The 57,671-nt window shown below is 38.0% G+C and carries 53 protein-coding genes (2 of these 53 only partly in view); 22 read left to right on the top strand and 31 right to left on the bottom strand.

What is annotated here, in order from left to right:
- A protein-coding gene (locus IL355_RS15770; RefSeq protein WP_192463067.1) for an alpha/beta hydrolase crosses the window boundary here: on the top strand, positions 1-153 show its final stretch. 507 nt of this gene lie to the left of the window's left edge; 153 of the gene's 660 nt are visible here — the last part of the coding sequence; the start codon falls outside the window, past its left edge; it ends in the stop codon at positions 151-153.
- A 1-nt stretch (position 154) separates the two neighbouring features.
- Here the strand turns inward: IL355_RS15770 and IL355_RS15765 are convergent, their stop codons facing one another.
- Positions 155-649 carry a hydrolase gene (locus IL355_RS15765; RefSeq protein WP_187458189.1) on the bottom strand — a complete coding sequence of 165 codons (495 nt, stop codon included), beginning with the start codon at positions 647-649 and terminating at the stop codon, positions 155-157.
- Between the two features lie 16 nt (positions 650-665).
- The gene (locus IL355_RS15760) at positions 666-1,442 is read right to left on the bottom strand and encodes an MBL fold metallo-hydrolase (RefSeq protein ID WP_192463066.1); all 777 of its coding nucleotides are present in this window, start codon (positions 1,440-1,442) and stop codon (positions 666-668) included.
- 76 nt (positions 1,443-1,518) lie between these two features.
- Between IL355_RS15760 and IL355_RS15755 the strand changes: the two genes are divergently transcribed.
- Entirely contained in the window at positions 1,519-2,985 is a 1,467-nt protein-coding gene (locus IL355_RS15755; RefSeq protein ID WP_192463065.1) for a TonB-dependent receptor, read from the top strand.
- A 50-nt stretch (positions 2,986-3,035) separates the two neighbouring features.
- Here IL355_RS15755 and bcp read toward each other — a convergent pair whose 3' ends face one another.
- The gene (bcp, locus tag IL355_RS15750; protein WP_187458186.1) at positions 3,036-3,485 is read right to left on the bottom strand and encodes a thioredoxin-dependent thiol peroxidase; all 450 of its coding nucleotides are present in this window, start codon (positions 3,483-3,485) and stop codon (positions 3,036-3,038) included.
- Positions 3,486-3,546: 61 nt separating this feature from the next.
- Between bcp and IL355_RS15745 the strand changes: the two genes are divergently transcribed.
- Positions 3,547-4,209, top strand: coding sequence for an endonuclease III domain-containing protein (locus tag IL355_RS15745; RefSeq protein ID WP_192463064.1), 663 nt, complete (start codon positions 3,547-3,549; stop codon positions 4,207-4,209).
- Between the two features lie 17 nt (positions 4,210-4,226).
- Here IL355_RS15745 and IL355_RS15740 read toward each other — a convergent pair whose 3' ends face one another.
- The 3 genes from IL355_RS15740 to IL355_RS15730 all read right to left on the bottom strand — a co-directional run bounded on the left by IL355_RS15740 (position 4,227) and on the right by IL355_RS15730 (position 6,211).
- On the bottom strand, positions 4,227-4,370 hold the full coding sequence (locus tag IL355_RS15740) for a hypothetical protein (protein ID WP_187458184.1): 144 nt from the start codon (positions 4,368-4,370) through the stop codon (positions 4,227-4,229).
- 71 nt (positions 4,371-4,441) lie between these two features.
- A complete protein-coding gene (locus tag IL355_RS15735; RefSeq protein ID WP_187458183.1) occupies positions 4,442-5,023 on the bottom strand; it encodes an RNA polymerase sigma factor in 582 nt (193 codons plus the stop codon).
- A 606-nt stretch (positions 5,024-5,629) separates the two neighbouring features.
- Positions 5,630-6,211, bottom strand: a complete 582-nt coding sequence (locus tag IL355_RS15730; RefSeq protein ID WP_192463063.1) for an RNA polymerase sigma factor — start codon at positions 6,209-6,211, stop codon at positions 5,630-5,632.
- Between the two features lie 248 nt (positions 6,212-6,459).
- Here IL355_RS15730 and uvrA point away from each other — a divergent pair, with 248 nt between their 5' ends.
- A complete protein-coding gene (uvrA, locus tag IL355_RS15725) occupies positions 6,460-9,237 on the top strand; it encodes an excinuclease ABC subunit UvrA (RefSeq protein WP_192463062.1) in 2,778 nt (925 codons plus the stop codon).
- Between the two features lie 185 nt (positions 9,238-9,422).
- Positions 9,423-10,601 (top strand): hypothetical protein, encoded by a 1,179-nt coding sequence (locus IL355_RS15720; RefSeq protein WP_192463061.1) that lies wholly within the window; start codon positions 9,423-9,425, stop codon positions 10,599-10,601.
- 73 nt (positions 10,602-10,674) lie between these two features.
- On the opposite strand, the gene IL355_RS15715 is transcribed toward IL355_RS15720, so the two are convergent.
- The 6 genes from IL355_RS15715 to IL355_RS15690 all read right to left on the bottom strand — a co-directional run bounded on the left by IL355_RS15715 (position 10,675) and on the right by IL355_RS15690 (position 19,671).
- On the bottom strand, positions 10,675-12,978 hold the full coding sequence (locus tag IL355_RS15715; RefSeq protein ID WP_192463060.1) for an FdhF/YdeP family oxidoreductase: 2,304 nt from the start codon (positions 12,976-12,978) through the stop codon (positions 10,675-10,677).
- A 92-nt stretch (positions 12,979-13,070) separates the two neighbouring features.
- Positions 13,071-13,892, bottom strand: a complete 822-nt coding sequence (locus IL355_RS15710; protein ID WP_192463059.1) for a hypothetical protein — start codon at positions 13,890-13,892, stop codon at positions 13,071-13,073.
- 108 nt (positions 13,893-14,000) lie between these two features.
- Complete coding sequence (locus IL355_RS15705) at positions 14,001-15,464, bottom strand: lipopolysaccharide biosynthesis protein (protein WP_192463058.1); 1,464 nt, start codon at positions 15,462-15,464, stop codon at positions 14,001-14,003.
- Between the two features lie 54 nt (positions 15,465-15,518).
- Complete coding sequence (locus tag IL355_RS15700) at positions 15,519-16,790, bottom strand: glycosyltransferase family 4 protein (RefSeq protein ID WP_192463057.1); 1,272 nt, start codon at positions 16,788-16,790, stop codon at positions 15,519-15,521.
- A gap of 42 nt (positions 16,791-16,832) precedes the next feature.
- Entirely contained in the window at positions 16,833-19,271 is a 2,439-nt protein-coding gene (locus IL355_RS15695) for a YfhO family protein (protein ID WP_192463056.1), read from the bottom strand.
- A 136-nt stretch (positions 19,272-19,407) separates the two neighbouring features.
- Positions 19,408-19,671: a DUF4834 family protein gene (locus IL355_RS15690; RefSeq protein ID WP_192463055.1), complete on the bottom strand. Its 264-nt coding sequence runs from the start codon at positions 19,669-19,671 to the stop codon at positions 19,408-19,410.
- 198 nt (positions 19,672-19,869) lie between these two features.
- On the opposite strand from IL355_RS15690, the gene IL355_RS15685 reads away from it, so the two are divergent.
- From IL355_RS15685 to IL355_RS15665, 5 genes are all read left to right on the top strand, one after another.
- Positions 19,870-20,925 carry a transporter gene (locus IL355_RS15685; protein ID WP_192463054.1) on the top strand — a complete coding sequence of 352 codons (1,056 nt, stop codon included), beginning with the start codon at positions 19,870-19,872 and terminating at the stop codon, positions 20,923-20,925.
- A 92-nt stretch (positions 20,926-21,017) separates the two neighbouring features.
- Positions 21,018-22,136 (top strand): GTP cyclohydrolase, encoded by a 1,119-nt coding sequence (locus IL355_RS15680; RefSeq protein ID WP_192463053.1) that lies wholly within the window; start codon positions 21,018-21,020, stop codon positions 22,134-22,136.
- 9 nt (positions 22,137-22,145) lie between these two features.
- Positions 22,146-23,606 (top strand): potassium/proton antiporter, encoded by a 1,461-nt coding sequence (locus tag IL355_RS15675; RefSeq protein ID WP_192463052.1) that lies wholly within the window; start codon positions 22,146-22,148, stop codon positions 23,604-23,606.
- Between the two features lie 68 nt (positions 23,607-23,674).
- On the top strand, positions 23,675-24,046 hold the full coding sequence (locus IL355_RS15670) for a hypothetical protein (RefSeq protein WP_192463051.1): 372 nt from the start codon (positions 23,675-23,677) through the stop codon (positions 24,044-24,046).
- An 82-nt stretch (positions 24,047-24,128) separates the two neighbouring features.
- Complete coding sequence (locus IL355_RS15665) at positions 24,129-24,614, top strand: hypothetical protein (RefSeq protein ID WP_192463050.1); 486 nt, start codon at positions 24,129-24,131, stop codon at positions 24,612-24,614.
- A 57-nt stretch (positions 24,615-24,671) separates the two neighbouring features.
- On the opposite strand, the gene IL355_RS15660 is transcribed toward IL355_RS15665, so the two are convergent.
- From IL355_RS15660 to IL355_RS15650, 3 genes are all read right to left on the bottom strand, one after another.
- The gene (locus tag IL355_RS15660; protein WP_192463049.1) at positions 24,672-25,931 is read right to left on the bottom strand and encodes an aminotransferase class I/II-fold pyridoxal phosphate-dependent enzyme; all 1,260 of its coding nucleotides are present in this window, start codon (positions 25,929-25,931) and stop codon (positions 24,672-24,674) included.
- Between the two features lie 121 nt (positions 25,932-26,052).
- Positions 26,053-27,096 (bottom strand): PLP-dependent cysteine synthase family protein, encoded by a 1,044-nt coding sequence (locus tag IL355_RS15655; RefSeq protein WP_192463048.1) that lies wholly within the window; start codon positions 27,094-27,096, stop codon positions 26,053-26,055.
- Between the two features lie 82 nt (positions 27,097-27,178).
- Complete coding sequence (locus tag IL355_RS15650; protein WP_225621279.1) at positions 27,179-29,236, bottom strand: S9 family peptidase; 2,058 nt, start codon at positions 29,234-29,236, stop codon at positions 27,179-27,181.
- Between the two features lie 146 nt (positions 29,237-29,382).
- Between IL355_RS15650 and IL355_RS15645 the strand changes: the two genes are divergently transcribed.
- Together IL355_RS15645 and IL355_RS15640 are read left to right on the top strand one after the other, a co-directional pair.
- Positions 29,383-29,712, top strand: a complete 330-nt coding sequence (locus IL355_RS15645; RefSeq protein WP_192463046.1) for a YbaB/EbfC family nucleoid-associated protein — start codon at positions 29,383-29,385, stop codon at positions 29,710-29,712.
- A gap of 108 nt (positions 29,713-29,820) precedes the next feature.
- Positions 29,821-30,153 (top strand): YegP family protein, encoded by a 333-nt coding sequence (locus IL355_RS15640; RefSeq protein WP_192463045.1) that lies wholly within the window; start codon positions 29,821-29,823, stop codon positions 30,151-30,153.
- Here IL355_RS15640 and IL355_RS15635 read toward each other — a convergent pair.
- The gene (locus IL355_RS15635; RefSeq protein ID WP_192463044.1) at positions 30,139-31,161 is read right to left on the bottom strand and encodes a threonine aldolase family protein; all 1,023 of its coding nucleotides are present in this window, start codon (positions 31,159-31,161) and stop codon (positions 30,139-30,141) included. The two genes, IL355_RS15640 and IL355_RS15635, sit on opposite strands and share 15 nt — an antisense overlap.
- Before the next feature lie 198 nt (positions 31,162-31,359).
- On the opposite strand from IL355_RS15635, the gene IL355_RS15630 reads away from it, so the two are divergent.
- The 7 genes from IL355_RS15630 to IL355_RS15600 all read left to right on the top strand — a co-directional run bounded on the left by IL355_RS15630 (position 31,360) and on the right by IL355_RS15600 (position 39,445).
- The gene (locus IL355_RS15630; protein WP_192463043.1) at positions 31,360-32,823 is read left to right on the top strand and encodes a circularly permuted type 2 ATP-grasp protein; all 1,464 of its coding nucleotides are present in this window, start codon (positions 31,360-31,362) and stop codon (positions 32,821-32,823) included.
- Positions 32,824-32,882: 59 nt separating this feature from the next.
- A complete protein-coding gene (locus tag IL355_RS15625) occupies positions 32,883-33,830 on the top strand; it encodes an alpha-E domain-containing protein (protein ID WP_192463042.1) in 948 nt (315 codons plus the stop codon).
- 50 nt (positions 33,831-33,880) lie between these two features.
- Positions 33,881-34,729, top strand: a complete 849-nt coding sequence (locus tag IL355_RS15620) for a transglutaminase-like domain-containing protein (protein WP_225621278.1) — start codon at positions 33,881-33,883, stop codon at positions 34,727-34,729.
- A 91-nt stretch (positions 34,730-34,820) separates the two neighbouring features.
- A protein-coding gene (gene prfB / locus IL355_RS15615; protein WP_317175507.1) for a peptide chain release factor 2 occupies positions 34,821-35,919 on the top strand; the annotation gives its coding sequence in 2 pieces (ribosomal slippage) (positions 34,821-34,883 and positions 34,885-35,919; 1,098 coding nt in all).
- A gap of 14 nt (positions 35,920-35,933) precedes the next feature.
- Complete coding sequence (arsC, locus tag IL355_RS15610; RefSeq protein WP_192463041.1) at positions 35,934-36,281, top strand: arsenate reductase (glutaredoxin); 348 nt, start codon at positions 35,934-35,936, stop codon at positions 36,279-36,281.
- Positions 36,282-36,442: 161 nt separating this feature from the next.
- Positions 36,443-36,934 (top strand): hypothetical protein, encoded by a 492-nt coding sequence (locus IL355_RS15605; protein ID WP_192463040.1) that lies wholly within the window; start codon positions 36,443-36,445, stop codon positions 36,932-36,934.
- A gap of 9 nt (positions 36,935-36,943) precedes the next feature.
- Positions 36,944-39,445 (top strand): TonB-dependent receptor domain-containing protein, encoded by a 2,502-nt coding sequence (locus tag IL355_RS15600; RefSeq protein ID WP_192463039.1) that lies wholly within the window; start codon positions 36,944-36,946, stop codon positions 39,443-39,445.
- A 72-nt stretch (positions 39,446-39,517) separates the two neighbouring features.
- Here the strand turns inward: IL355_RS15600 and IL355_RS15595 are convergent, their stop codons facing one another.
- Positions 39,518-39,691, bottom strand: coding sequence for a hypothetical protein (locus IL355_RS15595; RefSeq protein WP_187458156.1), 174 nt, complete (start codon positions 39,689-39,691; stop codon positions 39,518-39,520).
- Positions 39,692-39,863: 172 nt separating this feature from the next.
- Here IL355_RS15595 and fumC point away from each other — a divergent pair, with 172 nt between their 5' ends.
- Positions 39,864-41,261 (top strand): class II fumarate hydratase, encoded by a 1,398-nt coding sequence (gene fumC / locus IL355_RS15590; protein ID WP_192463038.1) that lies wholly within the window; start codon positions 39,864-39,866, stop codon positions 41,259-41,261.
- An 83-nt stretch (positions 41,262-41,344) separates the two neighbouring features.
- Here fumC and IL355_RS15585 read toward each other — a convergent pair whose 3' ends face one another.
- Positions 41,345-42,232 (bottom strand): hypothetical protein, encoded by an 888-nt coding sequence (locus IL355_RS15585; protein WP_192463037.1) that lies wholly within the window; start codon positions 42,230-42,232, stop codon positions 41,345-41,347.
- Between the two features lie 354 nt (positions 42,233-42,586).
- Here IL355_RS15585 and IL355_RS15580 point away from each other — a divergent pair, with 354 nt between their 5' ends.
- Complete coding sequence (locus IL355_RS15580; protein ID WP_192463036.1) at positions 42,587-43,393, top strand: MBL fold metallo-hydrolase; 807 nt, start codon at positions 42,587-42,589, stop codon at positions 43,391-43,393.
- A gap of 30 nt (positions 43,394-43,423) precedes the next feature.
- Here the strand turns inward: IL355_RS15580 and ettA are convergent, their stop codons facing one another.
- The 3 genes from ettA to IL355_RS15565 form a co-directional block, all read right to left on the bottom strand.
- Positions 43,424-45,115, bottom strand: a complete 1,692-nt coding sequence (gene ettA, locus IL355_RS15575; RefSeq protein ID WP_192463035.1) for an energy-dependent translational throttle protein EttA — start codon at positions 45,113-45,115, stop codon at positions 43,424-43,426.
- A gap of 51 nt (positions 45,116-45,166) precedes the next feature.
- Positions 45,167-45,349, bottom strand: a complete 183-nt coding sequence (locus IL355_RS15570; RefSeq protein ID WP_187458151.1) for a CAL67264 family membrane protein — start codon at positions 45,347-45,349, stop codon at positions 45,167-45,169.
- A gap of 84 nt (positions 45,350-45,433) precedes the next feature.
- Positions 45,434-46,405, bottom strand: a complete 972-nt coding sequence (locus IL355_RS15565; protein WP_192463034.1) for a Gfo/Idh/MocA family protein — start codon at positions 46,403-46,405, stop codon at positions 45,434-45,436.
- Positions 46,406-46,494: 89 nt separating this feature from the next.
- Between IL355_RS15565 and IL355_RS15560 the strand changes: the two genes are divergently transcribed.
- A complete protein-coding gene (locus tag IL355_RS15560; protein WP_192463033.1) occupies positions 46,495-48,123 on the top strand; it encodes an acyl-CoA carboxylase subunit beta in 1,629 nt (542 codons plus the stop codon).
- 3 nt (positions 48,124-48,126) lie between these two features.
- Here IL355_RS15560 and IL355_RS15555 read toward each other — a convergent pair whose 3' ends face one another.
- From IL355_RS15555 to menD, 10 genes are all read right to left on the bottom strand, one after another.
- Positions 48,127-49,209 carry an AMP-binding protein gene (locus IL355_RS15555; protein ID WP_192463032.1) on the bottom strand — a complete coding sequence of 361 codons (1,083 nt, stop codon included), beginning with the start codon at positions 49,207-49,209 and terminating at the stop codon, positions 48,127-48,129.
- The gene (locus IL355_RS15550; protein ID WP_192463031.1) at positions 49,199-50,128 is read right to left on the bottom strand and encodes a CPBP family intramembrane glutamic endopeptidase; all 930 of its coding nucleotides are present in this window, start codon (positions 50,126-50,128) and stop codon (positions 49,199-49,201) included. The genes IL355_RS15555 and IL355_RS15550 overlap by 11 nt, the downstream gene beginning before the upstream one ends.
- Positions 50,119-51,171, bottom strand: coding sequence for an o-succinylbenzoate synthase (gene menC, locus IL355_RS15545; protein WP_192463030.1), 1,053 nt, complete (start codon positions 51,169-51,171; stop codon positions 50,119-50,121). The genes IL355_RS15550 and menC overlap by 10 nt, the downstream gene beginning before the upstream one ends.
- Positions 51,172-51,239: 68 nt before the next feature.
- Entirely contained in the window at positions 51,240-53,207 is a 1,968-nt protein-coding gene (locus tag IL355_RS15540; RefSeq protein ID WP_192463029.1) for a sensor histidine kinase, read from the bottom strand.
- A 611-nt stretch (positions 53,208-53,818) separates the two neighbouring features.
- The gene (locus IL355_RS15535) at positions 53,819-54,571 is read right to left on the bottom strand and encodes a LytR/AlgR family response regulator transcription factor (protein ID WP_192463028.1); all 753 of its coding nucleotides are present in this window, start codon (positions 54,569-54,571) and stop codon (positions 53,819-53,821) included.
- Positions 54,572-54,605: 34 nt separating this feature from the next.
- The gene (menA, locus tag IL355_RS15530) at positions 54,606-55,514 is read right to left on the bottom strand and encodes a 1,4-dihydroxy-2-naphthoate octaprenyltransferase (protein WP_192463027.1); all 909 of its coding nucleotides are present in this window, start codon (positions 55,512-55,514) and stop codon (positions 54,606-54,608) included.
- A 2-nt stretch (positions 55,515-55,516) separates the two neighbouring features.
- Positions 55,517-56,116, bottom strand: coding sequence for an SPOR domain-containing protein (locus IL355_RS15525; protein ID WP_192463026.1), 600 nt, complete (start codon positions 56,114-56,116; stop codon positions 55,517-55,519).
- A 188-nt stretch (positions 56,117-56,304) separates the two neighbouring features.
- Positions 56,305-57,135, bottom strand: coding sequence for a CvfB family protein (locus IL355_RS15520; protein WP_192463025.1), 831 nt, complete (start codon positions 57,133-57,135; stop codon positions 56,305-56,307).
- A gap of 83 nt (positions 57,136-57,218) precedes the next feature.
- Complete coding sequence (locus IL355_RS15515; protein WP_187458141.1) at positions 57,219-57,560, bottom strand: DUF2853 family protein; 342 nt, start codon at positions 57,558-57,560, stop codon at positions 57,219-57,221.
- Between the two features lie 40 nt (positions 57,561-57,600).
- Positions 57,601-57,671: the 3' end of a 2-succinyl-5-enolpyruvyl-6-hydroxy-3-cyclohexene-1-carboxylate synthase gene (gene menD, locus IL355_RS15510; protein ID WP_192463024.1), read on the bottom strand. The gene runs 1,681 nt beyond the window's last position; the window shows 71 of its 1,752 coding nt (coding positions 1,682-1,752); its start codon lies off the right edge, out of view; it ends in the stop codon at positions 57,601-57,603.

The raw sequence follows: 57,671 nt of genomic DNA, 5'->3' as shown, positions 1-57,671 counted from the left end.
GACCAGGTAATCCCGCCAGAATGGGCCCAAAGAGCTCCAGAAATTCTTAAAAAACTAGGGGTAAATCATGTATACGAGGAATTTCCAGTGGGTCATGGCGTATCTCCACAGAATTTTTATTCCTTTAAAAAGTGGTTGGAAGACAAAATATAAACTAGTTGCTACGGGTATACAGCAAATGATCCAGAGTCGTAAAATCAACTCCCATGTCATCCTTCAGTTCGTATTTTATGAGCAGCTCTCCCCAGTACTTACCGTCTGAAAAATCAGTAAGAATCCATTTATGGTTCAAAACCTTGATTTTATTGATTTTAAAATCACTTTCCATACCTTCATAGGGAACTAAAGGATTATCGCCTTCATTTTCATTGGTTTCCAATAGTTTATCTGCAATATACCTTGAGGGATCGTCCATATCTAAATGGTCATAATAAGCCAAGGCATCATCATTGTTCTCTAAAGAAAAATATTGCATTTCCAGGACTTTTAATTTTTCATTTTGTACCTCTTCCTCCAATTGGGCCACTTTTGATTCCAAACTGGAAACCTTGGCATCTTTGGCTTTCATCATATTCCCATTGCTTACAAAAAGGTATAAACAGATGAGGGAAACAAACAAAAATAGGTATAGGAAGATTTTACTTTTCATCAGTAATTAAGAAAATTTAGATAGTTAAAATTAAATTGTCGTAGGCCAAATGTACATTTTCCGGAAGTTTCTTTTCTACTTGATCGTGAAAACCTAACAAGTGACTAATATGTGTAAGATAGGCTTTCTCTGGCCTAACTTCTTTTACAAAGCTAAGCGCTTCTTCCAAATTGAAATGGGAATGATGGGGCTCCTCCCTAAGGGCATTCACCACCAACACCTTAGTCCCAAGAATTTTGTTCTTTTCTACCTCCGAAATCGTTTTCACATCTGTTAAATAGGTAAAATCATCCAATCGAAAACCAAATACCTGCACTCGGTTATGATTGGCCTCAATGGGCGTAACCAATTTGTCTCCAATAGCAAAAGAAACTCCTTTTTCAATGGTGTTTACGGCAACAGCGGGAGCGCCTGGGTACCTATTGGCATCTGTAAATATATAATCAAATCGTTTTTTTAATGAATTTGCGACCCTTTCATGTGCATATATAGGAATATCTCCTTGCCTGAAAAAAAAGGGCCTAATATCATCGAGTCCAGCAGTATGGTCTGAATGTTCATGAGTAAACAAAATACCATCCAATCTAGCTACATTGTGGGTAAGCATCTGCTGCCTAAAATCGGGTCCGCAATCTACCACATAATTATAGTTGCCCCAAGATATCATGATAGATACCCTAAGTCTTTTATCTTTTGAATTTTCACTAAGGCAGACAGGATGTTTGCTCCCTATTATTGGAATACCTTGAGAAGTTCCGGTGCCTAAAAAAGTAATTTTTAACGGCTCATTCATCTAAAGCCAAATTTATAACTAAATAATTTAATAGATAGATTGAACTTTTTAACTTTGTTTACACAAAATCGACCCAATGGCATCAGTTCTAAAAAGGGACACTTCCTTTGAAAATATTCCTTCCATCAAGGCTAAAACCCTAAGAATCAACCTAAATCCTGACATCTATGGCACCTTTGCCGAAATTGGTGCTGGCCAAGAGACGGCCAGGCATTTTTTTAGGGCCGGTGGCGCCTCTGGCACTATTGCCAAAGCGATGAGCGCTTATGATAAGGATTTTAGTGATGCCGTTTATGGAATTGAAGAGGACGGTAGGTATGTTACTCAATCCCGTCTCAAAAAAATGCTATCCCATGAAATGCGCCTAATGGAAGAGCGTATTAGCCGAGACAGACATCCTGACCGTTTGTTCTTTGCGTACGCCAATACCGTGGCTACCATAGATTTTTCCAAAAGGTACAAAGGTCATGGTTGGGTGGGAATTAGATTTCAGCTAGACCCTAAGCAAAAGGAGTTTGATGAAATTATCCTACACATTCGCTTTAAGCAAAATGAGGCTAGACTACAACAAGAAACGCTTGGAATTCTGGGTGTTAACTTAATTTATGGTGCTTTTTACAAATACCATAAGCCAAGGAAAATGTTGAAATATTTATATGACCATATCGATAAGGATACGGTGGAGATAGATATGATTAATTTTTCAGGTCCCAATTTTAAGGATGTAGACAATAGGTTAATGAGCTTACAGCTTATTAGAAATGACATGACCGATGCCGTTATGTTTGGTCCTGACGGCAACAATTTACTACCTGCCGCAGTCCTTTACAAGAAGAATATTTTGGCGTTGCGGGGAAGTTTTAGGCCGGTAACCAAAGTGAATATGGACATGTTCCATAAATCACATGATATTTTTATTCGTGATCAGGCGGTGGACCAAAACAATACCATTGTCATTTTTGAAATTACCCTGTCCAATCTTAAGGCCTCGGGTGAAATTGATGAACAGGATTTCATGGATCGCGCAGAACTTTTATGCGCCTTGGGCCATACGGTTATGATATCTAAATTTCAAGAATACTACAAATTGGTTGAATATCTCAACAAATACACCAAAGCCAAGATTGGTCTCACCATGGGCGTTAACAATCTTGTGGATATTTTTGACGAAAAATACTATAGACACTTGAGTGGAGGCATTTTGGAGGCATTTGGAAAATTGTTCTTCAAAGAACTACAAGTCTATCTTTATCCTATGAAAAATGCAGAAACTGGTCAGATTATGACCAGCAATAATGTGAAAGTTCATCCTAGAATGAAAGAATTGTACAAATTCTTTAAGTACAATGGCAAGGTAATGGACATCATAGATTACGACCCGGAAATTATGCATATCTTCTCGAGAGATGTTTTAAAGAGAATCATCAATGATGAAGAGGGTTGGGAAGAAATGTTACCCAAAGGGATCGCCGAAACTATTAAGAAAAACAATCTCTTTACCCGAAAATTGGTAAGATGCGAAGAAGAAGACCAAGTAAAATAAAAGTATACAAAACAAAAAAGTCCCGAAATATATTTCGGGACTTTTTTGTTTTAGGCATCCAGTATTTGAGAGGCGTGGTCTTTAGTCTTCACTTTTTCAATAACCCTTTCCACTACTCCATTTTCATCAATTAAAAATGTAGTCCTTAAAATTCCTTCGAACTCTCTTCCCATAAATTTCTTGGGGCCCCAAACCCCAAACGCATTAATAACGGAATGGTCTTCATCCGCCAATAAGGGAAAAGGTAATTCGTATTTACTTTTAAAATTGGATTGCTTCTTTTCTGTATCCTCACTTACCCCTAAAAGTTCATAACCTGCAGCTTTTAAGGCATTATAATTGTCACGTAAATTACACGCCTCAGCAGTACACCCTGGTGTGTTGGCTCTTGGGTAGAAAAAAACAATCAATTTTTGTCCCTTATAATCCGATAATTTTATGATGGTACCATCTTGATCTTTGGAAATAAAATCAGGTACACTATCCCCTACTTTCAACATATGTTTCTTATTTTAATTTACCTTCGCAAATCAGTTATTTTTTTAACGAAACTAAGTAAAAATGACGAAAGCCGAAAAGGTTACATTTGTTATACGGACCTTACAAGAACTTTACCCGGAAATCCCGGTTCCCTTAGACCATAAAGACCCATATACCCTGTTGATTGCGGTTCTTATGTCTGCGCAAAGTACAGATGTAAGGGTCAATCAGATCACACCGTTACTTTTTGAAAAAGCGGATAACCCATTTGATATGGTGAAACTATCCGTAGAGGAGATAAGGGAAATTATTAAACCTGTAGGTCTATCCCCAATGAAATCCAAAGGTATTCATGGATTATCACACATATTAATAGAAAAGTATAATGGAGAGGTTCCAAAAGAGATTGAGCTATTGGAAGAGCTGCCCGCAGTTGGCCATAAAACGGCAAGTGTAGTGGTTTCCCAAGCGTTTGGCATTCCAGCATTTCCTGTAGATACCCATATTCACCGTTTAATGTACCGCTGGGGTTTTTCCAACGGAAAAAATGTTGTTCAAACAGAAAAAGATGCAAAGAGATTGTTTCCCAAAGAATTGTGGAACGACCTTCACTTGCAAATTATCTGGTATGGTCGTGAATATTCACCCGCCCGGGGATGGAATTTGGATAAAGACATCATCACCAAAACCATTGGAAGAAAAACTGTACTTTATGAATATCTAAAAACAAGAAAGCCCCAATAAACTGGGGCTTTCTTGTTTTAGTTTAAACTGTTTTCAAAACAGAATTCTTTATATTCCGTTACATGAAATTGTTTGGAGAAATCCAATAAAAACCGGATTGTCTCAGCACTTGTCTTTACAAACTTACCTCTTTCAAGGTTCTCAGAGTAGATTTTTTCCATATCAGTAGCATAGTTATACTAAGGATAACGCAACTACATAGGAAATATTGTTATTTAATTTTGTGACCTTCTTAATTTGTTAAAACAATATTGTTCTTTTCAATAATTTTTCTGAGGTTGATTAAAGCATATCTCATTCTACCTAGTGCGGTATTTATGCTTACTCCTGTATTTTCTGAAATCTCTTTAAAGCTCATATCTCTGTAGATACGCATGATAAGAACTTCTCTCTGGTCATCTGGCAACTCTTCAACCAGGGTCCTAAGGTCGCTATCGATCTGGTCTTTGATCAATTGCTTTTCTGCATTCAATTTTTCATCACCAATTACGGAAAAAATGTTAAAATCATCATTTCCCTCGAACATTGGCATTCTTTTGTTCTTCCTAAAGTGGTCTATAATTAGGTTATGAGCTATTCTCATTACCCAAGGTAAAAATTTACCCTCTTCACTATAACTTCCTTTTTTAAGGGTTTTGATTACTTTAATAAAGGTATCCTGAAAGATATCTTCGGTAATATCCCTATCCAAAACTTTAGAGTAAATGAAACTCGTAATTCTTTGGTTGTGACGATTGATTAAAATCTCCAGGGCTTTTTCATCACCTGAAATGTAATCTCTAACTAGTACTGAGTCTTCGGTCTGTAGGTTCATGCGTGCTTTTTTTAGATTTGAGCAACCAAATAAGATTGCTATAAGGTCATTAGTTAATTTTTCTGTTAATCCTTTGAGGGATAGCTTGTTTAATTCTGATATAAAACTAGAAAGATTGAGGGTTGTTGAGAAAACAATGTTGTCAAACTGCCAGTTTCTGATGTGAAAACCTACATTTTCTGTTTTCTATAAAATAAATGGAATACAAGTGCGTTGATTTTCACTTGAACTGGAGAAATATTCTTGGTTTTTACCCTTTAAATTCTTTTATACTAGAGGATAAAGGTGACTGTTATCGCTCAACTAGGTTGAAAATAAACTAGTTACAATAAAAAAAGGCCTTGATTTAGCTATCAAGACCTTTCTTAAATGTTGAAGTTTTTAAATCTAGTTCATATTAGATTCAAACTTAATTCCTTTGGCTTCCGTTACTTTTAAGGATTTAGAATAATCCAATAAGAACTTAACTGTTCTATCACTAGCCTTTAATTCATTTTCTTTTCTTCGATTCGCAGAGTAAATTTTTTCCATATCTATATCCAGTATTGTTACTGCATAATAACGCCGTGAATATAAATATAATGAATACGTTCGACCTATGGTCCATTAAATCGTTAAAACAATATCATTTTGCTCAATGATCTTTCTAAGATTAATAAGTGCGTAGCGCATTCTTCCCAATGCCGTATTAATACTTACCCCTGTATTTTCAGAAATTTCCTTAAAACTCATATCCTTATAGATACGCATGACCAAAACATCTCTTTGGTCTGCTGGCAATTCGTTTATCAAGACCCCCAAATCCAAATCAATTTGATCTTTTATAATCTGGTGCTCAACATTGAGTTTATCATCACCTATAAATGAAAAGATATCGAAAGTATTAGAACCATCGTACATGGGCATTCTGCTACTTTTTCTAAAATGATCAATAATTAGGTTATGGGCAATTCTCATGACCCACGGTAGAAATTTTCCTTCTTCATTATAAGTACCCCTTCTTAGGGTTTTTATTACCTTAATAAAGGTATCTTGAAAAATGTCCTCGGTAATGTCCCTACTGTTTACCTTGGAGTAAATAAAACTACTAAGTCGTTGATTGTGCTTGTCTATGAGTGCTTCCAGAGCTTTTTCATCACCGGAAACATATTTTTTGATTAGAACGGAATCTTCTAGTTGTACATCCATAGCTATTACTTTTTAAATTAAAACACAACACCTGTTATTGAAGAGAAGGTGTGGTGATAAAACTGGCTTAAATTTTAAAAAAGTAATAGTATACTATAGGCGTCTTAACGTTTTGTTAGATTCAAATATAGAAAAAATTAAGTATTACCTACAAAATTCTTTCCAACTTCATCTTTTGAGCACTCCTATATAACATACGAGTCAGTAATTATAAAGGTTCATTGTATCTTTGCATAAGATATATGAAAATGACAGTGAATCTAGACGTCAACCCCAAGGAAAACATCATCATTAAAGGAGCTAACCTTCACAACCTAAAGAATATAGATGTTGTCATTCCCAGAAACAAATTAGTAGTGATAACGGGCCTCTCTGGGTCGGGGAAATCCAGTTTAGCCTTTGATACCCTCTATGCCGAAGGACAGCGAAGATATGTAGAAAGCTTATCTTCCTACGCTAGGCAGTTTCTTGGCAAACTTGACAAACCTAAAGTAGAATATATAAAAGGTATTGCCCCGGCCATTGCCATTGAGCAAAAGGTAAACTCTACCAATCCTCGTTCTACAGTGGGAACAACCACTGAAATTTACGACTATCTTAAATTGTTGTACGCAAGGATTGGTAAGACCTATTCCCCAATTTCTGGAAGACAAGTAAAAAAGGATTCGGTTACGGATGTTGTAGAGCATATAAAAACTTTTGATGAGGGTACCAAGCTACTCCTATTGGCCCCTATTCACATTCCCGAAAACCGTGAAGTTGGTAAATCCCTTCAATTACTGAGTAAACAAGGATATGCCCGTATTCAATATAAAGGTGAGGTTTTTCGCATAGATAATGCTCCTAAAAATCTAGACCGTGATTTTTATTTAGTGGTAGACAGGGTCATCGTTAAAGATGATGAAGATTTTTATAATAGATTGGCCAATGCCGTAGATACCGCTTTCTTTGAAGGTAAGGGAGAATGTATCATAGAAGAATTACAGAATGGAAAACAAACCCCGTTTAGCAATAAATTTGAGCTAGACGGACTCACATTTCTAGAGCCCAACGTACATCTTTTCAGCTTTAACAATCCTTATGGGGCATGTCCTAAATGTGAAGGCTATGGAGACGTAATTGGAATAGATGAAGATTTAGTTATCCCCAATACGGGCATTTCAGTTTATGATAATGCCGTTTCACCTTGGAGAGGGGAAACTATGGGTTGGTACCGAGATCAACTTGTAAACTCGGCCTATAAATTTGACTTTCCAATACACAAACCCTGGTTTGAACTTACGGATAAACAAAAACAATTGGTTTGGGGCGGTAACGACCATTTTATCGGCATCCATAAATTTTTTGAATCCCTAGAGGAAAAGAGTTATAAAATTCAGAATAGGGTAATGCTTTCCCGCTATAGGGGTAAAACCAAATGCGATGTCTGTAAAGGGAAACGGCTTAGAAAAGAAACGGATTATGTAAAAATTGATGGTAAGAGTATATCAGATTTGGTTGAACTTCCCATAAAACGGCTCATTCCGTTTTTTGAAGAGCTGAACCTAAGCCCAAATGACGAAAAAATTGCTTCCAGATTACTTAAAGAGATCAACACCAGATTAGGCTTCCTGTTAAAGGTAGGCCTAAGTTATCTTACCTTAAATAGAAAGAGCAATTCCCTTTCCGGTGGGGAGAGCCAACGGATCAATTTGGCCACCTCCTTGGGAAGTAGCCTCGTGGGGAGTATGTATATCTTGGATGAACCTAGTATTGGCTTACATCCCAAGGATACGGAAAACCTTATTGAGGTACTCCTCTCCTTAAGGGACTTAGGAAATACGGTCATTGTAGTTGAGCATGATGAGGATATCATGAAAGCAGCAGACGAAGTAATAGATATTGGCCCGGAAGCGGGAAGCCATGGAGGTGAAGTTGTGGCATATGGTCCCCTTACCAAAGTTTTAAAATCAAATTCCCTTACCGCCGGGTACCTCAACGGATCCAAAGAAATAGAAGTTCCAAAGAAAAGGAGAACATCCAAAGATTTTATCAAAATACTTGGCGCAAGGGAGAACAACCTTAAAAATATAGATGTAACCTTTCCTTTAAATATGCTAACAGTTGTTACCGGAGTGTCCGGTAGCGGAAAAAGTACGTTGGTAAAAAAATTACTTTATCCTATCATACTTAAGGAAACCGGTGGGTATGGTGAAAAAACGGGGCAGTACAGTAGTTTTGAAGGGCAGTTCAAAAATATCAAACATGTAGAATTTGTAGACCAAAACCCTATTGGAAGGTCTTCTAGATCAAATCCGGTAACTTACATTAAGGCTTATGATGACATAAGAAATCTTTTTGCTTCTCAGAAATTATCCAAAATAAGAGCCTATCAAGCAAAACATTTTTCTTTTAATGTTGATGGCGGCCGATGTGAAAAATGTAAGGGTGAGGGCGAAATTACTGTTGAGATGCAATTTATGGCAGATGTTCATCTTGAATGCGATACCTGCCATGGCAAACGATTTAAAAAAGAAGTACTTGAGGTAAAATTTAACGATGCCAATATTGACGATGTTCTGAACATGACCATTGAGGATGCCATCGCTTTTTTTGAACTGCACAAGCAAAAACGAATTGTAACTAAACTCAGGCCGCTACAAGATGTTGGTTTGGGCTACGTTACTTTGGGTCAATCTTCCTCCACCCTTTCCGGTGGTGAGGCGCAAAGAATTAAACTAGCTTCCTTTTTGGTGAAAGGAACCACCAAGGACAAAGCACTTTTCATTTTTGATGAACCTACCACGGGTCTACATTTTCACGATATTAAAAAACTACTTAAATCTTTTGATGCTCTTATAGAAAAAGGACATTCTGTAGTGGTGATCGAACATAACATTGAACTCATTAAATGTGCGGATTATATTGTTGATCTGGGTCCCGAAGGAGGAGAAAATGGAGGCGATTTATTGGTTACGGGAACGCCGGAGGAGGTAGTTAAAAATAACAAATCCTTTACCGCAAAATACCTGGCCGAAAAACTATAATTTCTCTGAATCAAGCTTTCATCTTTTATGAAAAGATAAAAAAATTCGTTCTAAAACCCCACCCATTTACGATTTAAGCAACTAAAAATCAATATCTTAAGATTATCTGCTTTTTTTTGGCACGCTGTTTGTTTATTTCATGGTGAATGTAAATAATTGCATTCAGGAATTTAAAACCTTATATCATGAAAAAATTGGTACTACTATTTTCAGCCTTGATTATGAGCAGTTCTGCTGCTTTGGCTATCAGTACAGAAGATAAGGTTGCAGAACGCAATGCTTATAGGTACAACGACGCTTTTATTTTTGTTGAAGAAGGCATTACGTTTTCAGTATATCCAGATGGCGAATTTGATTTTTATATCGATAGATATGTAAATGGAAGAAGAAATGGGATTACCTTCAATTCCGGATTTGACTACAATCCATACGTGCAATACGATGACTACGGTGCCGTAATCCAAGTAGAGAACATTCCTATTTTCTATGATTATTACGGACGTGTTACTCAAGTAGGAGATGTTGATATCACCTATAGAAACGGACGTTTACGTAGACTTGGAGGCATGAATGTATACTACAATGCTAGAGGATTTTATGATTACCACACCGGCTTTATCAACGTTTACAACAGGCGTTATGTTTTTAGACCATTTCACTCTTTGTTTATAAGACCGGCGGTTGGATTCTGCTTAGTATTCAATAGACCATATAGAAGGTATTATACCCCTGTTAGATATACATACTACAAACCCTATAGATTTAATAAGAGAAGAGCATATGCTAAAATTGGAAGAGATTATAGGAGGAACCAGATCAGAAAAGAAAGAGCTAAAATTTACAGAAACGACCGTAGAGTAGCGGTTAGAAATACTACGGTAAGAAGTAATAGCCGATCTGTGGCCAGTAGAAATAATAATAACGTAAGAAGCAACAATGTGCGTACGGACAGAAACAATAAGGCTATTGTCCAAAATAGAGCTACTCGCTCTACTACGATCCGTAAAGGCGAAAGTAAGAGAGTAAATTCTACTGCCAATAGAACGGTGAAAAGAAGTACTTATACGGACAGAAATGGAAATACAGTAACCAGAAGAAGTACCACGGCAACTTCTCCAAGAGGAAATACGGTAACCAAAAGAACGGTTACCAGAACTCCGGCAATGAGAACCGTTACCAGGACTACAAAGAGTTACAATACACCAAGAAAGAGAACTACGGTAAAGCAACCTACCGCTAGAAGTAGGGGTAGCAATGCCGTAACCAAAAGTTCCAGTCAAAGAAAAATAAGAAAAACACCTACTCGTACACAAAGAAGTGCCACCGCAAGGTCAAGCTCTTCAAGAAGTACCAGAAGGTATTAAAAGTAGTTTTTAGGTTGGTTAGTTGTTTGCCCCCGCAGTAGATAGTATCTGCTGCGGGGGTTTTTATATAATCCTAACTGTTTTTTGCCAAAGTAACCTTTACGGATTTACTAATGGGGGTCTTACTTCTATCCGCAAACTGATTATAAGGTACCAATACATTAGTTTCCGGAAAATAAGCGGCCAAATTACCTTTGGGGATGTCATATGGAACAACCAGAAATTTATAGGCCGTTCTCAAAGTACTATCATAATGACTGCTAATATTCACCACATCCCGCTTTTTAAAACCTCTGGTTTTCATATCCTTCGGATTCATAAACAACACTCTTCTCTCATTATACACCCCACGATACCTATCATCCAAACCATAAATAGTTGTATTAAATTGATCATGGGATCGTATGGTCATCAGAAGATACTCCTCCTCCTTTAAATTATCTTCAGGAAGCTTATTTATAGTGATCTGTGCTTTTCCATTAGGTAGCATACTAAAATCCAAATTACGCACATTATTGGGTAAATAATAGCCCACACCCTTAGACCGCTTGGTAGTATCATCAAAACCTTTGGCAACTTTATCAATATAGTTTCTTACCAAATCAAAATCCTTGGAAAGTGCCATCCAATCTACACTGTGTTTTCCATTAAAATAGGTATGAGCCAATTCCGCTATTAATTCTGGTTCACTTTTAATATGTTCCGATGCCGGCTTTAGTAAACCGCGCGACTGCCTAACCCTACCCATACTGTCCTCCATGGTCTGAAATCGTAGGTTTCCATCCTTCAAATCTTTCTCCGAACGACCAAAAGTGGGTAGAATCAAAGCCGTTTTACCGGTAACCAAGTGAGTTCTGTTCAATTTTGTACTTATCTGTACCGTTAAAGAACAATTGGAAATGGCTTGGGCCGTATATTCCGTATCGTTGGCAGCCATTAAAAAATTTCCGCCCAAGCATATAAAAACCTTACCCTTGCCTTCATGCATAGATTTTATGGCGCCTACAGTGTCTACCCCTTCTTTGTCCGGAGCCGTAAAACCGAGATGTTCCTTTATCCGTTCATTTAATTTTTCATCCACATAATGCATAATTCCAACACTACGGTCTCCTTGTACATTACTATGTCCACGTACGGGGCAAGTACCGGCATTGGATTTTCCTAAAGCTCCTTTCAACAGTAATAGGTTAACAAATTCCCTAATATTCTCCACCCCATTTTTATGCTGTGTAAGCCCCATGGCCCAGCAAACTACAATGTCATTCTTTACGGATAACCAATCTACCAACTGGTCAATTTTTTCTTCCTCTACACCACATCTCCTCAAAAGATTTTGTTCATCATATTGGGCCAAATCTTCCATCAGAGCCTCATACCCTTGTACGTATGTGCTTATAAATTGGTGATCAAAAACCTTTTTGTCTTCAGCGTCTTTCTTGGCCAGTTTTTTTAAAATGAGTTTAACCAAAGGAATATCCTGATTAATTCTAACAGGCAAATGTAAATCGGCCATAGCTTCACCGCTTCCTACCAACCCTTTAAGGTTTTGAGGGTTTTTAAAACTTACCAAACCTGCCTCTTGTAAAGGATTTATACTAATCACCTTCCCTCCATTCTCCTTACATTTTTCCAGCGCGGAAAGCATTCTAGGATGATTGGTTCCCGGATTTTGACCTGCAATGATCACTACTTCGGCATTATAAAGGTCCTCTAACTTGGTAGACCCCTTCCCTATTCCCAAAGTTTCGGATAGGGCAACCCCACTTGATTCGTGGCACATATTGGAACAGTCGGGCATGTTATTGGTACCATAGGCCCTTGCGAACATACCATAAAGAAAGGCAGCCTCATTACTGGACCTTCCACTGGTGTAAAATATGGCTTCATCTGGGTGATCCAATTGCTGAAGCTCTTTTGAGATAAGTTCATAGGCTTCCTGCCAAGAAATGGGCTCGTAAAGAACACTTCCAGGCCTTAAAACCATGGGTTCCGTTAGTCTTCCAAATTTATTGAGTTGATAATCGCTTAATTGGGAAAGTTCCTCCACTGAATACTTTTTGAAAAACGAGGCTCCAATTTTCTCGGTGGTAGCTTCATCCGCAAGAGCTTTGGCCCCGTTCTCGCAATACTCCGCTATAGGTGAAGGGTTTTCTGGGTTGGGCCATGCACAGCTGGGACAATCAAAACCATCTTCTTGGTTCATTTCCAATAAAGCCCTCATTGAGCGCACAATTCCCATTTCTTTAAACCCATGTTTCAATGCTTCTTTTACACCGAGTTTTCCGGCAGCGTAATCCATGGGTTCACCCAATTTTAGATCTGTAAATTGTAACGACCCGGTTAGGGACACCTTTCTTGTCAAGTCTTCAGTTGCCATAAAAATTAAAAGCTTAAAATGGTAAGAGCTGCCCTAACTTAACCTTATTTTTTTACATGAAGAATTAAAAAATGTAAGTTGACCTGATGTGACTACATTTTTCTTGGATTGGATGCAAAAACTGGGTTCAATTCCAATTTCACAAAATAGCTTCTGTGTATATTCTTCCTGGTATCTGAGTGCCCCATTTTCCTATCCTCTACGTAGACCTCTGTATCGTACTCATCCAACACTTTAAAATAGACACCGGGTCCTGGAATGGCCCTGATAGGAGTCTCAATATTTATTAGGGGAGTTAAAAATGTTACTTTAAAATCCGAACTGTCATAGTCAATTCTAAAATTTCCGTTTAAATCAGTGATTGCCTCACCCAAAAAATCATCCTTTATCCAATCAACATCCATGGCAATTACCTTGTAACCTGAAAGTTCTTTATTGGTTGGGTTGGTAAGGTTGATCCTTCCGTAAATGGTCCAGGCATCAAAAAGAGTTCGGATGCGATACCAAAATTCAAATGGAAACGAATAATTGTATTTATACACCTTACCGTAATCATTTATACGCCAAACAGGCTTCAATGTTCTTACGTTAATTTGTATTGGCTTGTGTTTGGTAGACTTCTGTCGCGGCGCTTTTAAGAGTTTGAAATCAATGCAAATGGCTTCATCCATATATTCTTCCGGAACTTTTACTGAATAATTTCCTTCGCCATCCGTAAACCCCGAACCAATTAGACAATCTTTTTTTTGATGCACCTCCTTTTCGGTAAGTATAACCAATTCTTTACGGGACTTGTTTCCCTTTGGATAACAATTGGGTTCAAGAGCATAAAGAAGTATTTCCACTTCACTCGCAGCCTCAAGAATATCCGGAAAAAGGGAAGCACTTAAATTGCCTTCAATATAACAGTCCATTACTTACGATTTCAACATAAAAATATTACATTAAACACCTCTAAATTTAACAATTATTTCGCAAAATCTGTTAAGAAGGTAAAAGCATCGCATTGAACGTTAAAAATGCTATAAACCAATTTTTTGAAGTATCCCGCGGACCGCCCTATAAATATCCTCTGACAATTTAAATTTATAAAGGACACCAATAAAAAATACAGAAATCAATACTCCTCTCACTACGATATTTAGGATGGGATGAAAAGATAAATTGAGAAAATAAAAAATAGCAACGGTGCCTATGGACAATAAAAAGACCCAACAAGTTTGGAGGGTAAAGGGGAGCATTTGAAATTTCCACTTAACAAAAAGAAGCTTGAGGGTATTGTAAATAAACAATGCCGAAAAACTTGCAATAGCTGCGCCATCCAACCCAAATGTGGGTATAAGCCATAAATTTAAGAGAATGGTCAGAACAGCCAATAGCAAACCAAGTAGTAATACGGAACGGTAATAATCCGAATTGTATAAGATAGAATTATTGTTCCCCAAAAGACTATCGTACACCTTTGCCAATCCTAACCAGATAAATATAACAAAACCATTTCTGTACGCTTCTGGCAAAAGGGTATACATGTCATTCAAATTCAAAAGAATAAGTAAAAAAATCAGGGACGCTACCGCAAACAACGTTAACGAACTTTTTTGGTACAATCTTTTTAGAGATATCCAATCACTTTCGTTTAGCAATTGTGCGGTCAAAGGGTAGGTAATTTGATGCATGGACCTGGAAGGGACTGCTATCACCATGGCAATAAAGCCAGCTACACTGTAATATGCCACATTTTCCAAGGGAATGAATTGATTGATCATAACTTTATCAACCTCCAATAAAACTATGGCCACCGACCCCCCTAATATTATAAAAGCACTATAAGCTAGGATATTCTTAGTGTTTTCAGGAAAGCTAAAAATCAGCTTGGGCATATAAAGGGTGAAGGCATACAGCTTCATGACAAGTACGCGCAGTAAATACACCCCAACTATCAAATTAATGAATAGTTCTACCGTAATGATTTCATAATATAAAAGAAAGAGCAATATGGTGACAGCAACCCTTGAAAATACTTCCTTCATAAAATTGCCAAATACCGATTTCATATGAACCCTTGCCCAGCTATAAAAAACCTCAAAATAAGCCATGCCCATCCCTATTATGAAGATATGCCAAACATAATCTCTAACTATAGGGTTCTCCCTACTTAACAAGTTGCCTATCATGTCATTTCCTACGAACGTTAAAAGGGCTATAGGAAGCATAAACAGTAAAGGAAGCAAAAGCATCAATGTCAAAAAGCCATTTTTTTCATGCAAATCCTTAAAACTACTATAAAATTTTACCAAGGTATTAGGAACACCAAAAGCCAGAATAGGGTTTAAAACAGCGGCCGCAGAAAGAATAACCTGTATGAGCCCATAATACTTGGGCGTCATAAAATTTAAAAACAGCACCAAGGTATTGAGAGCTCCTATGCCAAAGCCAACATAGGTAATAACGGAATTATTTAACGACTGCCTAAAGACAATTCCCATGAAAAATCCAGTTTAAAGGGCCTTTTACGAGACGGAAGACCGGTACAAAGTAAGCTATAAAAGTTGAGCTAAATGAGCCGTTAAATTCTGCCTACTAAATTGCTCTATATTTTTTGATTGGCACACCAAACTATTTTTTTTGAATTCTGCATACCACTCTAAAATTTGATTTATAAGAACGTCTTTGTCCTCGTAATCAAAAATCACTCCAGAATTGGTCTCCTTAATTAGTTGACCTACTTCCCAATCCTTAGGGCCTACTGCCAAGATAGGTCTTTTAGCAGCCATATATTCAAACAGTTTGCCCGGTATAATACCCTTGGTCTCCAGGGAATCTATTTCTACCAATAGCAACAATTGTGACTGCCTCTGCCTACGCTGGGCATCTGTATGGGTACCATAGCCACGCATTTTTATGTACGGCCCCAGCTCATGTTTGTACATGCTATCCATAACGTCCTTACTTACCACCCCCATAAACTCCAATTGCAAATCAGCCCTAAAAACAGGATCTTCAGATGCCAACCTGGATAGGGCTTTCCAAAGATTGATGGGATTTCTGCCGGTTAACAAAGATCCAATATGACTAATAGTAAAATTTCTATCCAATGAATATTCTACGGCCGGTCCTACATCATAACCGTTGGTGATTACCTCAATGGGTTTTGAAGTTAGAGATTCAAATTCCTTTTTTGTAGTCGCACTCGTTACAACAATTTGGTCGGCCCCATTTAAAACTTCCCTCTCCAAGTTCTTATGTTTTTTTTGGGATGCCTTAGTGAGTTTCAACTTCTTGTGATATCCAATAGAAGTCCATGGGTCTCTAAAATCCGCAACCCACTTAACAGACTTGGCATTTTTTAATTGGTGACCAATTAAATGCACACTATGGGGTGGACCCGTTGTTATAACTGTCTGTATTTGCTCTTCATCAATTACATTGTTAAGGTATGCTACCGAGGGTTTTACCCAGAATTTTCGAGCATCCGGAATAAAAAAATTGCCCCTCACCCATAACATGAATTTTTCTACTATTGACTGATTTTTGGTCTGTATAATACCAGAGCTTATTCTTTTGGTCTTTTTGGATGAAAAAATCTTGGCCAATCCATAAGGTTCAAAAAGCGGTTGACTAAGAATTTTAATGTCCTTTAGTACTTCTTTTTCCAAGGTGGAATCCTCAATTGGATAATGCGGATTTTCCGGAACATAAACAATTGGTTCCACATCAAAATCCCTTAGGTACTTTACAAATTTCAACCAACGCTGTACTCCAGGACCACCTGCCGGTGGCCAATAATAAGTTACAATAAGCACTTTTTTCATAGGCTGATGTGTCTCTGGCAGGGCTTTGGGGATGCCCGTGAACTATTTATCCTCCTTTTTCTTTTTGGGAACAAAAAAAGTAAAACCAATCCCCGCAAAAACAGCAATACCCAACAATATGGAAGATGCTAAGTTAATTTTGCTTCCTGTCTTTACTACTTCAGGTTCAAATTTGAACTCTATGGTATGTTCGCCTTCCGGTAAACGTAAGGCCCTTAGGCTATAATTAACCTTAAAATGTTCTTTTAGATTACCATCTACGTAAGCATTCCAGCCTTGTGGATAATACATTTCTGAAAAAACCGCTACTCCAGCATTTTCATTTCGAGACTTGTAGACTAAATGGTTAGGCTGATAATCCGTTAAAGTAATTTTTGCCAAGGAATCTACCTGAAACTCCAAACGGTTCAATTGTCCCGCATTATTTTCGGAAACTACCGCTTCTTGGGAAGTATCCAAATCTGCCAGGGCCATTATTTCCTCATCCGCATTTGCAACCTTCTTAATCGAGCTTACAAACCAAGCGTTTCCGTTTGCATCCGGATTCACGGCAGTATAGCTTCTACCCTCCTCGTCTTGCTGAACTACGTACTTCACGTTCAACATATTGAGCACCCCCATGTTTCCTTTATAAATATGAAAACTGAACAAATCCTCCAACGCAGCGGGCTTTGCCGCGTGATACCCACCTATGGATTGATGGTAATAAGATGTTCTTGCTCCGTTGATTCCTTCGGATGGGTCAAAAACCCTAAAGATACTTTCGTCCTTAGCTATTTCCTTGTCCACCGCACTTTCTTGAAATGGCTCGTTCATACTTTTTTTGGACACAAAATCATCGGCATCTACATATCTATGTCCCACCCCCACTAAATCCAATACTATAAGAATACCCAACGCGGCAATGGCCATATTGGCATTTAACTTCTCCTTAATGTATAACCATAAGGCAACTGCAGTAAGCAAAATGAAGAGCATAGACCTAAATAGGTCGCTATTATAAACGGCCCTCCTATCTGCCTGAATGAGGGAAACCAATTCATCTCCATAGTTTCTAATGAGAAATTGATCACTGGGACCTACAAAATCAAAAGCTCCCTTAACTAAAAAGATAAGTACCCCTAATCCTAACACTATAAAAAATGAGAATTTTAGGGCTTTCATCTTTTCGGATAAATCTACGGATGAATCAAATAACTTTTTAAGACCTAAAACTCCTAAAACGGGGGCACATAACTCCAGAACAACCTGTATGGAAGAGACCGCTCTAAACTTATCGTACAAGGGAAAGTAATCGATCATAAAATTTGTGAGAACAGGGAAATTCTTTCCCCAAGAAAGTAATAGTGACATGATAACGCCGCCTAACAACCACCATCTCGCCTTGCTTTTTACCAAAAAAAGCCCTAGCACAAACAGAAAAAATATGATGGCACCAATATATGCGGGACCCGCAACAATAGGTTGATCGCCCCAATACAAAGGCAACGCCGAAGAAAAATTCAGGGCCTGCCTACGCGGAATACCCTGATCGATCAAAAAATCATAACTCTTAGAATTCTCTCCTAAATTTTCACCGTTCGAACCTCCAAAAAGTCTTGGGACAAAAATATTCAAGGATTCTGCAATCCCGTAACTATACTGGGTAATGTAGGCTTTGTCCAAACCGTTGGTGTTTTCTTTAGTTGCACCATCCGGCTCAATGGTCAATTGTGATTTTCCCCTAGTACTCCAATTTGCATATTCCTTGGTAGCCATAAGACCAGTGGCATTGGCGGCAATACCCAAAACAACGGCCACTAACAAAATACCTACAGAAGTAAAAAAGTGCTTTAGTTCCTTCTTTTTAATTGCATCAACCAAATACACTACACCCAAAATGAGCACCAAAAGCATAAAATAATACGTCATTTGGTAATGATTGGCACCAATTTCCAAAGCCATGGCTATCGCCGTTAAAATAAAGCCCCAGAGGTATTTTTTTCTAAAAACAAGAACAATTCCCCCTAATAGCATTGGCACATACCCTAAAGCGTGGGCCTTGGCATTATGCCCCACACCCAATATGATTATCAAATAGGTGGAAAATCCAAAAGCCAGGGCTCCTACCACAGCAAGTCTAAAATCTACCTTGAGGCAGGAAAGTAAAATATAGAAACCGATAAAGTATAGAAACAAGTAATCTGCCGGTCTAGGTAAGAACCTAATTATCCGGTCCAGTTTTTTTACATAATCATGTGGGTAGTAAGCTCCTAACTGATAGGTGGGCATCCCTCCAAAAGCGCTGTTGGTCCAATAGGGTTCTTCCCCTGTTTTTTTCCTATAGTCATTCTGTTCTTTGGCCATACCGGTATATTGAACAATATCCGATTGTTGAATTACCTTTCCCTGTAACACGGGATGAAAATAGGCCAAGGCGGCAATGACAAAAAAAACGGTGACGAAGAAATGGACGAAGAAGGCTTTTAATCCTTTTTGCATAACTAGGAAATGGAGTTTTAGTTGGGGCTAAAATAGGGAACTTATCTTTACCTTCTAACCCCCCTATAATAATCAGGTATGAAATATCTGGGAAAAAGTAAGTAGGCTTACCTTAGAACTCTATAATAAGAGCTCCTTAATCCACTTCTTCAAAATCGATATAATCCCCTACTTGTTTGGAAGATGATTTTTTATGTGAAGGTTTTTTATCTATGATTACCTCGCCTACCCGTTCCTCTGGCTGATTTTGCTGTTGTGCGAACTCACCGAATTTTTCCTTAAAATGCTGTTCTGTTTTTCTAGCTGCATACCCGAATATTTTGGGCGCAAACATCTTGGCTAAAATCTTTATGAGATAGTAAATCAATAAGATAACCAGGATTGTTTTTAAAAAAGCCATATTTCGTACAATAATTATATCAAAAATACGATTCTCACGTTGTAATAGCAGGATACAACTGCTAAAATTAAGCTAAATAGCTTTGGTTCATTTTTCCGAAAAAGTAACCTAACCCCCATAAGCAATGGGATTTGTAAGGAATGAAGCCATACCCAAAATGACTATTTTCTTTTTCTTAGCAGGGTCAAAACAACTGAAATGAAGCACTTATTCAATATTATAATCCTTTTACTTCCCATCTTGGGGTTTTCTCAATATACAGATGTAATCAACAGCAACAGGCCAGGGCTTTCAGTAAGTGCTTATGCCGTAGGCAGAAATGTCCTTCAAGTGGAGACGGGCGTCTTCTTTGAACAAAACGACCATACCCTGTTAAATACCCAAAGTAATATTTGGGGTGCAGATTTTGCCTTGAGATACGGGCTGCTTTTTGAAAGTTTGGAAATTACGTACGAAGGAACTTATCAAGGTCAGAACATCACTTTTACAGAGTTGGATACTTCCAACAAGCTAAGTGATTTTTCAAGAAACCGAGTAGGCTTGAAATACTTACTTTACGACCGCTATAAATCCGAAGAAAGAAACAAACCCAATCTATATAGTTGGAGGGCGAACAATGTTTTCCAATTAAAAAACTTGATTCCTTCCGTAGCCTTATACGGTGGAGCCACATTTAATTTGGTGGGTAATCCGTTTTACGTGGGTGACCCAACGGTTAGTTATAGAGGTATGATTGCCACCCAAAGTAGGTTAACGCCCCGTTTTGTACTCATTACCAACTTTGCATATGACCGGATCACCACAGATTTTCCAGAAATGAGCTATTTGATTTCACTCTCCCATGCGTTTCGAAATCCAAAATGGAGTGCCTTTGTGGAACATCAGGGAATTGATAGTGATAGATATTCTGATTTGTTGATCCGGGGTGGAATTGCGCATTTGTTAACAGACAATCTTCAAATAGATTTTAATTTGGGAGCGAGTTTTAAGGATACGCCCTCAAGAATATTCGTTACTGCCGGTGGTTCCTATAGATTTGACTTCCATAAAGATAAGCTCAAAGCCATCGATGACCAAAAGGCAAATGAAAATGGCGGTGCCATTAAGAAGAACAATATGAAGAAAAAGCGAAAAGAGCGCAAAAAAAATGAGGGCAACGGCGCAGAAGACATAGATTTAGGCCCTAGCAAAAAGCAATTGAGACAGCAGCGAAAAAAAGAAAAAAAGAGTGGTAATGGAGCCATCGATTTTTAACATCTTCTTCACTATTTAAGGCTTATAAATAGACTTTAGAATTTTATTCTCGTTTCAATTATGCCTAATATTGATGCTTCAAACAATTAGGTATGGTTTCCATAAAGGAGGTGGTTTCAAAAGACGAACTTAAAACATTCGTAAAGTTCCCCTTTGCCCTATACAAAGACTCTCCGTATTGGGTTCCCCCCATCATATACGATGAACTGGAAACCTTTGACAAGGACAAAAACCCGGCCTTTAAGAATGCCCAGGCGCAATTTTTTTTAGCTTATAAAAACAATGAATTGGTAGGTAGGGTTGCCGCTATTATCAACCACCTTGAAGTGGGCGAACAAAACGTAAAAAAAATGCGATTTGGCTGGTTGGATTTTACCGATGATTTTGAGGTAAGCCAGGTATTGTTTGACAAGGTTTTGGAAATAGGAAAAAATAACGGGCTCGAATTTATGGAAGGTCCTGTTGGGTTTAACAATTTGGACAAGGTTGGTGTGCTAACAGAGGGGTTTGACCACATTGGCAGCATGGTCACATGGTATAATTTCCCATATTATCCCCAGCACTATGAAAAGTGGGGCTTGACCAAAGAGAAAGGGTACGTAGAAAATAAATTTCCTACTAGCAATGCAGATCCTGCCCTATTTACCAAATTGAACAATATTGTAAAAAGACGCTTTGGCCTAAGGGAAATCAATTTTAACAAGACAGAGGAGGTGTTGCCCTTGGCTGATAAGATGTTTGACCTTTTTAACCAGACCTATTCCAAGCTTTCCTCGTTTGTCCCTATAACCGAAGAGCAAAAAGCATATTTTAAAAAGAAATATATTTCCTTTATCAACCCTGAATATATTAAGTTCATTGTTGATAAAAATGATGACTTGGTTGCTTTTGCCATTGTGATGCCTTCCTTTTCTAGAGCTCTTCAAAAAGCGAAGGGCAAACTATTTCCATTTGGTTTTTTACATCTATTAAAAGCAAAAAGAACGAGCAAGGATGTTTTTTTCTATTTAATAGGCATCCATCCGGAGTACCAAAATAAAGGTGTTACAGCCATAATCTTTAACGAATACTACAAGACCTTTCAAAAAAAAGGAATTGATATGTGTTATAGAACCCCGGAACTTGAAGATAATATAGCCATTAGACAAATGTGGAAACATTTTGACCCGGTTATTTACAAGCGTAGGTGTACCTATAAGAAGCTACTATAGAATTTATTTATGAATCTGACCATTGAGAATATTGTTTTAGTTGGTTCATTATTACTTCTTATAAGTATTATTGCCGGTAAGACATCCTATAAATTTGGGGTTCCCATTTTGTTGTTCTTCTTGGGTATTGGAATGTTGGCAGGATCGGAGGGAATTGGGGGAATACAATTCAATGACCCCAAAACTGCCCAGTTTATAGGATTGGTTTCCTTGAACTTTATTCTATTTTCCGGGGGATTGGACACCAACTGGAATTCCATCAAACCGGTACTTAAGGAAGGAATAGCCCTTTCTACATTAGGAGTACTTCTAACGGCATTATCATTAGGAACTTTTGTATATTTTATTACGGATTTTACCATTTACGAGAGTATGCTATTGGGTTCCATAGTTTCTTCAACCGATGCTGCTGCCGTATTCTCAATTTTACGATCCCGTAGTTTGGCCCTCAAAACAAATTTACGCCCCACGTTGGAGTTAGAAAGTGGTAGTAATGACCCAATGGCCTATGTACTTACTTTGGCTTTTTTGACCTTGGTAGTCAATCAAGACCAAAGTGCTTGGAGCATACTGCCCATGTTTTTACAGCAAATGATTTTGGGGGGTGCCGCAGGTTTTCTTTTTGGTAAGATCAGTAAATACATTATCAATAAAATAAAGCTAGATTTTGAAGGTTTATACCCCGTTTTGGTCATTTCCCTAATGTTCATAACGTTTTCGGCAACCGATGCTATTGGAGGTAACGGCTTTTTGGCTATTTATATTTGTGCCGTATACTTAGGAAACCAAGACATTATACACAAAAAGACCATTTTGAAGGTTTTTGACGGACTTGCCTGGCTCATGCAAATAGTCCTCTTTTTAACACTTGGTCTGCTCGTGTTCCCTTCAGAAATAATTCCGATTGTGGGTATTGGTCTGCTTACTGCCCTCTTCCTGATTTTAATAGCCAGGCCGGTAGGAGTATTCATAAGCCTTATTTTCTTCAAAATGAAAATGCGAAGAAGATTATACATTTCTTGGGTTGGTTTGCGCGGCGCAGTACCTATAGTTTTTGCCACTTATCCCCTTTTGGCAGGTGTGGAGAAAGCCAATATGATATTCAACATTGTATTTTTTATTTCCGTTACCTCGGTTTTGGTTCAAGGAACTACCCTCTCTTTGTTTGCTAAATGGCTGCATGTAGCACTTCCTGAAAAAGCAAAAAAATTGACCGCCACAGATCTTTTGCTAACGGAGAACCCTAAGGCGCTCATGAAAGAAATTGGTGTTACACAGCATTGCTTTGCCGTAGATAAAGAAATTGTGGAGTTGGGTTTCCCTAAAAATGCGATTATCGCCATGATAATAAGGGATAATAATTACATAACGCCCAATGGTTCTACCAAAATAATGGCAGAAGACACCTTGGTCGTTTTAGCGGACAAGGCCGAAGTTTTTGACGAGGTAAATGAAACCTTGAAAATCTAACTCTCTAAAGTTTTATTAAAAAAGTACCAATTGCGTTTATAAATACGTAATCGTGTATACCTTTGAGCATGGATAAGAATAAACCTAACTTTTCGGGTTTCTTACTTGCGCTCATTTACAGTTTAGGCTGTTATTGGGGAGTTCCTTCATGGAATACCAATGCATCCATCTTTACCGATACCCCAGATAAAGTATACAATTTTACTAAGGCGGAAAAGCAACTTTCGGAAGCCATTGAATTTCCAAAATTAACACAAAACAGTAGCGTTCCTTTTCTGTTGGCTCACAACGATTCTTTTTTTACTAAGGGCGAAGGTATATCTATTGCAAAAGAAGTTTGGTATAGGGCCTTAGCTACCCATTATTTCCTTATTTCCAATAATTTAGTTCTAAGGCTTAGCTCGTTTGATATTGCCTTTCCATTTCATCATTTTTTATAATTAGGTAGATTTTATTAAAAATCAAATATTGGCTACTCGTTCGCTTCGGGAAGCAAATTACTAATACCTAAAATTTAAAATAATGAAATTAGATGTTGGCACCTTATACGTGGGTGCGATATTAATAAGCTTATGTATGATGCCTTTCGTATTTATTTACATGAGCAAAAACAAAAAACAACAAGCTCTTAAAAAGAGCTTGACAAAAATGGCTACGGATACTCATACTTCTTTGGGAAAGCACGAATTTTTTGTAGACTTTGCACTTGGTACAGACCTTCATTACAACTACTTGTACGTTGTCAAAGAAAAAGACCGTTCATTGGTTGAAAATACAGTTTTTCTTAATGAATATTCTTCTTCTAAAGTGGTTCAATCAGACCACATCATCAGAAAGAATAAATCAAGGGATGTGGTCATAGAGAAATTAGAACTCAACTTAACAGATAATCAAACTCTTAAAGAGACCTTTATCGAGTTCTATAATAATAGAGATGGATTGCCCTTAGACGGTCAACTACAATCCATTAAAATTTGGAATGACCTAATAAACGCTAGTAGAGTATAACAAAAAAGCGCCCCGCAAACCGCGGGGCGTTTTTTTAGCTTATATAAATTTTCTAAACTACTCCCCCATTGCGGCGGCAACAGCTGCTGAAAGTTTTTTATACGTACCATTGGTCAACCTTTCTCGTATGGCAGAAAACGCCTCTAAAGTGGCTTCAATATCTTCCATAGTGTGGGTAGCCGTTGGAATCATTCTTAATAGAATCAATCCTTTTGGTATTACCGGATATACTACAATGGAACAGAAAATTCCATGATTTTCCCTTAAATCCTTTACCAAGGCCATTGCTTCGGGAATACTACCGTTTAAGTAAACAGGGGTAACACAACTATTGGTATCACCAATATTGAATCCTCTACTTGTTAATCCGTTTTGCAAGGCATTCACGTTCTCCCACAACTTAGCTTTTAGTTCTGGCATAGTCCTTAGCATATCCAATCGCTTAAGCGCACCTTTCACATAAATCATTGGGAGGGACTTTGCGAACATCTGAGAACGCAAATTGTACTTTAAATAATCAATGATTTCTTTATCCGCAGCAATAAAGGCACCAATGCTGGCCATAGACTTGGCAAATGTGGCAAAATAAACATCAATTTCATCTTGAACCCCTTGCTCTTCCCCTGCTCCAGCTCCTGTTTTACCTAAGGTACCAAAACCATGGGCGTCATCAACAAACAGACGGAACTTGAATTTTTTCTTAAGCTCAACTATTTCCTTAAGTTTTCCCTGCTCCCCTCTCATTCCAAAAACACCTTCGGATATAACCAAAATACCTCCACCTGTTTGCTCTGCCATTTTAGTGGCTCTCTCAAGGTTTTTTTCAAGGCTTTGAATATCATTATGTTTAAACGTAAAACGTTTTCCCATATGAAGGCGAACACCATCAATAATACATGCATGGGAATCTACGTCATAAACGATAATATCATCTTTTGAAACCAAAGCATCAATGGTAGAAACCATTCCTTGATAACCAAAATTTAAAAGATAAGCAGATTCTTTTTGAACAAAGTCAGCCAATTCATCTTGCAACTGCTCGTGGTAATCTGTATGGCCACTCATCATACGGGCACCCATAGGATACGCCGCACCGTATTCCGCAGCTGCTTCACCATCTATTTTCTTAACTTCCGGTAAGTTGGCAAGACCTAGATAATCATTAATACTCCACGTAATTACATCCTTTCCCTGAAACTTCATTCTATTGGAAATAGGACCTTCAAGTTTAGGAAAAACGAAATAGCCTTCCGCCTGTGAGGCCCATTTTCCCAAAGGACCTTTGTTCTCTAAAATTCTGTCAAATAAATCTCGCATTCGTTTCGATTAAATTCTGCCTGCAAAAGTATGGTTTTCAGCACGAAAATCATAGAAATTAGGGCTACAAAAAAGCAACGACCAAATGGTGTTGCTATGATTATAAATTAAAACGTTTAGTTTATTCCTTTACATATTGTATTTTCTGTCCATCTGGAACGGACTCCGTATCAAAAAAACCTTGGTCCTCCATCCACTGGTCACTATAAACTTTACTCATATAGCGTGAACCGTGATCCGGAAAAATTACAACTACATTGTCTGATTTCTTAAACCTGCCCTCTTCATTTAACTGCTTTATGGCCTGCATGACCGCACCGCTGGTATAACCTGCAAAAATCCCTTCAGTTCTTGCAATTTCCCTTGCCGTATGGGCGCTCTCGGAATCCGTAACTTTTATAAACTCGTCAATTATATCAAAGTCCGTAGCCGCCGGAATCAAATTTTTACCCAAACCTTCTATTCTGTAAGGGTAGATTTCATTTCTATCAAACTCCCGGGTTTCATGATACTTCTTTAAAACAGAACCATAGGCGTCTACACCTATAATCTTAATATTCGGATTTTGTTCTTTTAAATACCTGGAAGTTCCTGAAATTGTACCGCCAGTTCCGCTACAGGCTACCAAATGAGTGATTTGTCCACCGGTCTGTTCCCAAATCTCAGGTCCAGTAGAGGCGTAATGCGCATCCATATTCAATTCATTAAAGTATTGATTGATATAGATGGAGCCCTTTGTTTCTTGATGCAATCTCTTTGCTACTTCATAATATGACCTTGGGTCATCTGCACTTACGTGGGCCGGACAAACATAAACCGTAGCGCCCATAGAGCGTAGCATGTCAATCTTGTCCTTACTGGATTTAGAACTTACGGCTAAAATGCACTTGTAGCCCTTAATGATGCTCACCATGGCTATACTAAAACCAGTATTACCAGAAGTGGTCTCTATTATTGTACTGCCTGGCGTTAAAATGCCCTTCTCCTCAGCTTGCTCAATAATATGCATGGCAATACGATCCTTGGAAGAGTGCCCAGGATTAAAGGACTCTACCTTAGCAAAATAATTACCATTAAAGTTTTGAGTGATTTTATTGAGCTTTACCAGGGGGGTATTGCCTACGAGTTCTAAAAGATTGTTGTAAGCCTTGATCTTTTGTTCCATAAAGGATTGTCTAGTTTTGGTGTACGCGAAAGTTTTGAAATTAACGCATATTCCTTACGGCAAAATTACTATTTTTTTTCGATTAGTCGATTTTCCCTTCCAAATCCAATAAAAATGCATATTCCTTAGCTACTTCTTTTAATGCCTCAAACCTACCTGAAGCACCGCCATGGCCTGCATCCATATTTATATCAAAGTACAGTTGCTTGTCATTGGTTTTTAATTCCCGTAGTCTAGCTACCCATTTGGCAGGTTCAAAATACTGCACTTGGGAATCATGGAAGCCCGTGGTGACTAACATATTTGGATAATCTTGAGCGGTTACTTGATCATACGGTGAATAGGACAACATATAATCGTAATACTCTTTTTCATTAGGATTGCCCCATTCATCGTATTCTCCCGTTGTTAGGGGAATTGAATCATCTAACATCGTGGTAACCACGTCAACAAAAGGAACGGAAGCAATTATCCCATTGTAAAGTTCAGGCGCCATGTTTATGACTGCCCCCATTAATAATCCGCCTGCAGAACCACCCATGGCGTACAGGTGTATTGGGCTGGTATACCCCTCATCAATCAAATATTGGGAACAATCTACAAAATCTGTAAAGGTATTTTTCTTTTTAAGAAGCTTTCCATCTTCGTACCACTGTCTACCTAAATATTGACCTCCCCTTATATGGGCAATAATATATACAAAGCCCCTATCCAATAAGCTAAGTCTTATGGTAGAAAAATAAGGATCTATGGTGTAGCCATAAGATCCGTAGGCATATTGTAGTATAGGCGTTTCTGGAGAAAGCTGTGTTTCTTTGTGGTACACCATGGACATTGGCACCTTTACTCCATCCCTTGCTGTAGCCCAAATTCTTTTTTCTATATAATTGTCCTTATCAAATGTACCACCTAAAACCTCCTGTTCCTTCTTAATATCTTTTGCCTTGGTACGCATATTAAAATCGATGACAGAACTCGGTGTGGCCATGGAATTGTATGAATATCTTAAAATCTCCGAATCAAAATCCGGATTTCTACCAACCGAAGCAGTATACGTTTCGTTTTCAAAGGGTAAATAATAACTATCAGAACCATCCCATCGCACCACTTTGATGGTATTAAGGCCATTTTCCCTTTCGGACAAAACATAATAGTCCTTAAAAATATCCAAGTCCTCTAATAGAACATCCTTCCTATGGGGAATGAACTCCTTCCAATTATCGGAAGATGTTTGGTCTTCTCCAACTTTCATCATTTTAAAGTTGGTAGCGCCATCTTTATTGGTGTGTACAAAGAAACTATCGCCATAATGTGCTATTCCGTATTCCACCCCTCTTTCCCTTGGAGAAAACATCTTTAATTCCCCGTCCGGTTCGTCTGCCAGTAAAGTTTGAAATTCAGAGGTTAGCGTACTGTAGGAACCTATGATGATATATTTTTTAGATTTGGATTTGTAAACATAAGTACCAAAGGTTTCATCTTTTTCATGAAAAACTTCCTGATCTTGGTCTTCACTGGTAGCAAGCTTATGTTTGAGGATTTTGTCTGACCGTAGGGTAACCGGATCCTTTTTTGTATAAAACAGGGTTTTGTTATCGTTCGCCCAAACAGCACCACCTGTTGTATTGGCAATTTTGTCCGAATAAATCTCGCCTGTTTCAAGGTTTTTTATCTGAATATAATATTGTCTTCTAGAAACAGTATCCACTCCAAAAGCAGCCAATTTATTGTCAGGGCTAATGGCTATTCCGCCAATATTAAAAAAATCATGTCCTTCTGCCATCTCATTGGCATCGAACATTATTTCTTCCTCTGCATCAAGACTTTCCTTCTTTCGACTGTAAATTGGATATTCCTTTCCTTTTTCATATCTGGTTATGTACCAATAACCGTTCTTTTTATAGGGTACCGACTCGTCATCCTCCTTTATTCTTGCCCGCATTTCCGTAAATAAGTCTTCTTGGAATTGCTTGGTATGGGCCGTTAAGGAATTATAGTAATCGTTCTCCGAATTTAGATAGTTTACCACTTCCGGATTTTCTCGTTCATTCATCCAATAATAAGGGTCTACCCTAATATCGCCATGTTTTTCTAATTGATGTGGTATTTTCTTTGCTACTGGAACGGTAGTTGGGTTCATCTTTTTTAATTGACTTTGAATTGGGAGGGCAAATGTAAGACATACAATTACAAAACATAGATTTTTCATTTGCATAGCGTACGTTTATTATTGACAATGAGCACAATTTAGTAATTTTGAATCCGTAAACTCTTAAAATAAAAATTATGTTCGGAGATATGATGGGAATGATGGGTAAACTTAAGGAGACCCAAGAAAAGGTAGAGGCTACCAAGAAGAGGCTGGACACTGTTTATCTTCAAGAAAGCAGTTCAGACAACCTTTTGCAGGTTACTATTTCTGCCAACAGGCAAGTAAAAGAAGTAAAAATAGATGACAGCTTACTTGAGGATAAAGAACAACTGGAAGATTACTTGGTATTGACCCTTAACAAGGCCATTGAAAAAGCCACTCAGGTAAATGAAACGGAATTGGGAGCTGTAGCCAAGGAAGGAATGCCCAATATTCCTGGCATGGATTCCCTATTTGGAAAATAACATTTTTGAGTGTTGATAATTTACGACACGAAAAAAAAGGAGTAAAAAGGCCGAAATATTCCCCAATACTTTCGGCCTTTATTTTGTATCTTTTACCAAAAACTGCAGGTGATAGAAATAGTAAGTAAAACTCAAAATCATTATTCTTTTACGATTCGGGCAAAAAGTGGGCAAGTACTATTGCATGGTTCTGAATTTGATGACGAAAAGGCTGTGAAACAGGTCTTTCGAAACATAGCTTCCCTTCAATTTTCCAGAAATAATATTGAAAGAAAGACCAATCACTCCGGACAGTTTCTGTTTCTCCTGAAGGAAGATTACGGAAGCGTTATTGGACAAAGTCAGTTGTACGATTCGGAAATGGGTATGGAAAACGGCATTAAAAACCTTATCAATAGAATTGAAGAGCTTAAAAAAGAAGGCCGTTTAAAGCTTATTTAAAGTATCCAATAGTTTTTCGTGCATATCTTGTGTGTAATCCAAGTGCGTAACCATACGCAATTTTCCTTGACCCATACTTATAAAATGAACATCATGCTGCTTCAGTTTTTGAACTAAGCTTTGTTCCGAAATTAAATTTTCGTTTACTTGAAAAATAACGATATTGGTCTCAATGGGCTCAACCTGTTTTACAAAGGTTAGATTTTGTAGTGTTTTACCAATTTCTTTCGCCTTAGAATGATCTTCCGCCAATCGGTTTATATGATTGTCCAGAGCATAGATACCGGCAGCGGCCAAATAACCGGCTTGCCTCATTCCTCCACCAAAGATTTTGCGAACTCGGAGTGCCTTTTCCATCAACTCGTTGCTACCTACCAAAACGGAACCCACCGGGCAACCAAGACCTTTGCTCAAACAAACGCTTATAGTATCAAATAGTTCCCCGTATTGCCGGGGCTCCTCTCCCTTTGCCACTAACGCGTTCCAAAGACGGGCCCCATCCAGATGGTAAGCTAATTTGTTTTTAGAACAAACCTTCTTGATTCTTTTTAGTTCTTCAAGATTCCAACAAGCCCCGCCACCTTTATTCGTGGTATTTTCAATACAAACCAAGGACGTTAAAGGGCTGTGATAAAAATCAGGTGGATTTATAGCTTCCTCAACTTGAAGGGCGGTCATCATACCTCTATCCCCATCAACCAACCTACAGGAAACCCCACTATTGAAACTCACTCCCCCACCCTCATAATTAAACACATGGGCATATTTATCGCAGATCAATTGTTCCCCAGGTTGGGTATGTAATTTAATGGCAGTTTGGTTGGCCATTGTACCGGAAGGAAAAAAAAGAGCACGTTCCTTTTGAAACATATCCGCAACTTTATGTTCCAAGGCATTAACAGTTGGGTCTTCTTTAAAGACATCATCGCCCACCGTTGCCTGCATCATAGTTTCCAACATATCATCGGTTGGTTTCGTAACCGTATCACTTATTAGATTTATAGTCATAAATAGAGAAAAAATTGAATGTAGACAAAGAAAGTAAATTACCCATTCAATAGAAAAGGTATTGATTTTTGTTACGTAGAGAAAGTATTAAAAATATCCCCAAAATTTTACGATAAGATGATTTTGTGCTAATATTATTATCGAATTGATTCCTTTTTTTAAGTTGAAAACCAGTATTTTAAAGGAAAAGATTTTAACATGGGTAAAATTCAAAATCAGATATTTTCATCGTACCAAAGAGACCCAGTTCTTTATGATGAAATTTTTAATAATAAAGGGGAAATCAAGGATATCTATTCCAGACTCTTTGAGCTTTACGGGGGCCATTCCATAAAGGAATATGTTCATTTGAACGATAAGGCCAAATCGTCGTTTTTCAACCAAGGCATTACTTTTCAAGTATATGGAGAAAAGGAGTCCACTGAAAAAATCTTCCCGTTTGATTTGTTCCCACGCATTATCGATCCCAATGAGTGGGACATCATAGAGCGTGGAGCCATTCAACGCTCCAGAGCACTTAACTTATTCCTTTGGGATATTTATCATGAACAGAAAATTATCAAACAAGGTGTGGTACCACTGGACCTAATCAGTTCTTCTGCCAATTACTTGGACCAAATGATCGGTTTAGACCCACCTGGAAAAATATACAACCATATTTCCGGAACGGACATTATAAAACATAATGATGGCAAATATTATGTTTTGGAAGACAATATTAGGTGTCCCTCTGGCGTAAGCTATGTAATTTGTAATAGGACAGCACTTAAAAGGGCACTTTTTGGAGTATTCAATCATTACAACACACACACCGTAACCAATTATGCCGAGAATCTTTTGGATCTTTTAGAAACCGTAAAACCAAATGGCATAGATATTCCAAATGTAGTGGTACTCACTCCAGGTATGTATAACTCGGCATTTTATGAACATAGCTATCTAGCCAAAACCATGGGAGTAGAATTGGTAGAAGGTAGAGATTTGTTTGTGGAAAACGATTTTGTTTACATGAAAACTACAAGGGGTCCAGAGCGGGTAGACGTTATTTATAGAAGGGTTGATGATGCCTTTATTGACCCACTGGAATTTAAACCGGATTCTGCTTTGGGTGTTCCCGGGCTTTTTGCTGCTTATAAAAAAGGCAATGTCACCTTGGCCAATGCTCCTGGAACCGGAGTAGCAGATGATAAGGCCATTTATACCTATATGCCTGATATCATCAAGTATTATTTGGACGAGGAACCTATTTTGAATAATGTACATACCTATCATTGTAGCAAGCCAGATGAACTTAAATATGTGTTGGAAAATATTAGCGAATTGGTCATCAAACCAGTAGATGAGGCCGGAGGATACGGCATTTCCATTGGAAACAGATTAAGTAAAGAACAGATAGAAAAAGTAAAAGCAGAGGTTAAGGCAGAACCTAGGAAGTATGTGGCACAACCCATTATGTCACTTTCGGTGCACCCTACGTACATTGACGATTCGGAATCGTTTGAGCAACGTCATGTTGATTTGAGAACCTTTACCATCCTTGGCAAGGACAAAGAATTTGTACTTAAAGGCGGTTTAACTAGGGTGGCCCTTAAAAGAGGCAATTTAATAGTAAACTCCTCTCAAGGCGGAGGGTCCAAGGATACCTGGGTGTTAAAAGAATAACATAATCTTTTCAACTCTCTTTTCAAAGTGAATATAAAATACAAACTCAATACATTTTTATGCTAGCAAGAGTAGCTAATAACCTTTTTTGGATGGGACGTTATATAGAACGTTCGGAACATATTGCGAGATATTTGAATGTCAATTACTTTTCTTCCCTTGATGCACCGCATCAATTGTCCCAATCAAGACAATTTGTTTTAAGAAGTATGCTTTTTATGGTAGGAAGTCCAGAAAAGGACGATACCAAGGAATTAGTAGAAAGCGAGGTTCTATATAAAATAGGAATGGACCCCAATGACCCATTTTCTATTTTAAGTAATGTGCGTTATGCACGTGAAAATGCCAACAGCGCACGGGATTTAATCTCTACGGAACTGTACGAAGCTATCAATAAGTTTTATCACTACGTAAATAGTTACGATGCGGACCTATTTGTACGCAGCAGTTTACATGATTTTACGGTAAATGTCACGGAAATGACAGCGGTTCTCCGGGGAAAAATGAGAGGAACGCTATTACATGATGAAATTTACGCCATTATAATGTTGGGCGTTAATATTGAGCGGGCTACCCAGATTATTCGCATGATCAATGCCAAACACCAAGATGCATTGATGGCGCAAGGTAGTTACGGAGATAAGTTTAGTAACAGTTATGAATGGACCACCCTTCTTAAGTGTGCAGAATCCTATGACATGATGCGGCGTTTCTATAAGAAGACCCCAAATAGTATTTCAACCTTGGAGTTCCTTATTTTAAATCCTAACTGTCCAAGATCTGTAATGAACAGTCTCAACCAAGTATGTAAACATGTGAAGGTTTTAGACCCCAGTAAAAAATATGATAAAACGTCCACTTCCTTTTTAGTAGGACGGGTAAGGGCAGAATATCAATACAAGTATATCAAGGAAATAGAAGAAGACATCCAAGGTTTTATAGAAGATATACTTTCCAACCTAGTTGCCATTAGTGAGGAAATGGAAAATGAATTTTTTAACTATTAAATTACTGGTATTCCCTATCTTACAACACTTTTTCAGTTAAAATAAAGTCGTTGGAATATAACATTACTTACTACTGCGAAAATAGCTACAAGAATCCGGTTTCAGGTGCTCATTGGCAGTTTTTAGTCATTCCTTTGGAAGATGATACCCAAAAAATTGAAACAATTAGTTGTGAAAATTCCCTATGGGAAAAAGAGGAGTATTCTATCAATGGCTTTGGCTTTAAAACATTGAGGATTAAAACTTCCAAAACGTTTTCCAAGGTTACTTTTACTGTTCGGCTAAAATTATGGAAAGAGGATATCAATCCTTTTAATTTTACTCCGGAGAGCAATCCTACAGACAGCTTTGACATCCTTGATAGGCTGGATTTTAAAACCGATCATCAATCTTTTTTGAAATCGAACAAGCTTACTACCCTTATCAAAAATGAAAGGTTCTCCTACACCTTCAGCAAAGACCTATCTATCTTTCAAAATCTGCAAAATCTGAATAATTTTCTATTTGAGCATCTCACGTTTCAAACAAATCAGACATCTGTCATCACCACTTTAGACGAAGTTATAAGTAAACAAAAAGGTGTTTGCCAAGACTTTGCTCATTTATTCTGTGCACTAGGCAGGGCCAATGGGGTACCCACTAGGTACGTATCCGGTTATTTACATCAAGGAAACGGTTATTTTGGAGATTCGCAAATGCACGCATGGGTAGAAAGCTTTATCCCAACCATCGGTTGGGTAGGATTTGACCCTTGCAACGGAATATTGGCGGCAACAGACTATATAAAGGTGGCCCATGGACGGGATTATAATGACTGCCCACCTATTAAAGGGGTACTTTTTACTTCTGGAGAAAATGCCACCAGATATAAGGTACAGGTAGAGAGTGCCCAACAATAGAAACTCTCTGTTTTTTGAATTTTCAAACTTTTTGATAAATATCCTGCATGCTAAAAAAGTATGTTATTTTTGCTGAAAATTTTAATTTATGATAGTAACTACAGACCTTTTTAAAGGACTTCAGGATCGCCTTGGTGCGTTAAGGAGGTATCTTTGACGTTGATGCTAAACTTATAGAAATAGAAAACGAGCAAGAAAAGACCCTTGCTCCAGACTTTTGGGACAATCCGCAGGAGGCCCAGGCACACATGAAATTTATCCAGTCCAAAAAGCAGTGGGTAGATGATTTTAATGTAGCCAAAACACTTGTTGGTGATTTGGAGGTTTTATTGGATTTCTTTCAAGAGGGTGATATTTCGGAGGAGGAAGTAAAGGCACAGTATGAAAAAGCGGTAGACCACCTGGAGAAATTGGAGTTTAAGAACATGTTGTCCGAAGAAGGCGATGAGCTACCGGCCGTCCTACAAATTACTGCTGGGGCCGGCGGAACGGAAAGCTGTGATTGGGCTTCAATGCTTATGCGCATGTACATGATGTGGGCAGAAAAAAGCGGCTTTAAGGTAAAAGAATTAAACTATCAAGAAGGTGATGTAGCCGGTATTAAAACGGTTACCTTACAGATAGATGGCGACTTTGCATTTGGATGGCTCAAAGGGGAAAATGGGGTTCACCGTTTGGTACGAATTTCACCTTTTGATAGTAACGCGAAGAGACATACCTCTTTTGCCTCGGTCTACGTTTATCCTTTAGTAGATGATACCATAGAAATAGACGTAAACCCTGCAGATATTACCATTACCACCGCCAGATCAAGTGGAGCGGGAGGCCAAAATGTAAATAAGGTAGAGACCAAGGTACAATTGGTTCACCATCCTACCGGTATACAAATTTCATGTTCAGATAGTAGAAGTCAGCATGACAATAGAGCTACCGCCATGAAAATGCTTAAATCTCAATTATATGAAATTGAGTTGAGAAAGAAAATGGAGGCCAGAAATGAAATTGAGTCCTCAAAAATGAAAATTGAATGGGGGTCCCAAATTCGTAATTACGTGATGCACCCCTATAAATTGGTAAAGGATGTGAGAACCGCACAAGAAACCGGAAATGTTGATTCGGTTATGGATGGCGATATAGATGCATTCTTAAAGGCTTATTTAATGATGATGGGCCAAAAAGAGGAAGAATAAAAAGAAATTAAACAATGATCAAAATTTATCATAACCCCAGATGTAAAAAATCAAGGGATGGTCTAGGAGTTGTTGAAAACTCAGGAGAGGAATTTGAAGTAGTTAAATACTTGGAAAATGTCCCTACCAAAGAGGAGCTTAGACAAATTTTGGGATGCTTGGCCATCACTCCAGAAATGTTGGTTCGTAAAAACGAATCGATATGGAAAGAGAAGTATAAGGGCAAATTGCTCTCGGACGAGGATATTCTCGATGCCATGATTGCGTATCCCAAGTTAATTGAAAGACCCATAATCATAAAAGGTGATCAAGCGGTTATTGGCAGACCAACGGAGAGAATTCAAGAAATTCTCAAAAAATAAGCTGCTAACTTAAAGCCCTTTTCCAAAAAAAACGGAAGTATTATTAAAATTTTTGCGCTGTAAATTATTGGTACATTTGTTGTTATGTTCCTTTAACAAAGGTTTAACCAAATTAGATTAAACCTTATTTTAGTTATTTAATCCTATAAACCGATATAGTCATGAAGAACTTTATCAAAATTACCCTTACGTTCATTTTTTTAGTAGTGTTTGGATTAGAAATCCAGGCCCAGTACGGATACGGTTATGGAAGCGGATATGGCTATGGATACGGTAGGCAACGCAATGCTATCCCTCAAGTAGAGCATACCCCAAAGGAACCGGAGCCCAAAACGGCAGAACAAATTGTTGATGGCGAAATGCCCAATATTACAGAAGCCTTGGATTTAAATGAGTTTGAGTCTGCGGTATTGAGTTCCATTTTGAAGAAATACGTTCAAAAACGTATAGAAATGCAAATTTTGGAGCTAACACCGGAGCAAATGCGTGAAGGCATGGAAAAAATTACCAAAGCGCAAGATGAAGAACTTAAAGCGGGGCTTCCATTGGATAAGTACGAAGCTTTTGTAGAGATGCAAAAGAAAGGAATTCAAAAAACACGAAAAGAAAAGAAACGGGAGAAAAAACGAAAAGACAAAAAAAACAAAACCTAAAAATCAAAAATGAAAAAACTGTTCCTGATCGTCTTTGTATTACTCTCTTTTAAAAATTACGCTCAACGCCCCCAAAGACCTCCAGGACAAGGCAGAGAGCCCATTACAATCTCAGGAACGGTTTTGGACCAAGAAACGGGTCAACCTCTGGAATATGCTACTTTGGTACTCCAGAGCATTCAGGACCCTACAAAAGTTAGTGGCGGTATTACGGATATAGAAGGTAAGTTCTCCGTAGAAACCCCTCCGGGCAGGTATAATGCATCCATAGAATACATAGGTTACAAAACCTATAAAATTAATCAAACCACCTTCAACGAATCCGTTAATCTTGGAACGCTATCATTGTACATAGCGGCTTCAGAATTAGAAGGTGTAGAGGTAGTAGGTGAAAAAACTACGGTTGAAGTTAGGCTAGATAAGAGAATTTACAATATTGGGAAAGACATTACCACTAGCGGCGCTACCATTAGTGATGCTTTGAATAACGTTCCCTCCGTTAATGTTGATGTGGAAGGAGCTATTAGTTTGAGAGGTAACGAAAACGTTAGAATTCTTATTAATGGTAAACCTTCAGCTTTAGCAGGTTTTGGATCAACGGATGCCCTGCAACAATTACCTGCTGATGCCATTGAAAAAGTGGAAGTAATTACAAGCCCCTCCGCACGCTATGATGCCGAGGGAACGGCCGGTATTTTAAACATCGTCCTTAAAAAGGAAAAAACACTTGGGTTTAACGGTTCTATTAATTCCTATGTTGGCCACCCTACAAGTGCGGGCGTTACCGGCAATGTTAATTTAAGAACGGACAAATTCAATATTTTTAATACTACCGGTTATCGTTACAGAGATTCGCCGGGAAATGCCTTTTTTGACAACACCTATACTTCAGGTAGTTTTGACCGGGTAATAGAAGATAGGGAGTATAATAGACTTGGTAAGTCATTTAACACCAATCTTGGTTTTGAATATTTTCTAAACGAACAATCGTCAGTTACGGCCAGTATTTTTTATCGCAATTCTCAAGATGAAGACGAAACCGAAAATACCAACGAACGCTATACTTCCGGTAGTCTAAGCAGCAACACATTTAGGGAAGAGTTGGAGGATGAAGATGATGAGAGCTATCAAGTATCGCTTAATTATGTAAATAATTTTGATGATAACGGTCATAAGCTGACAGCAGATTTTCAGTATTCCAATTCAGATGAAATAAAAAACACCAATATTGAAGAACGTGAAACCATTCCTTCTACAAACTTATTAGCATTAGAAGAAGTCTTTGAAAATGAAATTGAAAACGAATATCTTTTTCAGGCAGATTATGTTTTACCATTGGGCGATTCGCAATTTGAAGCCGGCTATCGTGGAACCTTAGAAGAAAGTATAACCGATTATAGGTTGGATACTTTAAATCAATCCACTGGCCAAATGGTCATCAATGAAGCCTTGACCAACAAATTTACTTATGATGAAAATGTACACGCACTGTATACCCAATATGGTAATAAGTTTGGCGACTTTTCCTTTTTAATAGGACTTCGCCTGGAAAGCACGCAGCTAAAAGGTCAAATTGAATCAGATTATGACACGAGCCAATTAGAAGAAGACCTTGGAGAAGAGGTAGAGTTAAATTTTGACAAAAAATATTTAGGACTATTCCCTACGGTTAATCTTATTTATGAATTGGACGAGGAAGGCATGCAAAGTATCTCGTTGGGTTATAATAGACGGATAAATAGACCAAGAGGATTTTTTATCAACCCCTTCCCATCTCGTTCTAGTAGAACGAATATCTTTCAAGGTAACCCAGATTTAAATCCCGCTTTCTCAAATACTTTTGACTTGGGTTATTTAAAAAGATGGGACAAGTTAACGCTAACGTCATCAATCTACTATCAAAGAGAAACCGATAGTTTTGAACGTGTACAACAAGAAACGGGTCAGACTACAACGGACGGAATTGATATCATTAGAACTCTTCCTATCAACCTTTCTACAGAAAACAGGTATGGAGCAGAGGCTGGAGTGCTTTATAACCCAGCTAAATGGTTACGCCTAAACAGCAGCTTCAACATATTTAAGTTTGACAAACAGGGAATTTATGATGGAATTGACTATAGTGCTAACAATACTAGTTGGTTTGCACGGTTTAGCTCAAAAGTAACCTTACCAAAAAAAATAGAATGGCAAACAAATGCCTTTTATAGGGGGCCAAGTGAGAATTCCCAAACTGAAAGCGAAGGTCTTTTTAGAATTGACCTAGCCTTTAGCAAGGACATTCTTAAGGATAATGGAACTATTTCTCTTAATGTTAACGATTTGCTAAATTCTTTCAAACGTCAATCTTATACAGAAACCGAATTTTTCACCTCTCGTAGTGAGTTTCAATGGAGGCAACGCTCTGTAAGGTTATCCTTTATTTATAGATTCAATCAGCCCAAGGAACGTAATGGACGTGGAAGAGGCAATGGTAATGACGGTGGGGATGATGACGAAATGGAAGGCTAAAAATATAATTAAATAAAAAAAAGGGGAAGTTTAAAACTTCCCCCTTTTTGTTTATCGTTATAAACACAACACTTACTTTGCGCTTCTTTGTGCCTTTTTCTTTTCCCTTCTTTCCTTAAGCAATTCCATAATATTACCACCTAACCAATAAGGTACTACAAAAGTCAATAAAAATATCATTAACCAAAATCCTATGGTCAAGATGGTTAAGAATGCTATAAATCCGAGGTACTGATCAAATTCCATTTAATTCATTTTGATGCACAAAGATACTTGAGAATGGATGAAAATTGCAAACGGAAAAGAAAAAAAATATGAAAAGTTTGAAAAAACAAAATTTTACGTATCTAAAATGGATTTAATAAGCCTATATCCTACCTTTGTTAATGACCCATTTACAATTAAATAGCACATTATAATGAGTTTTAGAATAGAAAAGGATACCATGGGCGAGGTAAAAGTACCTGCCGATAAATATTGGGGCGCACAAACAGAACGTTCCAGAAACAACTTTAAAATAGGAGCTCCTGCGTCTATGCCGTTGGAAGTGGTCTACGGCTTTGCTTATCTAAAAAAGGCCGCTGCCTATACCAATCATGAGCTTAACGTACTTGCAAAGGAAAAAAGGGATTTAATTGCTCAAGTTTGCGATGAAATTTTAGAAGGTAAGCATGATGATCAATTTCCATTGGTTATCTGGCAAACAGGTTCAGGTACTCAAAGTAACATGAATGTCAATGAAGTAATTGCCAATAGGGCCCATGAAATTGCCGGAAAAAAAATTGGTGAAGGTGAAAAGACCATTCAACCAAATGATGATGTAAACAAGTCCCAATCTTCCAATGACACCTTCCCAACAGGTATGCACATTGCTGCCTACAAAAAAATTGTAGAGACAACGATTCCCGGGGTAGAACAACTAAAAAATACGTTAGCACAAAAAGCCAAGGATTTTAAGGATGTGGTAAAAATTGGACGTACCCATTTGATGGATGCCACTCCCCTAACCCTTGGCCAAGAATTTTCAGGGTATGTTTCCCAATTGGAACACGGACTTAAGGCCCTAAAAAACACGCTGCCACATCTAAGTGAATTGGCATTGGGAGGAACTGCCGTAGGTACGGGATTGAATACTCCAAAAGGTTACGATGTTCTCGTGGCTAAATACATAGCTGAATTTACCGATTTGCCATTTATTACCGCGGAGAATAAATTTGAAGCCTTAGCTGCTCATGATGCTATTGTAGAAAGTCATGGAGCGCTAAAACAACTAGCCGTTTCCTTAAACAAAATTGCCAATGACATTAGAATGATGGCTTCCGGACCTCGTTCAGGGATTGGGGAGATTGTAATTCCTGCCAACGAACCTGGTAGTTCTATTATGCCGGGTAAAGTGAACCCTACCCAGTGTGAGGCCATTACCATGGTATGCGCCCAAGTACTTGGAAATGATGTAGCCATTTCCGTTGGAGGAACCCAGGGCCACTATGAACTAAACGTTTTTAAGCCTGTTATGGCCGCCAACATTTTACAGTCCGCACAGTTGATAGGAGACGCTTGTGTGAGTTTTGATGAAAATTGCGCCTTGGGTATTGAGCCCAATCACCAAGTAATCAAGCAATTGCTAAACAATTCGTTAATGCTGGTTACGGCACTGAATACCAAAATTGGATATTACAAAGCTGCCGAAATTGCGAATACCGCTCATGCCAACGGTACCACGTTAAAGGAAGAGGCCATAAATCTTGGTTATGTTACGGCAGAAGAATATGATGAATGGGTAAAACCCGAAGATATGGTAGGAAGCTTAAAATAAGAATTATCACCCACCTTATAGAAAAAGAAAAAGGGACAATCCGCAATGGTTGTCCCTTTTTATTATGTAATGGATAGTGTTTCTTATTTAAGGGTAAACTTAGAAGTACCCAATAATTTCAATCTGTCATCATACACATTCACCATATAATTTCCTTCTTGGAAATCTCCTACAGGCTTGTTAATATAATCACATACATCCAAAGCCTTGTTTTCGTAGTAGAAGCTAGTTCCTTTGCTATATGTTATGGAAGCACCTTCATCATTGGATTTAGAATAGCTTTCACCTAGAGTATTACCTTGTGGATCTAAAACTTCAATAAAGAATTCCCTATCACCGGCTTCGGCAATAACATTGTCCGCAACAGTGAAGCAAATCTTGAACTGATCGGTTCTTTTGGCTCTAGAGGTAGAAACCAATTTTCCACTGTTTCGCTCTCTAACCGCATCTACATTAAACTTTGAAAGATTTAATGCAGAACCCTTTTCAACAACATCTGCCAATTGAGTGTTTTGTACAACCAATGAATCATTGAACATAGTCTGTTTTTCCAATTCAGTGTACGTACTATCCCTTTGCATGGCAATTAAAGTATTGCTTTTGGTAAGGGAATCCACTTGCTTTAAAAGCTGCTCTCTTTCCTGCTTAAGAACACTCACTTGTCTTCTGTAGCGGGATAAAGTAGAGATATCCGCTTTCATACTTTTAACGGAATCAATGTATTTTGCAATATTGTCCCTTGCCGTTACCAATTCCTCATTGGTGGCATTGCTTTCCAAAATTGCTTTGTCATACTCGGATTTAAGACTGTTCAGGTCTTCAACTACCAATTGTTTTTCTTGCATCAAGGAAGCTTCGTTCTTCTTCTTCTCTTGGTAAAGACTAACCGTATAGATGATAACGCCTAACAAGACCACACCTAAAAGGCCTGCCAGCACTTTCAATCCGTTGTTACTTTTTGTTTCAGTCATAACGTTTAAATTAATTTCTTTTTGATTCTGATTTGTTTGTATCAATATTATATACGTTAAGATTTATTATTTAGATTTTTTAGTTGAAAAAAATGAAAGTTTAATCGTATAGATATCCCAGTAAAACAATTGGTTTGGTGCATATACACAAAACAGCACCCTATCAGGTATCCGGTGATTCAATTATCTTGCCTAGCTACCCAAAGTTTATCCTATATTATTAGATATGAATGTAATGCATCAAATTTTATGCTTTTATGGCCCCTATCCTTTACTCAAGTATGTATTTTTGAACTTAAGTTGCTATAGGGGTATTCAAACCTGTACATTTAACATCACTATAAATTTGATATTATGAAAACTAACTACGTGTCTCTCTTGCTATTTTTTGTCATTCTATTTAGTTGTAAAGAAGAGAAAAAGACAGAAGACCCTAATGCTGAAACATCTAAGGAAATGGCCGTGAGCTCAAAGGAAGAAAGCCCTGAAAAGGAATTAAAAATCATTCCTATTGAACACGCTACAGCAGTTTTGGAATGGGGCAATACCATCATTTATATAGACCCTGTTGGTGGTGCACAGGCATTTGAAGGTCAAAAAAAACCTGACCTTATTCTTGTAACAGATATACATGGAGACCATTTGAATGTTGAAACATTGGAAGCACTGGATACCGAAAAGGCAAAAATTATTATGCCCAAGGCCGCGGCGGATAAAATGCCGGAAATGTTTACCCCTCAAATAGATATTCTTCATAATGGAGATACGAAAGACCGATTCGGAATTAGTATAAAAGCTATACCTATGTACAATCTGCGGGAAGAAGCCAAAAAGTTTCACGAAAAAGGACGTGGCAACGGTTATGTACTTAGTATGGGAGAAAAACGGGTCTATATCTCCGGTGATACGGAAGACATTCCTGAAATGCGTACTCTTGAAGATATTGACATTGCTTTTGTGTGCATGAACCTACCTTACACCATGACACCAGAAAGTGCCGCCGACGGAGTACTAGCATTTGCTCCCAAAAAGGTTTATCCCTACCACTATAGAGGAAACCCAGATGTAAGCGATGTTTCCAAATTTAAAACCTTAGTGAACCAAGGAAATTCTGAAATTGAAGTGGTACAGCTAGATTGGTACCCCAATGAGGCGTATTAAATAAAAAAAGCCGGGCAAACCCGGCTTTTTTTATCTGATAAGTTTCTTGTACTTAATTCGTTTTGGCATAATGTCACCGCCCAACCTTTTCTTTTTGTTCTCTTCATAATCGGAAAAGGAACCTTCAAAGAAATATACTTGGGAGTCACCTTCAAATGCTAAAATATGGGTACATATTCTATCTAAGAACCATCTATCGTGAGATATAACTACGGCACAACCCGCAAAGTTTTCCAAACCTTCTTCAAGCGCCCTTAGGGTATTTACATCCAAATCATTGGTAGGCTCATCAAGTAGCAACACATTGCCCTCTTCCTTTAAGGTCATAGCCAAGTGAAGTCTATTTCTTTCCCCACCGGAAAGCATGTTCACCTTTTTGTTCTGCTCACTCCCTGAAAAGTTAAACCTACTTAAATACGCCCTAGAATTGACCTGTCTACCTCCCATCAAAACCAACTCCTGTTCATCACTGAAATTCTGCCAAATGGTTTTTTCCGGGTCTATATTGCTATGGCTTTGATCTACGTAAGCTATTTTAGCAGTATCCCCTACCGTAAAACTACCTTTGTCCGGTTGCTCCTCACCCATTATCATTCTAAAGATAGTTGTCTTACCAGCACCGTTAGGACCAATTACCCCAACAATTCCTGCTTGAGGAAGTTTAAAGTTTAAATCTTCATATAGCAACTTATCGCCATAAGCCTTGCTTACTCCTTCCGCTTCCAAAACATTGGTTCCTAAACGGGGACCATTGGGAATATAGATTTCAAGTTTTTCATCCAGTTGTTTTTGGTCCTGGCTCATCAACTTGTCATAATTTTTTAGACGTGCCTTTTGCTTGGTCTGTCTACCTTTTGGTCCTTGACGTACCCATTCAAGCTCACGCTCCAAAGTTTTTTGTCTTTTTGAAGCACTCTTGCTTTCCTGCTCCAATCTTTTGGCCTTTTGATCTAACCAGCTAGAATAATTTCCTTTCCACGGAATACCTTCACCTCGGTCCAATTCAAGAATCCAACCAGCTACATTATCCAAAAAATAACGGTCGTGCGTTACCGCGATAACCGTTCCCTTATACTGGGCCAAATGATGCTCTAACCAATGTACAGACTCTGCATCCAAATGGTTGGTAGGCTCATCTAACAACAAAATTTCAGGTTCTTGTAACAGCAAACGGCACAGCGCCACCCTTCTTCTTTCCCCACCGGAAAGAACACCAATTTTTTTGTCGGGCTCTGGAGTACGCAAGGCATCCATTGCTATTTCTAACTTGGTATCAAGCTCCCAAGCATTGGAAGCATCAATTTTATCTTGAAGTTCCGCTTGCTTGTCCATGAGCTTCTGCATCTTGTCCGCATCTTCATAGACTTCGGGCAAACCGAACATGTCATTTATTTTATTATACTCATCCAAAACGGCCACGGTTTCGGCCACACCCTCCTTTACCACCTCAAGAACGGTCTTTTCTTCGTCCAATTGAGGCTCCTGTTCCAGATAACCTACTTTGTAACCTGGGGAGAAAACCACATCGCCCTGGTAATTTTTATCTACACCGCCTATAATTTTCAATAAGGTAGATTTACCCGATCCGTTAAGACCCAGAATACCAATTTTAGCTCCATAGAAAAAGCTCAAATAGATATTTTTAAGGACCGGGGTATTGGCGTTCTTATAGGTTTTGGTAACCCCGGACATTGAAAAGATAACTTTCTTATCGTCTGACATTGAAGCGTTTATTAAATTTTAAATTGTGATTTATTTTTATGATAAGTAAGGCTATACTCTACCCTTAAGCGCGTTAAACACCCAAGCAATAGCGAAAAAACCGATTCCGACCGAGGCAAAGCCCCAACCAGCCACTTCATCATATCTAAAAGCGCCAAGAGCGATCAAAGCCACTCCTACAACAATCATAATAAAGGTGGCCCAAGCCAGAACGGTATTCTTATTCATTCCCATAAATTTTTGGTTTCAATTAAAGGTAACTGCAAATATCGTAATTTTTACAGTAAAACCTCATTCCAAAGGATTTTGAGGGTCTTTCTATTCCCCAGGAAAACTAATTCCCGTTATTTTACGAACTTCATTTAGAAGATTGGCCAAATCCAAACTATTATCCAAACTCCAATTTGTGCTTTCTAATTTTCCTGAGTTTAGACAATGGTGTACCTCTTCAATTTCGTGGGAGTACCCAATTCCCTTTGTTGGAAAATCTATTTCCTCCAGCTCTCCATTCAATTCTACCGAGTAGCCTTGTGTCTCATGCCATCTTTCATGTAGATAAGCAGACCCTTTGCTACCGGCAATTTCGGCTTTCATTGAAATTTTAGACCGTAGTCCGCTACTTAAAACCGCCTGCGCGTAAGGGTAATCAAATATCATGGCCGTCTGTGCCTCTACCCCGGTACTATGGAATTTGGAGGTAGCCATAATCGTTTCAGGCTTGCCCAGGATGAGATATGCTAAAAAAATAGGATAAATACCTATGTCCAATAAAGAGCCTCCCGCTAAATCGGGATTTAACAGTCTATGCTTTGCATCCCTGTCCAAGGCATAAAAACCAAAATCGGCATTTAAATAAGCAATTTTACCCAAATCTCCTTTTTCAACCATTTCCTTTACCTTGAGAATAGACGGATTAAAGCGGCTCCAAAGCGCTTCCATAAGAAAAACCTTGTTCTTTTTTGCCGCGTCAACCATTTGCTCCACTTCCGCTAAATTGATACCCATGGGCTTTTCACATAGAACATGCTTTCCTTTCTCCATAGCGGCAATTGAAAGCTCACAATGTGACGTATGTGGTGTTGCAATGTAAAGTACGTCTACCTCATCACTCTCAAACATTTCTTCATAGGAACCAAAACTGTGTTCTGCCCCGTACTCCTTTGCAAATTCTTGGGCACGCTCCAAACTTCTAGAAGCCACTCCGGTAAGTTTTCCTCCTTCAACCAATTTTAGGTCCTTGGCAAAACTATGTGCAATTCTACCCGGACCAACAATACCCCATCTAATCATTAATTCCTTTTTTTACGTTAATGGATTGTACCAAATGTAATGAATTTTAGTCCGTATCTTTAACCTATAAAAAAAGAATACATACCTATATGGACTTAAAATTCAATAAAAACGAGGACCATAATAAATTACTTCTTTCCGCCTTAAAAAGGAAAATATCCACAGTAAAATTGGGCGGGGGAAAATCACGAATTGAAAAGCAGCATGCCCAAGGCAAAATGACTGCTAGGGAACGCATTGATTATTTATTGGATGATAAAAGCCATAGCATAGAAATAGGAGCCCTCGTGGGAGATGGCATGTACGAAGAGCATGGTGGATGCCCTTCTGGCGGAGTGGTCATTAAAATGGGATATGTTTCTGGCAAACAATGCCTGGTAGTGGCCAATGACGCTACCGTAAAAGCAGGTGCCTGGTTCCCCATTACCGGAAAGAAAAATCTTAGGGCCCAAGAAATTGCCATTGAAAACAGGTTGCCCATTATATATCTAGTGGACAGTGCCGGGGTGTATCTTCCTTTACAAGACGAAATATTTCCGGATAAAGAGCATTTTGGGCGAATTTTTAGAAATAATGCGGTTATGAGTAGCATGGGAATTACCCAAATTGCTGCAGTAATGGGTAGCTGTGTGGCCGGGGGCGCCTATTTGCCCATTATGAGCGATGAAGCTCTTATTGTAGACCAGACCGGAAGTATATTCTTGGCCGGAAGTTATTTGGTCAAAGCCGCCATTGGCGAAAATATAGACAATGAAACCCTTGGTGGGGCTACCACCCATTGCGAAATTAGCGGTGTAACCGATTATAAAGCAAAAAACGATGCCGATGCTCTTGATAAAATTAAAAGCATCATGGACAAAATGGGAGGTTTTGAGTTGGCAGGATACAACCGTAAAAAGCCCTTGAAACCAAAAGCAGATGAAAACGAGCTATTTGGTCTTTTACCCGCATCCAGAACGGACCAATATGATATGACAGAGATTATCAAAAGATTGGTGGATGACTCGGAATTTGAAGAATACAAGGAAGGATACGGAAAAACCATTTTAACCGGATATGCACGTATAGACGGGTGGGCTGTAGGTATTGTGGCCAATCAACGCAAGGTAGTAAAAACCAAAAAAGGCGAAATGCAATTTGGGGGCGTTATTTATTCCGATTCTGCCGATAAGGCCACCCGTTTCATAGCCAATTGCAACCAAAAGAAAATCCCTTTGGTTTTTCTACAAGATGTTACCGGGTTTATGGTGGGGAGTAAAAGTGAACACGGGGGCATCATCAAGGATGGTGCTAAAATGGTAAATGCGGTGAGCAATTCTGTTGTCCCAAAGTTTACCGTTGTAATTGGAAATAGTTACGGTGCTGGAAATTATGCCATGTGCGGGAAAGCTTATGACCCCAGACTTATTGTGGCGTGGCCTAGTGCAGAGCTTGCAGTTATGGGCGGGAATTCTGCCGCCAAGGTTTTACTTCAGATTGAAAAGGCTTCCTTAAAAAAGAAGGGTGAAACCATAACCCTAGAAAAAGAAACCGAGCTTTTTAACAAAATAAAGGATAGGTATGACAACCAAGTATCTCCCTACTATGCAGCTGCCAGACTATGGACCGATGCCATTATTAACCCATTGGAAACCAGAAAATGGATTTCTATGGGGATTGAAGCTGCTAACCATGCCCCAATTGAAAAGGACTTTAATTTAGGGGTGATACAAACCTAAAATCTAGATTGGAAGCAACTCCATGGTTTTGTTTCTTTGAATTTTACCCGAAGTTGTTTCCATGAATGTTTTTACAAAGTAGATATCTTTAGGTCGCTCATAGGTATCCAGTTCTGGAGACTTTGCTATTTTATCGCGTACAGCCACTATTTGCCCCTCTCCCTCTAAAATTAGGACAAGTTTATGTCCCAGTTTTTGATCGGGAATACCTGCAACAAAAAATCTTTGAGATAAAAATTTACCCAATTTAGCCTCAATTTGCTCTGGAAATAATTTTACCCCTGCAGAATTGATTACATTATCATAGCGCCCCAACCAATTAAACTCTTTTTCCGAGACCAAGTTCACCACATCATTGGTCAAGACTGGCTCATCTGTTACCTGTTGGGCTTCGATAATGAGGCAAGACCTTTCATCCTGCTTAAACGTTACCCCCTTTAAAGCTTTGAAGTTTTCTTGGATATTATCATTCGGATGGATTTTTTTAACCGCAATATGGGTAATTGTTTCGGTCATTCCGTAGGTTTCATAAATTTGGGTCGGTATACCTGTAAGGCCTATTTTTACTTTCAACTCCTCCGAAACCGCTGCGCCTCCAACTATTAAATATTTTATTTTATGTATTTCAGAAAGTGAGTTTTCAACCTGTAAGGGAACCATGGCCGCGAAATCATAGCCAGAATCAGCTTTTAATGATACCTCCGTTGTTGGATTTATATAATCTAGATGAAGCCCTAAAACCATGGACCGCACCAACATCATTTTACCTGCAATGTAACTGGCTGGTAGACAAAGTAAGGCCGTATCTTTTGGCTTTAGACCGAAAAATTCACCTGTAACCACAGCTGAATTTTTCATGTACTCTTTTTGAAGTTGAATTTTCTTAGGCTTACCTGTAGATCCCGAAGTTTGCACAACTAAGTAATCGGCATCGTTCAACCAGTCAATTAAAAAATCCCCGATGGATTTCTCAAAATCTTCACCTTCCTTAATCAAAGAATAAGCTACTTCCCTTAGTTGCTCTTTAGTATAGTGCTCTCCTTGAAGCCTAAAACTAGGGTGAATTTCCTTGAAACTATTGCTCATTTTCCGGAAGGGATTTAAATTCTTCTTCGGTCAAAACCCTTCCGAATAATTTCCCGGTCCAATCCGTCCATTTATATTTAACCGAAAAAACATATAGCAAAAGGGGAAAGATGACAAAGACAGGGATGAATCCGTCCCAGCTTAAGGATGGCTCCGAAATATCCCTGTAAATAGACTCCGTTTGAAAAGCCGTCCAATCTGCGGTAACCAAAAGTGCGGTTATCAAATTATTGGCGGCATGAAACCCCAAAGCAAGTTCCAACCCTTCATCCATCAAAGTTAGAATTCCTAAAAAGAATCCCGTACCAATATAATAGACCATAATACCGTACCCTAATTTGCTCACTTCCGGATTTCCTAGGTGCAACACCCCGAACAAAACGGAGGTTACCACTAAAGGAAACCATCTATTTTTAGCTAGAATTCCCAATCCCTGCATTAAATGACCACGGAACAAATACTCTTCAAAACTGGTCTGTAAAGGAATCAACAGAAGACTAATAATTGCCAAAGTCAAAAAGGGTTTCATTTGAAAGTTGAAAACATAGTTTTCCGGGGCAAACAAAATATAAGCGTAGGTCATACCTGCCGTAATTAGTCCCCAAACCGTAAATGCAAAAAATATACGTCTCCAATCTATTGCTTTCCTGCTGGTGGTAAGGGAAGTGATCGATTGTTCATGTACCAATTTAGTCCAACCCAACACCAAAAAAAGGCCAACAACCAAAGGAGCCAATAAAATGACCAATACGGTATTGCTACCTAACTTATCTATTAATTGTTGCATATAGTCCTCCACAGGTACTGGGGACATAATTGTGGATATATAATTAAATACCATTAACGCCAAAAAGCCCAATGGTATGAAAGCGTATTTCCAAAGCCCCAAATTGCCCTTATACCCTTGTTCTATATACATAAATCATTTATTTGCTGATAATTCCAAGTCTTATCCTGTTCATAATATAGTCCGCCATTAGAAACCTCAAGCGGACTTTCCATATTGTTGGTAAATAAGGCCCCGGTACCAAGACCTTGAGGCATTGAATTGTTTAAAGTTGCGGTCCATTGGGCAATCGCGTTAAGTCCTATATTGCTTTCTAATGCACTGGTTACCCACCATCCTATATTCAAACTATTTGCCAATTCAATCCATTCTTGTGAACCTTTAAACCCGCCAATCAGGCTTGGTTTTAGAATGACATATTGAGGCTTTACCATTTGTAATAATTCCTTCTTTTTTGTTACGCCGAATATTCCTATTAATTCTTCATCCAAAGCTATGGACAGAGGCGTTTTTTCACAAAGCTCCCTCATTTGCTTTTTCTGCCCTGCTTTAATGGGCTGCTCAATGGAATGTAATTGATATTGGGCGAGAATATGGAGTTTTTCCAAAGCATCCTTTGGCGAGAACGCCCCATTGGCATCTACCCTAAGTTCTATCCTTTCTTTTGAATATTCTTTACGGATGGCTTCTAGAATTGCAACCTCTTCCTTAAAATTGATGGCCCCAATTTTCATTTTAATACAACGGAAGCCCTCATCAATCTTCTGGGCAATTTGATCATTCATGAATGCCACATCTCCCATCCAAATCAAACCATTGATTGAAATAGGTTGTTCCCTATTTAAAAAATCCGATTCAAATAGATGAAATGGATTTTTTGAGTAAAGCGACCTAAAAGCTTGTTCTACACCAAATTGAATGCTAGGAAACTGCACTAAATTCTCAATTAAAAATGACTCGCCGTTTTCGATGTTTTGACAAACCCACTCTAACTTCTCCATATACTCAGGCACATCATCTATACTTAGGCCTCTAAAAATGCCGCACTCACCAACACCCCATTTTTGTTGGTTTTTTATGATAAGAAGAAATGTTTCTTTCTGTTCTAAAACCCCACGTGAAGTACCACTGGGTCGTTTAAAATCTAAGATATACTTTTTAAAATAGGCATCCATTAGAAGCAAAGGTAGCCATAATTTGAACGAAGATGAGACGTAGTATAAATTTAAAAGTGCTTGGTTTCCTACTTAAAATTGAACCAATAGCGAACTCCGTCATCCAAGTTTCTGTCAATGTTAAGAGTGGTCTGTAATTGATTGGCAAGTCGGTTCATAAGGCGTATTCCCATGGAGGTACTAGCTCTTTCCTCCGTATCTACAGGAAGCCCTACACCATTATCGGAATATTCGAAAAATCCTTCTTGATCCCCTGTTTTTCTAATGTGAATGTAGATTTTTCCATTTTCATCCCCATGAGGAAAAGCATACTTAAATGAATTGGAAACCAATTCGTTTAGCATAAGACCAAACGGTATAGCTCGGTCAATATCCAGTTCTACACCTTCTGCATCTACGGTGATATTGATATTATGACCACCTTTTTTATAAACCGATTGTACGCTATTGATCAAACTTTCAATATAGCTTTGCATCTCAATCACGGAAAGGTCTTCGTTTTGATACAGTTTTTGATGTATCAATGCCATTGCCTTCACCCTACTTTTTCCTTCTTCCAATGCCTCTATAGCGGCTTTACTACGGGTATTTTTGGTTTGTAGGCTCAGCAAGCTTGAAACCATTTGCAAATTGTTCTTTACCCGATGGTGAATTTCCTTTAGCAAGGAATCCTTTTCCACAAGGGAGTTTTCTATAATATACTTTTGTTCCGCAATCAGTCTTTGGTTTTTGATACTCTTGAGGTAGGCATAGACCAAACCGGCGAAGCCCAACAGTGTAAATAGCAAGGAAATTAAAACCAAACTATTTCTCTTGTCCATGGCCAAGTTTTCGTTCTTCTGCTTCTCCAAGGCCAATTTCTGTTCTGCCAGTAAGTCTTGGGATAGTTTAAGATCTTGGATCATTACGGTTGAAAGCTGTTGCTGTCTTAGTTGCGATTCATTTTCACTGATGGAATCCCTAACCCTAATATTCTTTCTTAAGTAATAATTGGAATTTTTGAAATCCTCGGTCATTTCATAGTACATGGCCAACAATCTGTTCTTTTGTAGAAGATTGTCCGTCGTGTAGGTCCTTAAATCATCACTCAAGTAATCCGTGGCTTTTGAATAGTTTCTTAATTGAAGAAAGCATTCGGAAATTGCCAAGCTGTTTTCTGTAATCTCGGAAGAATAACCCCTTGTGGTATTCTCTTTTATTCTTTTTATGGATTTTTCCAAATAAGGTATGGCATCCTCATATTGTTTTAAATCAACATGACATTTACCAATATTGCCCTCTATTACCCCTTTTAGCAACTCTGCTTCTTCATGTACCTTTTTTGATTTTTTCCGGGTTACGTTGTCAAGGAAAACATCTATAAAGCCTTTTGCTTTCTTATACCTTCCCAATGCAGTGGGGGTTGAACCATCCAAACGCAGAAAATTTCCAAGATTGTTATAATATTCTGCCTGGCCAAAATAGTCATCCTCCTCAATATTCTTTTTCTCATAGGCTATGTAATCATCCATGGCCCTGCGGTACATACCCAAGTTAGAGTAGATATCGTAAAAGGGCACACTTTCCATGATGCCAAGTTCCCTTTGTTTTTTTCTGGTATCTATTTGCTCAGGATACATACCTAATTTACCATAATTATCATCCATTAAATCCAACAGCTTGCTGGAGAGGTATATATCAAGGTCGTCTATCTGCTCGAACAGTTCCTTATTTATAGCAAGACTTTTATCATAATCCCCAAGGTCATAGAATATTCTGGCTTGCATAAGCTGAAAACGCTTAAGGTCTTCCTGGTCATCATTCTTAATGGCCGCATTTAAATTAATGGTTATTAGTTCCAACCAATCATAAGTAGAATTTTCCCTATAAAGATCTTCCGCATTAAAAAAGAAATTGAGCTTTTCGTCAGTACTACTTAATTCTTGGAATTGATTGAACATACTTTCATCTGAAGAGGATGCTTCTTGAGCTGAGCAAAAAAAGGAAAGTAGCATACCTAATACCACCAAATATTTTTTTTTGCCCTTTAAATTCATTGTATAGTAAAGATTGTTTTGGCTCAACATTAATTGTTCACTACTAATTTCCTCATTTCTTATTGAACAAACAACAAAAATAAAAAGATGAAATACATAATTTATCCGCAAGATAAATTTCTTTTAAACAGTAAGACTACTAAAGCCTAATCATCTTATTTCCGGAGAAGAAAATACTTGACAATGTCCTATGCTAATATTATGTACAATAAATGACCTTTGAATAAGATCTGCCCCAGAAATCCAAATGTATCATTTGTTCTTATAGTAATACTTTACATTGTTGTGTAATGACCATTTTCTGTTGTCAACCTAAGTAAAATAGCTATTTACACCAGTATCAAAAATAGATTACAGCGACAAATTGGAATAAAACAAAATAAAAAAGAGCCTTGTTCGTAGAACAGGCTCTTTTAAGAGAACACTATATGAAAATGAAAAATTATTTAAAAGATTGACAACTATTGTTGCTTAATTATAATACTAAAGTATACAGACTCCGCTTAAACCAAAAAAGTATGTTGTGAAAGTGACAAAAACTGTTGTGAAGATTGTTAAATCAAAAAAAGGAGCCTTGAAGGCTCCTTTTAAACTTTTTAAATAAATATTAATTAAGAATTCATCGCAGATATGATAAATTCTTTAAAATCTTTTGAAATAGGAATAAGGGTATCTTTTATCATAATATCCTTGGAGTTGATGGCATCTATATGGTCCACATTCACAATGTAGGATTTGTGGGCCCTATAAAATTGATTTTGCGGCAACTTTTCTAGATAATCCTTTAAGGGGGACCTTACCAAAAATTTCTTGTCTATTGTATTTACTTCTAAATAAACGTTATCTGCCTTAATGAACATGATATCACTAAACTGAATACGGTAGTATAGATGTTGTTTCTTGACGAAAATAGAGTCTTTTAAAACCGTATTGGACATTGGCACATCTTCGTTGGTTTCCGGTGCGGGAGCGGCTGTTTTTCCTGAGCGTGTGAAATTGGATAATGCAATTTCAATAGAAGTATATAAATCTTGCTGCTCAAATGGCTTTACCAAATATCCATTTGGTTTTACAGTTTTGGCATTTTCTACCGTAGCACGGTCTGAGTTGGAAGTAACAAAGATGAACGGAATGTCGTAATTCTCCCTAATATGCTTTCCTAAATCGATTCCCGTTTTGTCCGAAGCCAAGATAATATCAATCAGCACCAAATCTACATGCTGATTTTTAAGAACTTCTTCCGCTTGTTCGTAAACTATTACATTATCTACAATCTCATACCCGATTTCTTCGAGCATGGATTGCATATCATCTGCAATAATTACATTGTCCTCAACGATTAATATTTTAATTGGTTGTTCCAAAATGGGTAGTATTTAGTAGGTTTATAATCTAAATTTACAAAAAAATATTACAATTTACGTAAAGCAATACCGCTAAAAAAAAGGTACTCAAGGCAAGTTTCTTCAATTCAGGGTCAAATAGTTCCGGTCTTTTAATTTTATATACCTTCATCAAATGTATGAACACCGGTATAAACGCGATTAAAGGCAATAAGATATAAAATCCTTTGAAAGCATAAAAGTTAAAAAGCGCCACACAAACAAAGGCTATCAACAATAAAAAATAGTGGTACCGTTTTCCTTTTTCAAGCCCCATTTTAACCACCATTGTCTTCTTATTCGCTTTGCTATCAGAATTAAAGTCTCTTAGATTATTAAGATTCAATACCCCCGTGCTCAACGCTCCTATCGCAATCGCTGGCAATATTGAAAGCACTGTAATTTCCTTCGTATAAAGAAACATGGACCCCAAAACGGCCAGTATGCCAAAAAAAAGGAAGACAAAAAGGTCTCCCAAACCTCTGTACCCGTAGGCAGAATTACCTACCGTATATTTTATGGCCGCCCAAATACTAAGTCCCCCCAGAAAAATAAAAAGCAATGGGTAAAATATGTTCTCCAGACCAAAAGCCTGATAAACCAATATCAACACCAACATAATATCAATTAGAATTGAAATTATAATACCATTTTTCAATTCCTTACGTCCCAAAATTCCACTTTGTAAAGCTCTCTTTGGCCCTATTCTATCCTCATTATCTGTTCCCTTTACACCGTCTCCGTAATCATTTGCGAAATTGGAGGTAATCTGAAAGGCTATGGTTGTCAATATAGACCAAAAAAGGATACTTCCGTCATAACTACCGTAATATCCTGCTAATGCCGTCCCAACTAATATTCCAGATACTGAAAGTGGCAACGTTCGCAGCCTTGCGGCATTGACCCACGCCTTGAATTTTGTCAAACCTAATTTGGATCTTCAATTTGTATTCTTTTACCGTCTTTATAAGAGGCTACAAAAGCATCGTTAAAACCCAAATCAACCAATTGCTGCCTAAAATTTTGGGCTTCTTTCAAGGTTTCAAAATTTCCTAAGGAATACGAATAGAAAGGATTGGTCTTAACAAACAATGTATTGGTCAAAGCCTCTGATGCCAAAGTCATATTATTATCAACAAAGGACTTTACCTGAACTGAATATATTTTTTCCTTTTCCAAAAACTTCTTGGCCAGATAAAATTCCCTAACCAAGCTCAGCTCCTCATTTTGTTGCTTCAAATTATCTATTCTTGATTTAATGGCGTCTAAGCTATCTATTGAAACCAAAAGGTTGCTTGGGCTTTCGTAATTGTTGGAAACACTTCTTCCTGCACTAAAAGAAAAAATAATCAAGGCCCCTATCAAAAAAATGCCCGTAACACCGGCCAAAAGGTTCCTCTGAAGTTTACTCCTCTTAATTTCCCTGTTTTTAAACTTGATTTGATCAAGAAGACGTTCATTGATTATTTGCGCTTTATCTATATCCTTATGCAATTCTAAGAGATCGCTTTCTTCAATAAATGGCATATACCAATAATTTTACGGGGTTCATGTGTTAAAGTTAACCAAAATAGCTAAAGATCGATGAAATACACGTTTCGAATGTTGCAAAAATATTTCATTTTGTTGCCAATAATGCAATAAGTGTTGAGAAACGTAAATACTTAACTGATTTACAGACACCTACAAACCAATTTGAAAGTGGAAATTTAAAGTCAGATAATTTGAATCCCATCACCTTTTAATTCAATCTTTCGAGCCTTATATAAAGTACCTACTCCCTTTTTAAAAGTTTTCTTACTCATTTGAAGTTCTCTTTTTATCTCTTCGGGAGCGGATTTGTCATGAAGCGGTAAATACCCTCCATTATCCTTTAATTTTTTATAAATGGCTTCTGCCGCGGGTTCTAGTATCTTTTCACCCAAAGGCTGAATAGAAACATCTATCTTATTATCTGTTCTAATTTTTTTGATGAAACCGGGCATTCGATCTCCAACTCCTACGCTCTTGAAGATTTCATTGGAATATACGAGTCCTTTATGTTGGTCATTGATGATGACCTCCCAGCCCAAATCCGTCAATCTGGTAAATAATAGTTCTACTTTATCTTCCTCTTGAACGGTTAGCGTATCATTGTTCAGAAATTTATTGAGCTTATTGGAGCCTACGAGTCTAAATGAAACCTCATCCATATAGCAATGCACTACATACCATTGTCCTTCCTTCATCTTATCCCGTTGTTCACTAAATGGTACCAATAGATGTTTTTCAAGCCCCCAATCTAAAAACGCACCAATTTTGTTTACCTCCACAACCTTTAGCAATGCAAATTTATTTCTTAAAACCGTGGGAGTCAAGGTTGTTGCTATGGGCCTTTCCTCATGGTCCAAATAGCAAAAAACGTTAAGGGTATCTCCAATATCCGTACCCTTGGGCACATATTTATTGGGCAATAATATTTCCGTACCCGTTTTGCTACCCAAAAACAGCCCTACACTTGTGTCTCTCAGGACCTCAAGCTCATTATAATTTCCCAGTTCTATCATTTTGCAAAAGTAGTCTAAATATTGGGGTATAAAAAAACCGCCCAAAACTATGTCCTGGGCGGTTTTTATCTAATGTCTTTCTATTAATTATAAATAGAAGCCTTATCAAAATGTTTGCAAAGTTGATAGTATACAACGGCCCTATGCTTATTTCTATTAGAAGAACCGTACTTATCCATCACAGATTTTATAGCATCCATTAATTTTGGGTCATCTGCCAATCCCAACTTTTTAATCAAATAATTCTTCTTAACGGTTTCTAGCTCTTTTTCATCACCACCAGAAACTTTAGAAGCATCAATGTTGTAAATGGCAGGACCAAGACCAACAGTTACTTTGGTTAAAAGATCCATATCTGGAGTTTCTCCAAATTTATCTTTAATGTCCTCTGCATACTTAGCGATTAAGTCGTCTCTTTTACTCATAATAGTTAGTGTCTAAAATAATTATTGGTTAATATTTAGCCTAAGATATAAAATCAAAATAACCGAGCAAAATTTTGTTATTCAATAATCTAGGGGTAACTACCTCCAAAA

It is taken from the genome of Euzebyella saccharophila, assembly GCF_014855495.1.
GTDB lineage: Bacteria > Bacteroidota > Bacteroidia > Flavobacteriales > Flavobacteriaceae > Euzebyella > Euzebyella saccharophila.
The sequence above is the reverse complement of the archived record's forward strand: the minus strand, read 5'-3'. Positions and strand labels throughout refer to the sequence as shown.

Bases quoted from the DNA above. Each gene is read 5' to 3' on its own strand.
- IL355_RS15765 (WP_187458189.1), bottom strand. From the start codon at position 649: ATGAAAAGTAAAATCTTCCTATACCTATTTTTGTTTGTTTCCCTCATC.
- ettA (WP_192463035.1), bottom strand. From the start codon at position 45,115: ATGTCAGACGATAAGAAAGTTATCTTTTCAATGTCCGGGGTTACCAAA.
- fumC (WP_192463038.1), top strand. From the start codon at position 39,864: ATGAGTTTTAGAATAGAAAAGGATACCATGGGCGAGGTAAAAGTACCT.
- IL355_RS15550 (WP_192463031.1), bottom strand. From the start codon at position 50,128: ATGTATATAGAACAAGGGTATAAGGGCAATTTGGGGCTTTGGAAATAC.
- IL355_RS15560 (WP_192463033.1), top strand. From the start codon at position 46,495: ATGGACTTAAAATTCAATAAAAACGAGGACCATAATAAATTACTTCTT.
- IL355_RS15570 (WP_187458151.1), bottom strand. From the start codon at position 45,349: ATGGGAATGAATAAGAATACCGTTCTGGCTTGGGCCACCTTTATTATG.
- IL355_RS15740 (WP_187458184.1), bottom strand. From the start codon at position 4,370: ATGGAAAAAATCTACTCTGAGAACCTTGAAAGAGGTAAGTTTGTAAAG.
- IL355_RS15525 (WP_192463026.1), bottom strand. From the start codon at position 56,116: ATGCCATTTATTGAAGAAAGCGATCTCTTAGAATTGCATAAGGATATA.
- arsC (WP_192463041.1), top strand. From the start codon at position 35,934: ATGATCAAAATTTATCATAACCCCAGATGTAAAAAATCAAGGGATGGT.
- uvrA (WP_192463062.1), top strand. From the start codon at position 6,460: ATGACAGTGAATCTAGACGTCAACCCCAAGGAAAACATCATCATTAAA.
- IL355_RS15730 (WP_192463063.1), bottom strand. From the start codon at position 6,211: ATGGATGTACAACTAGAAGATTCCGTTCTAATCAAAAAATATGTTTCC.
- IL355_RS15745 (WP_192463064.1), top strand. From the start codon at position 3,547: ATGACGAAAGCCGAAAAGGTTACATTTGTTATACGGACCTTACAAGAA.
- IL355_RS15655 (WP_192463048.1), bottom strand. From the start codon at position 27,096: ATGGAACAAAAGATCAAGGCTTACAACAATCTTTTAGAACTCGTAGGC.
- IL355_RS15660 (WP_192463049.1), bottom strand. From the start codon at position 25,931: ATGCGAGATTTATTTGACAGAATTTTAGAGAACAAAGGTCCTTTGGGA.
- IL355_RS15630 (WP_192463043.1), top strand. From the start codon at position 31,360: ATGGGTAAAATTCAAAATCAGATATTTTCATCGTACCAAAGAGACCCA.
- IL355_RS15580 (WP_192463036.1), top strand. From the start codon at position 42,587: ATGAAAACTAACTACGTGTCTCTCTTGCTATTTTTTGTCATTCTATTT.
- IL355_RS15605 (WP_192463040.1), top strand. From the start codon at position 36,443: ATGAAGAACTTTATCAAAATTACCCTTACGTTCATTTTTTTAGTAGTG.
- IL355_RS15735 (WP_187458183.1), bottom strand. From the start codon at position 5,023: ATGAACCTACAGACCGAAGACTCAGTACTAGTTAGAGATTACATTTCA.
- IL355_RS15675 (WP_192463052.1), top strand. From the start codon at position 22,146: ATGAATCTGACCATTGAGAATATTGTTTTAGTTGGTTCATTATTACTT.
- IL355_RS15670 (WP_192463051.1), top strand. From the start codon at position 23,675: ATGGATAAGAATAAACCTAACTTTTCGGGTTTCTTACTTGCGCTCATT.
- IL355_RS15685 (WP_192463054.1), top strand. From the start codon at position 19,870: ATGAAGCACTTATTCAATATTATAATCCTTTTACTTCCCATCTTGGGG.
- IL355_RS15515 (WP_187458141.1), bottom strand. From the start codon at position 57,560: ATGAGTAAAAGAGACGACTTAATCGCTAAGTATGCAGAGGACATTAAA.
- IL355_RS15585 (WP_192463037.1), bottom strand. From the start codon at position 42,232: ATGACTGAAACAAAAAGTAACAACGGATTGAAAGTGCTGGCAGGCCTT.
- IL355_RS15625 (WP_192463042.1), top strand. From the start codon at position 32,883: ATGCTAGCAAGAGTAGCTAATAACCTTTTTTGGATGGGACGTTATATA.
- IL355_RS15540 (WP_192463029.1), bottom strand. From the start codon at position 53,207: ATGAATTTAAAGGGCAAAAAAAAATATTTGGTGGTATTAGGTATGCTA.
- bcp (WP_187458186.1), bottom strand. From the start codon at position 3,485: ATGTTGAAAGTAGGGGATAGTGTACCTGATTTTATTTCCAAAGATCAA.
- IL355_RS15555 (WP_192463032.1), bottom strand. From the start codon at position 49,209: ATGAGCAATAGTTTCAAGGAAATTCACCCTAGTTTTAGGCTTCAAGGA.
- IL355_RS15680 (WP_192463053.1), top strand. From the start codon at position 21,018: ATGGTTTCCATAAAGGAGGTGGTTTCAAAAGACGAACTTAAAACATTC.
- IL355_RS15705 (WP_192463058.1), bottom strand. From the start codon at position 15,464: ATGGGAATTGTCTTTAGGCAGTCGTTAAATAATTCCGTTATTACCTAT.
- IL355_RS15650 (WP_225621279.1), bottom strand. From the start codon at position 29,236: ATGAACCCAACTACCGTTCCAGTAGCAAAGAAAATACCACATCAATTA.
- IL355_RS15755 (WP_192463065.1), top strand. From the start codon at position 1,519: ATGGCATCAGTTCTAAAAAGGGACACTTCCTTTGAAAATATTCCTTCC.
- IL355_RS15595 (WP_187458156.1), bottom strand. From the start codon at position 39,691: ATGGAATTTGATCAGTACCTCGGATTTATAGCATTCTTAACCATCTTG.
- IL355_RS15760 (WP_192463066.1), bottom strand. From the start codon at position 1,442: ATGAATGAGCCGTTAAAAATTACTTTTTTAGGCACCGGAACTTCTCAA.
- IL355_RS15600 (WP_192463039.1), top strand. From the start codon at position 36,944: ATGAAAAAACTGTTCCTGATCGTCTTTGTATTACTCTCTTTTAAAAAT.
- IL355_RS15715 (WP_192463060.1), bottom strand. From the start codon at position 12,978: ATGGCAACTGAAGACTTGACAAGAAAGGTGTCCCTAACCGGGTCGTTA.
- IL355_RS15710 (WP_192463059.1), bottom strand. From the start codon at position 13,892: ATGGACTGTTATATTGAAGGCAATTTAAGTGCTTCCCTTTTTCCGGAT.
- IL355_RS15720 (WP_192463061.1), top strand. From the start codon at position 9,423: ATGAAAAAATTGGTACTACTATTTTCAGCCTTGATTATGAGCAGTTCT.
- IL355_RS15520 (WP_192463025.1), bottom strand. From the start codon at position 57,135: ATGATAGAACTGGGAAATTATAATGAGCTTGAGGTCCTGAGAGACACA.
- IL355_RS15565 (WP_192463034.1), bottom strand. From the start codon at position 46,405: ATGATTAGATGGGGTATTGTTGGTCCGGGTAGAATTGCACATAGTTTT.
- menC (WP_192463030.1), bottom strand. From the start codon at position 51,171: ATGGATGCCTATTTTAAAAAGTATATCTTAGATTTTAAACGACCCAGT.
- IL355_RS15690 (WP_192463055.1), bottom strand. From the start codon at position 19,671: ATGGCTTTTTTAAAAACAATCCTGGTTATCTTATTGATTTACTATCTC.
- IL355_RS15645 (WP_192463046.1), top strand. From the start codon at position 29,383: ATGTTCGGAGATATGATGGGAATGATGGGTAAACTTAAGGAGACCCAA.
- IL355_RS15695 (WP_192463056.1), bottom strand. From the start codon at position 19,271: ATGCAAAAAGGATTAAAAGCCTTCTTCGTCCATTTCTTCGTCACCGTT.
- IL355_RS15700 (WP_192463057.1), bottom strand. From the start codon at position 16,790: ATGAAAAAAGTGCTTATTGTAACTTATTATTGGCCACCGGCAGGTGGT.
- IL355_RS15665 (WP_192463050.1), top strand. From the start codon at position 24,129: ATGAAATTAGATGTTGGCACCTTATACGTGGGTGCGATATTAATAAGC.
- IL355_RS15635 (WP_192463044.1), bottom strand. From the start codon at position 31,161: ATGACTATAAATCTAATAAGTGATACGGTTACGAAACCAACCGATGAT.